This is a genomic window from Dyadobacter ginsengisoli DSM 21015 (assembly GCF_059568735.1).
This window is the reverse complement of sequence record NZ_JCANTY010000005.1, coordinates 634,387-692,057: the sequence shown is the minus strand read 5'-3', so window position 1 is coordinate 692,057 and position 57,671 is coordinate 634,387. Positions and strand designations below refer to the sequence as shown.

General features: G+C 48.9%; 40 protein-coding genes (2 of these 40 only partly in view). 26 read left to right on the top strand and 14 right to left on the bottom strand.

Features of this window, described 5'->3' with window-relative positions; all coding sequences use genetic code 11:
* Positions 1-823 carry the 3' portion of an NACHT domain-containing protein gene (locus BP71_RS21425; RefSeq protein WP_496382971.1) on the top strand. 1,772 nt of this gene lie to the left of the window's left edge, so the window shows 823 of its 2,595 coding nt (coding positions 1,773-2,595); its start codon lies beyond the left edge, outside the window; the stop codon is at positions 821-823.
* Between the two features lie 129 nt (positions 824-952).
* Positions 953-2,437, top strand: a complete 1,485-nt coding sequence (locus BP71_RS21420) for a hypothetical protein (protein WP_496382969.1) — start codon at positions 953-955, stop codon at positions 2,435-2,437.
* Positions 2,438-2,445: 8 nt separating this feature from the next.
* Here BP71_RS21420 and BP71_RS21415 read toward each other — a convergent pair whose 3' ends face one another.
* Both BP71_RS21415 and BP71_RS21410 read right to left on the bottom strand, forming a co-directional pair.
* Positions 2,446-2,868 (bottom strand): XRE family transcriptional regulator, encoded by a 423-nt coding sequence (locus BP71_RS21415; RefSeq protein WP_496382967.1) that lies wholly within the window; start codon positions 2,866-2,868, stop codon positions 2,446-2,448.
* Positions 2,869-3,324: 456 nt separating this feature from the next.
* Positions 3,325-6,303 carry an RICIN domain-containing protein gene (locus tag BP71_RS21410; protein ID WP_496382965.1) on the bottom strand — a complete coding sequence of 993 codons (2,979 nt, stop codon included), beginning with the start codon at positions 6,301-6,303 and terminating at the stop codon, positions 3,325-3,327.
* Positions 6,304-7,416: 1,113 nt separating this feature from the next.
* On the opposite strand from BP71_RS21410, the gene BP71_RS21405 reads away from it, so the two are divergent.
* From BP71_RS21405 to BP71_RS21395, 3 genes are all read left to right on the top strand, one after another.
* On the top strand, positions 7,417-8,613 hold the full coding sequence (locus BP71_RS21405; RefSeq protein ID WP_496382963.1) for an ATP-binding protein: 1,197 nt from the start codon (positions 7,417-7,419) through the stop codon (positions 8,611-8,613).
* Between the two features lie 108 nt (positions 8,614-8,721).
* Positions 8,722-10,461: a serine hydrolase gene (locus BP71_RS21400; protein ID WP_496382961.1), complete on the top strand. Its 1,740-nt coding sequence runs from the start codon at positions 8,722-8,724 to the stop codon at positions 10,459-10,461.
* Between the two features lie 185 nt (positions 10,462-10,646).
* Positions 10,647-11,027: a nuclear transport factor 2 family protein gene (locus BP71_RS21395; RefSeq protein ID WP_496382959.1), complete on the top strand. Its 381-nt coding sequence runs from the start codon at positions 10,647-10,649 to the stop codon at positions 11,025-11,027.
* Between the two features lie 139 nt (positions 11,028-11,166).
* Here the strand turns inward: BP71_RS21395 and BP71_RS21390 are convergent, their stop codons facing one another.
* From BP71_RS21390 to BP71_RS21370, 5 genes are all read right to left on the bottom strand, one after another.
* Complete coding sequence (locus BP71_RS21390) at positions 11,167-15,111, bottom strand: FG-GAP-like repeat-containing protein (protein WP_496382957.1); 3,945 nt, start codon at positions 15,109-15,111, stop codon at positions 11,167-11,169.
* A 151-nt stretch (positions 15,112-15,262) separates the two neighbouring features.
* The gene (locus BP71_RS21385; RefSeq protein ID WP_496382955.1) at positions 15,263-15,991 is read right to left on the bottom strand and encodes a LytR/AlgR family response regulator transcription factor; all 729 of its coding nucleotides are present in this window, start codon (positions 15,989-15,991) and stop codon (positions 15,263-15,265) included.
* Positions 15,984-18,032 (bottom strand): histidine kinase, encoded by a 2,049-nt coding sequence (locus tag BP71_RS21380; protein ID WP_496382953.1) that lies wholly within the window; start codon positions 18,030-18,032, stop codon positions 15,984-15,986. Before BP71_RS21380 ends, BP71_RS21385 begins: the two co-directional genes overlap by 8 nt.
* 268 nt (positions 18,033-18,300) lie before the next feature.
* Complete coding sequence (locus BP71_RS21375; protein WP_496382951.1) at positions 18,301-19,353, bottom strand: DUF5694 domain-containing protein; 1,053 nt, start codon at positions 19,351-19,353, stop codon at positions 18,301-18,303.
* A 267-nt stretch (positions 19,354-19,620) separates the two neighbouring features.
* The gene (locus tag BP71_RS21370) at positions 19,621-20,319 is read right to left on the bottom strand and encodes a MarR family winged helix-turn-helix transcriptional regulator (RefSeq protein ID WP_496382949.1); all 699 of its coding nucleotides are present in this window, start codon (positions 20,317-20,319) and stop codon (positions 19,621-19,623) included.
* A 108-nt stretch (positions 20,320-20,427) separates the two neighbouring features.
* On the opposite strand from BP71_RS21370, the gene BP71_RS21365 reads away from it, so the two are divergent.
* The 11 genes from BP71_RS21365 to BP71_RS21315 all read left to right on the top strand — a co-directional run bounded on the left by BP71_RS21365 (position 20,428) and on the right by BP71_RS21315 (position 35,290).
* Positions 20,428-20,955: a transposase gene (locus tag BP71_RS21365; RefSeq protein WP_496382947.1), complete on the top strand. Its 528-nt coding sequence runs from the start codon at positions 20,428-20,430 to the stop codon at positions 20,953-20,955.
* 52 nt (positions 20,956-21,007) lie between these two features.
* Complete coding sequence (locus tag BP71_RS21360; protein WP_496382945.1) at positions 21,008-22,195, top strand: FAD-dependent monooxygenase; 1,188 nt, start codon at positions 21,008-21,010, stop codon at positions 22,193-22,195.
* A gap of 25 nt (positions 22,196-22,220) precedes the next feature.
* Entirely contained in the window at positions 22,221-23,210 is a 990-nt protein-coding gene (locus BP71_RS21355) for a hypothetical protein (RefSeq protein WP_496382943.1), read from the top strand.
* 346 nt (positions 23,211-23,556) lie between these two features.
* Positions 23,557-24,183 carry an RNA polymerase sigma factor gene (locus tag BP71_RS21350; RefSeq protein ID WP_496382941.1) on the top strand — a complete coding sequence of 209 codons (627 nt, stop codon included), beginning with the start codon at positions 23,557-23,559 and terminating at the stop codon, positions 24,181-24,183.
* Positions 24,184-24,272: 89 nt separating this feature from the next.
* Positions 24,273-25,361, top strand: a complete 1,089-nt coding sequence (locus BP71_RS21345) for a FecR domain-containing protein (protein ID WP_496382939.1) — start codon at positions 24,273-24,275, stop codon at positions 25,359-25,361.
* 368 nt (positions 25,362-25,729) lie between these two features.
* A complete protein-coding gene (locus BP71_RS21340) occupies positions 25,730-29,269 on the top strand; it encodes a SusC/RagA family TonB-linked outer membrane protein (RefSeq protein WP_496382937.1) in 3,540 nt (1,179 codons plus the stop codon).
* Positions 29,270-29,279: 10 nt separating this feature from the next.
* Entirely contained in the window at positions 29,280-31,196 is a 1,917-nt protein-coding gene (locus BP71_RS21335; RefSeq protein ID WP_496382935.1) for a RagB/SusD family nutrient uptake outer membrane protein, read from the top strand.
* Positions 31,197-31,208: 12 nt separating this feature from the next.
* Positions 31,209-32,399 carry a DUF5000 domain-containing lipoprotein gene (locus tag BP71_RS21330; protein ID WP_496382933.1) on the top strand — a complete coding sequence of 397 codons (1,191 nt, stop codon included), beginning with the start codon at positions 31,209-31,211 and terminating at the stop codon, positions 32,397-32,399.
* A 17-nt stretch (positions 32,400-32,416) separates the two neighbouring features.
* Complete coding sequence (locus tag BP71_RS21325; RefSeq protein WP_496382931.1) at positions 32,417-33,112, top strand: DUF4998 domain-containing protein; 696 nt, start codon at positions 32,417-32,419, stop codon at positions 33,110-33,112.
* Between the two features lie 740 nt (positions 33,113-33,852).
* Positions 33,853-34,602, top strand: coding sequence for a tetratricopeptide repeat protein (locus BP71_RS21320; RefSeq protein WP_496382929.1), 750 nt, complete (start codon positions 33,853-33,855; stop codon positions 34,600-34,602).
* Between the two features lie 28 nt (positions 34,603-34,630).
* Entirely contained in the window at positions 34,631-35,290 is a 660-nt protein-coding gene (locus BP71_RS21315; protein WP_496382927.1) for a YiaD family glycine zipper/OmpA-like lipoprotein, read from the top strand.
* A 72-nt stretch (positions 35,291-35,362) separates the two neighbouring features.
* On the opposite strand, the gene BP71_RS21310 is transcribed toward BP71_RS21315, so the two are convergent.
* From BP71_RS21310 to BP71_RS21300, 3 genes are all read right to left on the bottom strand, one after another.
* On the bottom strand, positions 35,363-36,868 hold the full coding sequence (locus BP71_RS21310) for a SusD/RagB family nutrient-binding outer membrane lipoprotein (RefSeq protein ID WP_496382925.1): 1,506 nt from the start codon (positions 36,866-36,868) through the stop codon (positions 35,363-35,365).
* Positions 36,869-36,891: 23 nt separating this feature from the next.
* Entirely contained in the window at positions 36,892-40,029 is a 3,138-nt protein-coding gene (locus tag BP71_RS21305; protein WP_496382924.1) for a SusC/RagA family TonB-linked outer membrane protein, read from the bottom strand.
* 333 nt (positions 40,030-40,362) lie between these two features.
* Positions 40,363-41,223 carry a DMT family transporter gene (locus BP71_RS21300; protein ID WP_496382922.1) on the bottom strand — a complete coding sequence of 287 codons (861 nt, stop codon included), beginning with the start codon at positions 41,221-41,223 and terminating at the stop codon, positions 40,363-40,365.
* Positions 41,224-41,413: 190 nt separating this feature from the next.
* On the opposite strand from BP71_RS21300, the gene BP71_RS21295 reads away from it, so the two are divergent.
* Positions 41,414-43,630 (top strand): beta-N-acetylhexosaminidase, encoded by a 2,217-nt coding sequence (locus BP71_RS21295; protein ID WP_496382920.1) that lies wholly within the window; start codon positions 41,414-41,416, stop codon positions 43,628-43,630.
* A gap of 22 nt (positions 43,631-43,652) precedes the next feature.
* Positions 43,653-45,017 (top strand): Gfo/Idh/MocA family protein, encoded by a 1,365-nt coding sequence (locus BP71_RS21290; RefSeq protein WP_496382918.1) that lies wholly within the window; start codon positions 43,653-43,655, stop codon positions 45,015-45,017.
* 11 nt (positions 45,018-45,028) lie between these two features.
* On the opposite strand, the gene agaR is transcribed toward BP71_RS21290, so the two are convergent.
* Entirely contained in the window at positions 45,029-45,808 is a 780-nt protein-coding gene (agaR, locus tag BP71_RS21285; protein WP_496382916.1) for a transcriptional repressor AgaR, read from the bottom strand.
* Between the two features lie 175 nt (positions 45,809-45,983).
* Between agaR and BP71_RS21280 the strand changes: the two genes are divergently transcribed.
* The 8 genes from BP71_RS21280 to BP71_RS21245 all read left to right on the top strand — a co-directional run bounded on the left by BP71_RS21280 (position 45,984) and on the right by BP71_RS21245 (position 54,285).
* The gene (locus BP71_RS21280; RefSeq protein WP_496382914.1) at positions 45,984-47,198 is read left to right on the top strand and encodes an SIS domain-containing protein; all 1,215 of its coding nucleotides are present in this window, start codon (positions 45,984-45,986) and stop codon (positions 47,196-47,198) included.
* A 71-nt stretch (positions 47,199-47,269) separates the two neighbouring features.
* Positions 47,270-48,226, top strand: a complete 957-nt coding sequence (locus tag BP71_RS21275; RefSeq protein WP_496382912.1) for a carbohydrate kinase family protein — start codon at positions 47,270-47,272, stop codon at positions 48,224-48,226.
* Complete coding sequence (locus tag BP71_RS21270) at positions 48,204-49,031, top strand: class II fructose-bisphosphate aldolase (RefSeq protein WP_496382910.1); 828 nt, start codon at positions 48,204-48,206, stop codon at positions 49,029-49,031. The genes BP71_RS21275 and BP71_RS21270 overlap by 23 nt, the downstream gene beginning before the upstream one ends.
* 4 nt (positions 49,032-49,035) lie before the next feature.
* The gene (locus BP71_RS21265; RefSeq protein WP_496382908.1) at positions 49,036-50,127 is read left to right on the top strand and encodes an amidohydrolase family protein; all 1,092 of its coding nucleotides are present in this window, start codon (positions 49,036-49,038) and stop codon (positions 50,125-50,127) included.
* 16 nt (positions 50,128-50,143) lie between these two features.
* Positions 50,144-50,860, top strand: coding sequence for a carbohydrate-binding family 9-like protein (locus tag BP71_RS21260; RefSeq protein WP_496382906.1), 717 nt, complete (start codon positions 50,144-50,146; stop codon positions 50,858-50,860).
* A gap of 8 nt (positions 50,861-50,868) precedes the next feature.
* A complete protein-coding gene (locus BP71_RS21255) occupies positions 50,869-52,194 on the top strand; it encodes a Gfo/Idh/MocA family oxidoreductase (RefSeq protein WP_496382904.1) in 1,326 nt (441 codons plus the stop codon).
* Positions 52,195-52,200: 6 nt separating this feature from the next.
* Positions 52,201-52,953, top strand: a complete 753-nt coding sequence (locus BP71_RS21250) for a 3-keto-disaccharide hydrolase (RefSeq protein WP_496382902.1) — start codon at positions 52,201-52,203, stop codon at positions 52,951-52,953.
* A 3-nt stretch (positions 52,954-52,956) separates the two neighbouring features.
* Complete coding sequence (locus tag BP71_RS21245; RefSeq protein ID WP_496382900.1) at positions 52,957-54,285, top strand: M20 metallopeptidase family protein; 1,329 nt, start codon at positions 52,957-52,959, stop codon at positions 54,283-54,285.
* Between the two features lie 89 nt (positions 54,286-54,374).
* Here BP71_RS21245 and BP71_RS21240 read toward each other — a convergent pair whose 3' ends face one another.
* The 3 genes in view from BP71_RS21240 to BP71_RS21230 are tightly spaced (at most 54 nt apart) and all read right to left on the bottom strand, a layout consistent with a single transcriptional unit that may run on beyond the window.
* On the bottom strand, positions 54,375-55,019 hold the full coding sequence (locus tag BP71_RS21240) for a response regulator (protein WP_496382898.1): 645 nt from the start codon (positions 55,017-55,019) through the stop codon (positions 54,375-54,377).
* Positions 54,979-56,907, bottom strand: a complete 1,929-nt coding sequence (locus tag BP71_RS21235) for a sensor histidine kinase (RefSeq protein WP_496382896.1) — start codon at positions 56,905-56,907, stop codon at positions 54,979-54,981. Before BP71_RS21235 ends, BP71_RS21240 begins: the two co-directional genes overlap by 41 nt.
* A 54-nt stretch (positions 56,908-56,961) precedes the next feature.
* Positions 56,962-57,671, bottom strand: the 3' portion of a protein-coding gene (locus BP71_RS21230; RefSeq protein ID WP_496382894.1) for a sensor histidine kinase. It continues 1,177 nt past the right edge of the window; only the last 710 of its 1,887 coding nucleotides appear in the window; the start codon falls outside the window, past its right edge; its stop codon occupies positions 56,962-56,964.

Below are 57,671 nucleotides of genomic sequence, written 5' to 3'. Positions count from 1 at the left end.
CGGGTTTGATTTATCTCTCTCAGCTGATTTAGGGAAGAGAATTGCTGAATTACTATCTCAGGAGCCCTATATTGAAAAGGGTTATTGTGAAATTTCCCAAAAAAATGCTTGGTTATTTGATGTCTCCTTGGCAATTGTTCAGCGACTATTAATTTCTCGGAGTCATTTGATTTTCCAATCTGAATTTGTTGAAGTGTTGATGCAGGTATATCCAAGTCGCCACTACGATATTATAAGACATGAACACAAATTTATCCAGTTAATCAATGAGTGGATTGAATTTAAGCATTATCTGTTCTGGCAGGGTATTGAACAGGAACGAAAACGACTTGGTAAACAAGACGTCAACTTTAGATTCTATTACCACACACAATTTATTGAAAATGAACTTCGACTCTTAGAAGTCGATTTTCCCTTACTGCTAGAAAAGGTTGATAGTGGGAACATCAAGGAGAATCGAGCAATTGCATTGCATTTTTGCCTCTCAATATATAGAGACTTAAAGAAATCAAGAAATCTATTGAATTCGATAAAACGAGCAGTTGGCAATGATGCAGTGTTAACTGATGTCATGGTTGCATTTTTGCATCCGCCAAAATTATCGAAAGAAGATCGAAGCTTAATAGCGAAAGACAGAGCATACAAAGGAAGGCGAGCAGCTCGGGATAAAGAACAAGCTCGGACTTTGAAAGAAGTCACGCGGAAGGTCAGAGTAAATCCTTCTCAGCTTCGTGATTCCGGATTAGGTCGAGGTGTGATTTCCCAATTTCAATATTACTTGTATGAGAAAACACGATCTAAGGACAACTGTGAAAACCATTAGATTAAGACAGACTGGCGTTTACTGATACCTCTCATTGGTGACGAAGCAGCTTTCGCATATCGAGACGGGATAACGTCATTTTGGCGGCAGCACGAACCAACTTGGTCAACTGACAGTGGTAAGATAGAATTGAATGCATACTTATTTTTTGCTCTTGCAGGATTGCAAATTGAGGCTGACGAGGTTGAATCTTGGTCTGACAGATTAAGTAGTCAAGAAATAGTTCTAGCCTGCAAATATGCTTTTGCTAACCTCAATGAGTTCCCAAACTGGTTTGCGAGTGTAATGAGAAGCGATCCAGGATTGGTTAAAGATCTTATTTTGAAAGAAATTAAACGGGAGTCGTCACTCGAGACAGGGTCTACAACGATAATTTCCAAAATATTCTATCATCATAAGGACCTCTGGAATATATTTGGAGACGAGCTGATGGTTCTACTTCAAGATAATAATATCAACGTAAACGATGTAAGGTATGCGATCCGGATAATTGAGTCACTGGATACGATCTCAGATAAGGATCTTGCAGAGTTTGCATTTGACAGGTGCAACAGTCCAGGTAGTAGCGATAACTTGCCTCTGTGGTACGCAACTTGGATTGGAACTGATCCAGAACCAGCAATCATCGCATTAACCGAACATCTGTGGTGCCTCGAAACGGAAAAAGATGCGCCGGAATTTGCAATGCAGGTGATTTCTTCATTGATTGGAACTCGTGGAAGTGGTGGGCCAGCCCGAAGCAATTTCAAAACTCCAAGGCCGCTTAAAGAACTCATCGTGTTGATGTATACCTACATCAAGCGCGAGGAAGATTTCGAGAGAGCTGGAAGAGGGGTGTATTCCCCCGGACTGCGCGATGAAGCACAAGATGCTCGTAATCGTTTGGAAACCTTTCTTAAAGATATCCCAGGGAAGGAATCTTTTTCAGCCATGATGGAGTTGAGCCAAACTCACCCTCATATTCCTTATAGAAAGTGGATGATGAGTGACGCGATGGAGAGGGCAAGGATAGATTCTGCATTTGGTCCATATTCGGAGAAGGATTTCATAGATTTTTGCAACACGTTGGAGCGAACACCATCTAATCATGGAGAATTATTTGAACTTGCGGTACTTCGCCTATTAGATTTGAAAGCTGATCTTGAAGACGGAGACAACAGCTATGCGCTGAACCTCATTAACGAGCACAGAGAAACAAGGGTAAGGAATGTCATAGGTGGTTGGTGCAGGGATAGGTCAAGTAGTCGATACTCAGTTGTACAGGAAGAAGAACTGGCAGACGCAAAGAAACCGGACTTGCGATTTCTCGGTAATACTTTTGACGCACCCGTTCCTGTTGAATTGAAGTTGGCAAACAAGTGGTCAACTGAAGCATTGATGGAGAGACTTGAAAATCAGCTTTGTGGCGATTATTTACGGGACTATCGTTCAAACAACGGAATCTATTTACTAATCAATCAGTCAATGGAGACTTGGAAATTTAGTGATCAGGTTCTGACTTTTGCGGATCTTGTAACCTTTTTGAAATCGCATTGGAATACAGTTTCCGAAAATTATTCCTATGTCAACAACATCGAGATCATTGGTATTGATTTGCTTAAAAGGTCAACATAGGTTATTCGTTATTTCCCAATCAACCGCTCCAACCGCTCCATCATCTCATCCTTTTCCTTCAACATCCGCTCATACAAAGCAATCTTCTCCTCATGAAGGCGCATGATTTTATCAACCGGGTCTGATTGAATTGTTCCATAGTTCACAGAACTACCGACAGCCCTATCATTGAAAGTAGTAGTTATAATGTTGACAGCTTTTTCCTCGTCAAAATTCCGTATCGCCTCAGCCGGTATCTTCAAAATCGCCGAAACCTGCTCCAAAATGTCGGCATCGATCTTCTCTTTTTGTTCTAGCTGGGAGATTTTCTGCTGATTCCAGTCTTCGCCTAGCTCGAATGCGAGGGCGTCCTGTTTGATCGAGAGCATTTCGCGGAATCGCTTCAAATTTCGGCCTTCGTGGATCTTTGGGTTGGAGGTAGCATGTGTCATGCGGAAAAGGTGTTTGGTTAAAAAAGCAATTTATGTAAATCTGCCGGGAAGTGCTCGGATATCTTACCAGGTTGACAATATTAGTTGTTGGACACGCGTGTCGAGTGTCGTTTATGTGTGATCGTGCTTTATTGATAGATGCCCGTGATGTACTTGTGCGTGACAAGTTTCTCGGTTATATGGACAGTCTAGCGGAGAGCAACTTTGAGCGGGTCGACAGCAAACTTTCAAATTCAACATATTGCATCCTGGTCTGCGGTCACTCTGATGCCTTTATAAGTTTTGTACCGAATTTGTACCTGGATGTATATAATTGGTTGTTAGTCAGTCGATCGTAGATATTGTATTGGCAAATAAGCAGATAGAATACCCGTAAATAACAACATACAAACGCCTGGAAATCAGATATCCAATCTAATTTCCAGGCGTTTTCGTTTGCTGTTTTGTAAATGTCGGTTAGTCTTTTACTAGCTTGATGACCTTACTTACCGTCCCCATCTGTAACCTAAGGATGTGCGGGCCGGATTGTAGCTTCCGACCTACCAGGCTGCCATCTTTTCCAGTCCCACTTTCTACCCTCCGGCCGGTCTGGTCAAAGATCTCATATTTAAAATCCGAAGACGCTTTGATCTGGAAAAGTTGGGAGGATGGGTTAGGATATGCTACTGCGTTTCCGACGGCATCATATTCCAACGATTTGGGATTTGACAACCGCGAAATGCTTGCAGTATTGACCTGCTCGAACCGGAATTGCTGGTTGGCCCCGTTGTTACAGGCCCATTGCTGAATGAGGGCTCCATTTGCAGTGGATGAGGCTGCCACGTCGAGACATTTGCCGCTGTGGCGGGCCTTGATCTGGAAGTAACCGTCTCCGGCGTCAATTAACTGAAATTGCTGGTTAGTGCCGGCGCCGGCTGTCCACTGCTGCACTTTGGCTCCGTCAGTCTGGGAAAATCCACTGATATCCAAATTTTTGCCGCTGTGATTTACCTTCAAAGTGTAGTATCCGCTTCCGTTAGCTGTAACCACCCAATGCTGATTAGAACCGCCGGTGCCGGGCCACTGATCCACCTGCGCCCCATCGGCAGTCGACGCGCCTGCTACATCGACCACTTGGTTGCTGTGCCGTGCAATAATCCGGTAAGTTGAGCCGGAGGCAACCGAGGCAGCATTTTGTATATCTCCATAAATGATTCCCCGGCCGGCTCCTCCCAGGTATAATCTGCCGTACACACGCGGATCGCCGGTAATGGTGGTAACCGTGCCATACTGGTGCTGGGCATCGTTTATACGCGTCCAGCTGGCCCCGCCGTCGTCCGAACGGTAGAAACCGGAGGTGCCGTTGACGGTACCGACGATAAAGACTGCCGGATAGGTTTTCCCCGGAGCTGCTTTTCCGAATGAAACGGCCGTTGCATTCTGTACGCGGCTAACCTGCGCGAAACTCGTGCCGGAGTTTGTAGAACGGTACAAACCATTCGGATTGGCGAGCCAGATGTCGCCTTCCGAGCCAAAAACAGTCCGAATTCTCGTTAACCATGCCTGATAGTCGGGAACCGTTGGCAGGCCGGTGGCTTGTATCGAAAAGGAAGTTCCTCCGTTGGTACTTACCCAAATCCTGCCATTCACAAAGTCGTACACATAAAATTTCTGGGAATTCACCCGGTCGGATATGGGCTTTAAGTTGGCTGGCACACCGCCGCACGCGGTCCAGGATGTTCCGCGATTGGTAGAAACATACATAGCGGAAGCACCCTCGGGAGCCCACACCAGTCTGTTGCCGTCGGCGGAAACTGCGATATTGCCACCACCGGTTGTGCCGGCAGGTACGCTGGCAAACGATGTCCAGGTACTGCCTCCGTCGGCAGAATAGGAGCCGTAGTTACCGCCGGAATTGTTGTAGGTACGGGCCATAAATCCGGGAAGATTTTGTGCAAAATCGATACTGAGGTTGGTGCCATATTGAGGCGATAAGCGACCGGCCGACGGCGAAACATCCAGGTTGTCGTGTTTGAAACCGTCAATATCACCCAGTGCGCTCAAAAGCGGAGCACCGGCAGGAGGACTGATCAACTCCAAGGCGGCAGTTTCTTCCAATCCCTTGTTTTGAAATATCCAGTTGGTCGGACTCGCGCCGAGATTATTCGAATTGTAGACCCCGTAACCCGTCACAAACCATGCATTGCCAGCATTGAAGGGGTCGATCTCCACATCACCCAGCCAGTGAGGATTCATGGACGCCGCATACGGAGCCAAGGCATGATCCCACGTAGCATTGGTCAGCAGACCGGTCCAGTTGCTACCACCATCTGTCGTGCGAAGAACTTCATCGCGCGGCCACCAGCGGCCCAATGTACTTACGATCACATGATTGGCATTTTGTGCATCTACCGAAATACCCCCATAACCTCCCTGTCCGGCAGGTGGGGATATATTGGTCCACGCATTACTGGCCGGATTAAGTTTCCATACAGCCCCCGCACCAACGTTATTGGGACCACTGGCATCGGAATACGAGAGATAGATGATCCCATTGGAAGCCTTCGCTGCCTGATGCGGCATCAGATTGGTTGGCTGACCGGATACGGCCGTCCAGGTAGCTCCGCCGTCGGTACTTTTGTATAGATTGGTACCTGTCTGCATGACGCCCACATAGATCGTTTTCGTTGCTGTACCGGACGAACTACTGCTTTTATCAAAAAGCACAAAGGAAATTCCTCCGGAGCCAACCGGACTGGAACTGACCGGAAAGCTGCTGACCTTGCTCCAAGAAGTTCCGTAGTTGGTACTTTTCCAAAGCCCGTCTGTGCTGGAACCCAGGAAAAGGATGCTCCCCAGGTTCGGGTCCACTTGCAGTCGTTCGCCGGCCGACCGCCCGTTTTCGTTCCCCCCGAGCTTAAACGATAAGCTATTGCGCGTCCATGTCGCGCCTTTGTCGGTAGAGGAATAGACAGCGCCCGTTGCGCCCCACGACTGCGTGTAGAGACCCGTAGCCATATACACCCGGTTGGGGTTGGAAGGATCGGTTGCCATACTGAGCACGCCATAGTCATCGCTGGAAGCGAAGCTGTCGGAGAGCGGGATCCATATTTTATTGGCAGCATCCCAGCGATAAGCTCCTCCTATGTCAGTGCGCGCATAGATCAGATTTTGCTGGGTTGGACTATAAATGATACCCGTCACAAATCCACCGCCCAGCATTTGGACGTTTTTCCATTGATAAGTTTGAGCCAGCAGTTTGTTTCCACATAGGCAGGTGAGCCAGCAACAGGCCAGCAATAGCAGCTTTCCAATGGGCCGGGCTTTCCGTTTTCTAACCATACTTTTTTGCCCATTGCGACCGACGTTCCCTTGCACCGGGAATTTTCGGGAAGAGCCTTGATTAAAATTCAGTTGATAACCGTGTGCTGATTCGATTGAGTAAGTTTCATTCATGTTGCATGCATGTTTTTAAGTGATTGTATTACTTCCGGACTTATTTATAAATGGCCATTTCTGAATTGGCAGGATCCCTGAAACCGGGTTGCATTCTGTCTTCTTGGAGACTGATCACATATTTTGCTTTAAGCAGTTACACAATGCGATTTGAGAACAGGTTGCCCTCATCACAATAGTCCCAGGGCAGGCACGCCACGTTTCTTATATGACTATAACAATAGGAGGGTTTCTTTGTATCAAAAGTAGATTAGGGAGCAGCAATGGATGGGTACGGAAAAGTCCGAATAAGGGGCATGAAAAGTCCAAAATGGTATTAAAAAGCCAAAAAACAGCAAAAAAACGAGCTGAACTACCCCCGCGTGACCCTAGTCCACGGAAAATGCGACAAGGATTTTTATCCGTCTGTGGAAGAAAGGCAGCGACTTTACTCTAAGCTATCATCAAGAATCATAGTTTTGCAGACGGGCGAATGTGGGAGTTAGACTTTTCTAGGGCCTTTGTCTACGATGTTTTGTTGTCGTGAAATTCTCGGCAGGCGTCGGTCGGGATAAACCAAACTTCTACGGGTGAAAGTCCAGAGACCTGCCGAAGTTCGCTTTGGTGATGTTTGCAGTGATCTCTCTCCTTATTCATTCGCCTCAACCCCTCTTAGACTTGCAAACGTCAAATGGTCAAAGTGTTTGCCGGAATGCACATTCTGCTGACACAACGAATGATGCCGTCACGCATCCAATGTCGGCTCGTCGCTGACAGCTTCACAGGCCGAGTTTCTGTACCTGATTGAATGTCAGGGTTGCCAGGAATTATCGCGCTCGTTAAAAATGATTCATGATTTAGCCCTTTATCACTCGGATGTCCCGTTTGATCAGGCCGAGAAATCTGCGCTGTTCGATCTGAAAGTGCTTTGGGAAGGCTTTGAGCGAATGGCGGTAAGTGCTTAGGATTTGGGACTGTCGTTTGGCAGTCCTTTTTTGTGCATTTCATTAGCGGCTCATGTGCCGAGCTTGCCGGAATCATCTTCGCCGACAAGAAGAACCCGACCGACAATAGCTGAAAGTGTTATTTATAAATTACAAAAACATGTTAAATTTGTAACTTAAAAATAACACTTTGGAAGCGCTTTTTACAAGATATCTACCCAAGCTGCAACGCACGTCCACCAGGTTTGTGCGGGATTTCATCCATCAGATCGACTGGGGAAACAACCGGCTGATCGGTATTAAAGGTGCGCGGGGCGCTGGTAAAACGACGCTCGTTCTGCAATATTTAAAACAGGCGGCGCTGCCAACCGGTCAGTCGTTGTACGTAAGTCTGGATGATCTTTATTTCAGCGCGCATCGGCTTTACGAGCTAGGCGAAACATTTGTGCGGACGGGTGGGAAGCTGCTGGTTTTGGACGAGGTTCACCGATATGCTAATTGGTCGCAGGAAATCAAGAATCTTTACGATGATTTTCCTGATCTGCGAATCGTATTTACGGGTTCATCCATCATGCATCTGGAACGCAGCAAAGGCGATTTGAGCCGCCGTGCCGTCATGTATCATTTACATGGGCTTTCATTTCGTGAATTTCTTCAGATTCAACAGATTGTGTCTTGGTCTGCCGTATCTCTGCCAGATCTTTTGAAAGGCCACACAGAATTGGCGTTGGAACTGACGCAGACAATCAAACCGCTGGCTCACTGGAACGATTATCTGCAATACGGCTACTACCCATACTTTTTGGAGAACAAGGACGTTTATGCACAAAAGTTGACCGAAACAATTCAGCTTAGTTTGGAGCTGGATTTGCCTGCTGTTTATGGCATAAGCTATGCTTCTGTTGACAAGCTGAAACAACTGCTTGTCGTGCTGGCCGAAAGTGTGCCCATGAAACCGAACATTAGCAAGCTTAGTGAAACGCTGAATACCAGTCGGGCGCTGGTAGTGGAGTACCTCCACTATCTGGAAGAGCTGGGAATATTGATGTTGCTGCATCGGGATAGCTTCGGCATTACTCGGTTACAGAAACCTGAAAAGGTGTATTTAAGCCATCCGAACCTTCAATTCGCCTTGCATCAGAGTCGCCCAGATATGGGGACATTACGCGAAAGCTTTTTCCTGAGCCAGGTCCGGCCGTTGCATAAAGTTGAGTACACGGAGAAAGGAGATTTTAAATTGGATAGAAATGTGACGGTTGAAGTGGGAGGGGCGAACAAGAACAGGCAACAACTTGCTGGTGTCGAGAATGGTTATGTAGCTGCTGATGGGCTTGAAGTGGGGTATGGCGATAAGATTCCGCTCTGGATGTTTGGATTGCTGTACTGATTTAAAACCCGCCATTTACATTTCATTAACCTTCTTTTACAGCCCATTAACAGACGATAGGATAGAAACTTTTTAGCTTTGGCGAAATCCATTTCAACCAAACCATCCATGAAAAAACAGCGCCTCTTTCTGATCCTTTCCTTTCTATTAGTCGTATTTCACGTCCAGGCCGATGATCTGGACGATTTTATCCGGAGCCAAATGCAGAAACGGGGTATTCCCGGGTTGTCCCTGGCTATCATTCAGGACGGGAAAATCCTGAAAGCGCAGTCCTATGGATTTATTGATAAGGATGGAAAGGTGCCCGTCACGACGAACACCTTGTTTCAGGCAGGCTCGGTGAGTAAATCGGTTGCGGCTATGGGCGCTCTGTATCTTGTTGAACAGAATAAACTCTCTCTGGATGAGAATGTTAACGTAAAGCTTGAAAGTTGGAAAGTTCCTGATAATGAATTTACAAATGACAAAAAGGTTACACTGCGCGGGATACTCAGCCATACTACCGGTCTTACAGTGCACGGATTCCCGGGATACGCTGTGGGCGCGAAGATCCCTTCGGTCGTTCAGATTCTGGATGGGACAGCCCCGGCCAATACACCACCGGTTCGTGTAGACTTTGTTCCGGGCTCCCGTTGGAGGTATTCAGGTGGCGGTTATACTGTCATGCAACAATTGATGGAGGACGCGACCGGCGCTGTTTTTCCGGAATTCATGAAAAGTAATGTGCTTTCGCCATTGGGTATGAAAAATAGCACCTACCAGCAACCTTTACCTCCGGAACTGGCAAAATTGACGGCAACCGGTCACTACAACAATCGTAAGTTAGTGGAAGGTCGCTGGCACATTTATCCTGAGATGGCAGCGGCGGGTTTGTGGACTACGCCGTCAGATCTGGCCCGATTCGCGATTGGTATTCAGAATGCTTATGCCGGAAAATCAGGAAGTATATTATCCCAGTCCATGACCCGCCAAATGCTGACAGATCAGAAAAACAGGGATGGACTTGGTGTTTTTTTGCAGGGTGACAGTACTACGCTCCGCTTCGGACATAATGGGCGCGACGAGGGTTTTGATGCGTTATTGACCGCCAGTGTGAACAAAGGACAAGGCATTGTGATCATGATCAATGCGAATGATAACTCGCATATGATGGGCAGGATTGTTGATTTTATCGCCGACTACTACCACTGGGATGGATTTCCGGTAAAGACTAAACCGGCCGCGGTAGCTGTGGATTCCAAAACTTTAACGGCTTTCGAAGGTCGATATGAATTATTTAACAATCGAATTGTCACTTTTGAGGCTGAAAATCAGCGACTGTTTACTTTGGAAGATGGTTTTGTGGATGAAGAATTTGTGCCCGTAGCTCCTAATACCTTTACATCGACTGACCGCAATGTTTCTGTGATCTTCACATCCGACGCTAGTGGAAATGTGACTGGCTTCACGCTTAAAGACGATGGCCAAAGGTATGAGCGAAAAGTACCCCGTATCGGGCCGCTTGCCCATGCCCAAAAAGCGAGTGCCGATCCTGATCCGTCGCGCACACCCAAAATCATGGCGGCATTGCAGGCAATGGTAAAAGGTGGTAAAGTATTGGAAGAAGCATCGGGCCTCACTTTGGGAGCCAAACGCGATTTTGCAGGCGGAATGCGGGAGCCCGAAACTTTGAAATCATTAACTTTTATTCATTCAGAAAACGTCGCAGGCCGGGGAATTCAGCGCCACGATAGCGACGTAAGCGAAATAGTAACCTACCAATTGAAGTCCAACCAGCCGGATACCTATATACTCGTCCATCTGACCGCCGACGGCCTGGTTACGGATTGCGATCTCGTCGAAAAATAATAGCTATTTGGGCATTGGAATAGTCACTTCTGATAGTGTGTGGCTATATAGCCTCTATTTTCTCAAGCAAATCACATAAAATCTCAAGTTTTACCGACAACCATTTTTAACAAGCCGCTATACTTTCGTTTCTGGAACAACGACGCCATGCCAAATGGATTCTAACGGTTTTAGAAAATAGAAATATGGAAAAAATGGAAATTACCAGACAAGACGTTGTTGAGGCTGAAAATAAACTTTTTTCGGCTCAACTTGTGAGCAACGTGGATATTCTTGACCAACTGTTACACGATGATTTAATTGCCGTTGCGCCGACAGGACAAGTCCTGACCAAAAAAATGGACCTGGACTCACATAAAGCAAAAACAATGATTATTGAAGACGCTTCAACAATCATTGATGAGATTAAAATAATGGGCGACACGGCACTTTCAATCGTTACTATGACGGCGAAAGGAAAAATGATGGGAACACCATTAGAGGGGAAATTTAGATATTTTAGAGTTTGGAAACGCTTTGGTGATGGATTGAAAGTGATCGGTGCAAGTTTTATGCAACTACCATAGGATATAGTGGCTTGACATCATTGAGCGAGAGTGATGATTAAAAAACACCCCTCTCGCCCAACCAAATTCCTGCCGGATTGTTACAGAGCCGCGATGAATTGTAAAAAAAAACGGGTGAAAAGCGATTTCAAATCTGCTGCTACCTGATGATTGTGAATCTGGAATTGTAGACCTTGCCGTTGTCGTGAACAAGTCTGATCAGGTAGTTTCCACTCGCCAACGTCGATACATTTAGTTCGCCGTGCTGCACCTGACTGGCATTGTACATGATATTTCCACTAGTATTGACGATCTGAATGTTCCTTACCTGATTCCATGTAAAGCCATCTTCCAGTTTCAGGTTAAGCTTGTCGACAACCGGATTTGGGTAGACGGTTAGTTTGAATGCGGCAGTTTTCACTTCTTCTTTTGGAGCCTCAAAAAATTCAGAAGCGTCCATTCTGGCTGACGGTACATTTTTGTTTAAAACACCCAAATTATGGTTTTGTAAATAAATCCACGGACCGAAAGTTTGCCCGGTTGGGCGGGCCGCCGACCAATACTCCACCCTGACCCGGACCTTGGTGTAGCGCCCGATTTTGGCAACCAGTGCTTTCAGCTCCACCCCGGCAGGGCCAATGTTGGTAAAGACTTCGGTGCCTGTTCTACCCACATAATTGGTAATGGACGAACCGCTGCTGAATGGTACTCCATGAGGCTTTGTTTCCCATATTAGTCTTGCATAAGCTGTGCCACCGGCCGGGCGGACAAAGAGGCCCACGCCGAAGTTCGTAGCCAGATTGTTGGCAGCGCTGATCCGGGAAGTCAGGTCGGAATTGTAAAGCCGGAGCATGTTACCCCGTTTGCTTCCGCCATTTCCCAGGTAAGCAAATACAGAATTACTATTATAGGCACCAACAATAATGTCGGAGTAGCCATCACCATTGATATCGCCCGATGCCGAGGAACTGAAACCAAACCCGGTGACAGAACTATTAATGGTATTTGAATAAATAAGACCAGCCGCGCTGCCTTTGTGAATTTTGACATTCTGCAGACCATTATAATTGCCGGAGGAACCGATCACCACGTCGCTGTATCCGTCGCGGTTGATATCACCCGCACTGACGCTGACCCCCAAATGTTCGCCGGGTGAGCCCAGGATCAGGTTGTAATTGCTGCTGGAAATGCCGGATGGACTTCCTTTGTATAAATAGGCAGCCCCAGCCCCTGAATAAGAACTTGATGCGCCGACAATGACATCACCGTACCCGTCGCCATTCACATCTCCCGCGTTTGCTATATCGTAGCCGAAACCATTTGACCCGGAAGGAGCGAAAATGACTGTCGATGGAACATTGGATAAGCCGATGGCGCTGCCCAGATATATATAGCCCATTTCAGGAAATGTCTCACCGGTGGTCTCATGGTTGGTTGCCACCATTACATCGCTATAACCGTCGCCGTTGACGTCTCCTATTCCCGCAGCTCCACGACCAAAGTTTGTGTCCGGGCTGGTGAGTGTGGTAGTTGGCGTTGTTGCGACACCGGATGCAGATCCCATGTAAACATATGCCTTGGAAACTGTTCCCGATCCAACAATAACATCATCGTAACCGTCAGCATTGATGTCACCGGCACCGGCAACGATAAACCCAAAGCGTTGTTCGCCGGTCCTTTGCAAGGTTGCGCCCAGTATCAGCTGCCCCTGTGCGCTTCCATGCACAACATAAGCTTTTCCTGCATTGAGTGTGCCCACAATAATATCGCTGAAACCGTCTCCATTCACATCTCCGGCGCGGGCAAGGCTAAATCCGTAAAAGTCCGAACTTACAAACGTACCTGCCACAGACGATGAACTGGTAGCCAGGCCGCTGGCGCTGCCGAGATAGAGATAAACAAACCCATAACCGGAGCTATTCCTATAAGCTCCGACGACCACATCTCCATATCCGTCGCCATTTACGTCCCCCGCATGAGCCAAACTGTACCCGAAGTCGCCAGTACCGGTCAAAGTCGTTGCCACCGATGTGACCATGACAGGGCTGCCCAGGTAAATATAAGCGTTACCAGTGTTGGACGAAGTACCCGACGCACCGACAATGGCATCACTGTAACCGTCTCCATTGACGTCTCCCGCAGCAGCGACGCTGATTCCAAAATAGCTGTAATACACAGATCCCTGAAAAGTCTGGTTGGGTGCCGAAGGGAGCCCTAATGCGCTGCCCTGGAAAAGGTAAGCCGAGCCCGCATAAGTGCCGGTGCCGCTCGCACCGATCATCACATCTGCATATCCATCCCCATTGATGTCGCCAACGCCGGCAACACTACCGCTCCCGTAACCGGCAAAGGTTTTAGCCGGCGACGTCTGCGTTCCGGTAACGCTGCCTTTGTACACGTAAGCCGAGTTATTCCCGTAGGCACCCACGATCACTTCGCAATACCCATCGCCGTCCACATCTCCCGCACCCGAAACGCACAGACCATAACCTGTGTTAAACACTGGACTTGTCAATGTGGATGCAACTGAAGGATTCATCCCAGTCTCATTTCCGTGGTAAATATATGCTTTGTTCGCTTCGCTCGCTCCGACTATAATGTCTCCAAAAACGTCCCCGTTTACATCACCTGCACCGGCGACGCTCCGGCCAAAACGACCATTGGCAACAGTACCGTTCAAAATATAATCCGGTGTCTGCGAAATGCCTGTACCCTTGCCCAGATGAACCGTCGCACGACCTGTACCTGCATTGACATTGGGTGCACCGACTATAATGTCACTATATGCATCAGCATTGAGATCGATCGCTGATACGCTGATACCCAGCGCACTACCAGCGGCCCCGGTTAATACGGTGGCTGGCGTGGCATTGAGTCCGGTGGAAGTTCCATAATATATATAGGCTGCGCCGGCGTTGTTTGCATATTGATAGGCACCCACAATCACATCGCCGCGGCCATCCCCATTCACGTCACCTGCACTTGCCACAGCGTAGCCGAAGTAACTGTTTGCCGGCCCGTTCAACACCCTGGCCGGGCTGGTGGACAATCCCGTCGCGCTGCCCATATATACGTATGCTGCACCCGCATTGGCGGCCAGCCCGTAAGCGCCCACGATCACATCTCCATAGCCATCCCCATTGACATCGCCCGCACTGGCCACGCTGCACCCGAAACTGGCATTGGCCGACGGACCGGTTAAGGTAGTATTGGCAGTGGTAGAAAGCGGATCAATGGTCACAGGATAAGCGGCATTCTCAACCGCCACTACCAGACTAAAATCGTGATCATTCCCCGTTTCCATTTTAGCAGCCAGGATATTTCCGTTCGCGTCCCAGGCCTTAATGTCCTTGTAAATGACTTTGGTAGCCAGGTCTCCTTCCGCATTTTCCAATGCAAATTGAAGCTTGTTCTGATCTGCCTGGTTAACCGTCCATTCTTCCGAGAAGCCCATTTTAACCCGAAGTTCTTTGGCATTGACGGAAGGCCTATTTTTTACAATAAAATTCTGACGAACACCATCTTCCCGGTTCTGGTACTGAACGACCAGCTGGTTATGGTGTGTAAAAGTGACTTCACTCGTATCGGTAGCAACCTTTGAATTTTGATCATTTGAAATCGCCAGTACACCGTCCGCATACAAGCCCTGCACGATCATATTCAGTTTCCAGTTTTGCTGTGCTGAGTCTTTTGAAACGCTGTCGCCTGGTTTTTCTGGGTCCTGGCGATCCGGCATATTCGACAATGTAAAACCGTCGGATCTGTACACAGCCTGCATTTTCTGTTTTGGATTAATGCTATTTACGCTGTCGCCCGAGGATGCCACAAAGTAACTTTTGCGCTCCATGTCGCCGGTAACCTTTTTGTACCAATCGCCGCCTTTCAGGGTTTCAATATCTTCAACTGGCTCCTCTTTACTGACATTCGACAATTTAGTATGGCCGGGAAATGCAGGAAGTTTAGGTTGAAATGCAGCATGTGGAGCGATTGGATTACCGGACTGCACAGTGGCGATTTCACTGGCAGGTGAAAATGTGCGGCGGACACCGGAAACGATCAAAAGCGATGCGAGTATGCAGGCTGTCCAGGTAGAGTTACGTTTCATGACGATGATTTAGTTTAGCCTTGTGATTTAGATTCAATGCAAGGTAAACCAGCCCGAAATCAGTTTTTTGGGCTTTGAGCAGATGGCATACAATTCCTAGAATCCGGTGTGGTTTGTCCGGAAACTGGTCGGTCTGAAAATGAATATGGTGCTATAAGGCAGCCAGTTTTTGAAGAAATTCGGCTTTGCGGCGTCTGGAAACCTCTATTTGTTCGCCATTGGTCAGGATCACATATTCTTCAAGGCCGGGGTGGAAATATTCAACGTAATGCAAATTGATGAGATGAGACTGATGTACCCTGAAAAAATTGCAGGGTACCAGTATTTCCTCGTACTCTTTCAATGTCTTCGCGACCACTATTTCAGGCTTTCCGTCAATGTGAAAACGGCAGTAATTACTATCGGCTTCCACGCGGATAATGCTGGGAATATTGGCCGCCAGCAGACCTTTGCTGGTGGGTAAAAGCAACTTCTGAGGCAGCGGTTGCTCCTTTTTTGCAACTTCTGCACGCAAAAACTGTAATCGCTGAGCCGCTTTTTCGATGGCCTCACCCAGTTCCCGCAGACTGATCGGTTTCAATAAATAATCCACAGCTTCGGTTTTGATCGCCTGTAATGCATACCGATCGTAGGCTGTTGTGAAAATTACCGCGCAATTTCTGTTTGGAATAGCATCAACTACCTGGATACCATTGAAATACGGCATTTCAACATCTATAAAAAGCACGTCTGGCTGATGCTGCTCAATCATTTCAGCTGCTTTGCGACTATCGGTAGTGGAGCCGGCAACGGATACTTTTTCGGAAAATCTGGCTTTCAGCATGGCGGCTAGTGTGTCAATGCAATGCTGCTCGTCGTCGATAATCAGGCAGTTAATCATGTTTTTGCAGGAGCGGTAAAGTGAGCAGAACAGTCGTGCCGGTAGCCTCGTTACCGTCGAATTTATCGATAATTTTCACAGAAGATCTCACATTGGAATCGTTTTTCAGCCATTCGATCCTTTGACTTGATATATTCATCGCCAGCGATTTTTTCTGAATACCGTCCACCTTTATTTCCGCCGCTTTTGCCCTCCCAATGCCATCGTCCTCGATGCGGCAAATCAGGTTTTTTGCTGTTTTTTCGATGAAAATGTCGATCTGGCCGTGCCCGTCTTTCTGGCTTAAACCATGCCAGATCGCATTTTCAATGTATGGTTGCAGCAGTAGCGGCGGTATCAGGGCCGATTCGGTATCAATGTTTTCAGCCACAGAAATGGTATAGTCAAATTTCTGATTATTGCGCCGGTGTTCCATTTCCACGTACAGCCTGAGGGACGCAAGTTCGTCGGTCAGTTTTACGGATTCGTAAAGCGAATTTTCCAGTACCAGCCGGATCAGCCGCGCGAATTTCGTCAGATACTCGGATGCGTCTTCCTGCCGGTTTTCCCAAATATATTTTTGAATGGAATTTAATGAATTGAAAATAAAATGCGGGTTCATCTGGCTTCGTAATGCCTTCATTTCCAGTGTAGCTTTCAGGTTTTGAAGCGCAGTTTTACCACGAAGCTGACGAATGTAATACACCACTCCAAACACAAAAATCAGGCTGAGTATTAGTGTGATGAGCAACGTTTTATTACGGAATGAAGCCTCTATTTCAAGGTCTTTGATCTGATTTTCCTTTTGCAGCAATCGGATCTTTTCTTCTTTTCTGGAAGTCTGGTACTCGGTTTGAAGTTGTGCCAGCTCTTTTTGTGCGTTTTCTGTTTTGACCGAATCGTTGATCGCAATGAAGTCTTTTTGAAGTCCGAAAGCCTGCTTGTACTGTCCCAAATGTTGTTTCACTGCAATGTGAAGTCGAAGTGCTTCCAGTTTATAGACCTGTATGTCGATTTTTTTGCCAAAGTCTACCAACAAATTCAAATGCCTGTCGGCCTCGCGGTAGTTATTTTGGGCCGTATCCAGTGAAGCGTACGTCAGCAGGCAATTGATCAATTCCGTACCTGGTTCCTTTTTTAACAGATAGTCGAGACCTTCCTGCAACGCGACTTTCGCGGGTGCGTAGTTTTTTTCGGCCATCAGCACCCGGGCTTCTTTGATCCCTATCGCATGGATCGCCGCATCGTCGTTCAATTTGACTGCGATAGCCTTCGCTTTTTCTAAAAAGTACCGGACAGAATCCTGATTCTCAATGTTTGAATAGTAGTCTGTCAGATTGAAGTAGGTCACCAACCTGTGATAATCGTTTTTTCCAAGATAGGGCAGGGCCTGCAAGGTATAGTAAATAGCCAACCTGTTATCATCCAGCTGATTATAAGTCAGTCCGATATTTACTAACGCGGCCACGATGCTGGCCGAATCTTTGATCAGCATACTCTGTCTCACCGAAAGCCGGTAGTTTTTGATGGCGTTTTCATATTCGTTCAGGGCTGCATAGCTGCTCGCAATGGTGGTTGTAGCACTGATCTTCCGGCGATCCTTATCAGACAATGGTTTAATCGCTTTTTCAAGTTTATGAATATAGGTGATAAGGGAATCTTTCTTATTGAGCGTCTGATAGTTGTAGGCCAGCGACTGTAAGAGGTATAATTTCTTTTTCAACGGGATATTCCGGTAGGCAGCCAGAGATTTCCGGAAATAAATAGCTGCGCTATCCGGGCGGCTCGCATCATACGCATCACCCAGATATTGATATAAAATAGGGGTTAATGTGTCCCTTTTTGACTTTTTAGCAAATCCGAGCGCAATGTGGCACCATTCAGGCACTCGGGAGTAGGCCCGGACATCGATTGAATCACTGATTATTTTTTTCAGGTAAAATGCCTTTTCACCGTCTGTGCGGAGTGCATAAAACGGCGCCGGAAATCGGTTACCGGCCTGTCCCATGACTTTATACGTCGGGTACAGTAGTATAAAAAACAGTACAAAACTTTTAATCATTCGCCCACTTGAAAGCATCCCGAGGAACGGTTCTTATGACAAGAAGAACGAAACCCTGATCTACTCAAAAACAGCGCAGGCAGGGAGAAATCCTGATTTAGCGCCTTCGCCAACCTTTTGAGAAAGGCAGAGTAGGTGATCCAGAAGCAATGTTAGCTGCATCCTGCCGAATCTTCTCCATCTCGGATGCTGTTAAATTACACGGACTTTGGCGCTTACGCATTTTGTTTTTTATTTTTTGAATGGCGACCGCACAGCCAGGTTTCTGCTATTCGATTTCATTAATATTTCTTACGGTGACATTTGGCATTGTAAGAAATATATCCTGCATATACTTCCGATGATTAGCACCGGCGAGAACAACTACTTTGTGTAAGCCTAGTGCCCTTGCACGATTTACAACATTGTCGCACATTCCTTTATTTCTCATTAGCCACCAATGGATTTTCGAAAGCATTTCCTCCTTAGGAAATGCTCCGATGTTATACATCTCGGGAAAATAAAAGTCCCCCGAGGCAAAGATGGCGGATGCCTCGTCCGTATTAAACCATTCCGTTAAGTTTGTTGAGCTTTTCTCGATACCTGCGGTTTTCTCAAATCCTTTCTCTCTTTTCGTGAGTAGTACTTTTAATTCATTTGTATAAGCTGCAGTCGTGTCTTCGGTGAACTTTTTAAATTTGTGGTGGAACGCCGAGGAAGATGCTATCCAATTCAAATCATAATCCTGGCAATCCATTGAAAGTAATTCTGGAATTTTCAGTTCCCGCATCATAGGAAATGCGATAAGTGCATATTCGGAAGTTTTCAGCCTTTTCATACTTCGTCCTGTTGTATCTAGTTGGGGGCTCAGCAGCTCATTGAAATAGTGGTTAAGCGCTGTATTTGGTGTTTGTTGAAGATGGTCGAATACCTGCCAGAATTGGTAATGACCATTTGCAACATCCTGGTTAAGGTAGTATGCATGGGCTAAATCTGCTTTAATCCGATAGTCTGTTGGGTTTTGTATTGATCTTTTTACCAAACTATCAATGGTTTTTGGGAGCAGGTCTGTTGCAATATTTCGTTTTTTCCTTAGTATTTCAAGCCTTTTAATATTGTCCTGTTTACACCAATAATCCATCACTAGCCGCTCATCTTCCTTACTCAAGAACTCTCCAAAAAAACCCGCTGGACCGAAATTCTTGATTTTGCGATAAATCGCTGAAAGGTCTTGTTGCCGATAGTGGCTGTAATTGTGAGATACGCCTATCAGAATAACCTCCACCCGTTGAGCGTGCACGCTAAATGAGAGAAAGAGAATCAGGATAAAGGAATGTTTCATATATCTGCTGGTATTATAATGTGTTTATTGAATCATGTGGAGAATCCGGAGCTGCTGATCACCTGAATTCGGAAATTACAGTTGTAACGTTTCGGGTTGAGTTGATCAGTATAAGTATTTGATTCATTGAAAATTATGGATCTAAATAAGTTTGTCGGTCGTTGGTCGATCTGCCACGGAAACTGGTGGTCACGCCGTCCGAAATCTCCCAATTAACCCCAATCGTCGCCGCCAATCCTCGAACAAGCCCATTGCCTGATACAAAATCTACCTTTTAGCCGCAGCGAACTGGGCGATCTGGTTTTGTTGATAGCGGTTTATCTCTTCCAGTTTTTCGGGACCTAATGTCTCTGCCAGCAATTCCGCGAAGCTTTTGGTACGGTTATCATTCAGGATTTTGCCGTGCTTGTGCTCGATAGGCCCCAGTAGATTGATGATCAGATGAATATCCACTCCGGACATTTCGCCAAACAGCAAATAGGCCGGAAAGTAAAGCCGCCCGTAAAGCCTGAACAGCAGTTGCTTTCCCTCTCCGGTAAGCTGGACCAACTTGGCCCGCTTATCGGATGGGTCGGTTCTTTCGGAGATATAGCCGGCTTTTATCAATCGGTTAAGTAGGTCAATACCTGTGGTCTGTTCCAGGAAATTGTAGGTGATAATATCAATTTTGCGGGCCTCTCCCTGATGAAAAATGGCGTTCAGGCAGTAGAACCAATCCAACTCTACTTCGTCGCCTTCCTTTAATGCCAATTTGAAATAAGTGGTAAGGATGGCGCCCAGCCGCCCCACCAGTTTGGCCACTGTCGATGTTTTATCAGGTGGCTCCATACCCGAAAAGAGTCCTTCGCTGATCCCTTTTGTTTCCGCCAGGGCCAGATAGTGTCGGCAGAAGTCCGAAACTGTTGCGTCCCGGTGAGTTTCCTGGTAGTTGTCCCACGCACTGATCAATTCAACGACTGGCTTCATAATAGATCGTTTTTTGCTATAAATATAAATAAAATAGTCGGATTCGTTGTATATGCATCTAATTGGATGTAATTTTGAAAATATAACAACTGAACCGATGTAATTGTGATGAAAAAGACCCGGATTCCCGTAGCCGAGGACAATAAGTTTGCAAACGGATCGCTGCTGGTTACTACCATTGCCTATCTGATGCTTAACGGAGCGCAGCTCTTTGAAACGGCGGTACTGGTTCCTGTCTGGACGGCTGCACCGCCGGCCTCTTTGCATTTGTTTCAGGGACCGCATGGATTGGATTTTAAGGTCTTCTGGATTGTTGCCCACTCCCTGCACGAGCTGACGTTTCTGGCAGCCCTGGCCCTGAACTGGAAATTGCCTTCGCGAAGAAGGGTACTACTCGCTGTTTTGCTGGTACACCTGGGCGTACGGGCCTGGACACTATTATATTTTGCTCCGGTCATTATTTCCTTTCAACAGATACCGGCTATGGGTATTGCGGATAATGCGCTTTTGCAGAAGGCCGCGCGCTGGCGAGACCTGAACCTGATCCGTGTGACGATTTTCATGGTTCTTTCTTTCGTGCTGATACCACTCAACCGATCCGCGAATCAGGCCCGCAGCGTCCTTTCACAGGCGTGACAAGCAATCGGAACACTACTTGTAATAATTGGCTTTGAAAAACATCATTATCATGAAAGCAATGATCATTGGCTGCGGGATCGCTGGTCCCGCAATGGCGCTGGCGCTGAAAAAGGTGGGAGTGCAAGCTATTATCTATGAGGCGCAGGCGACCCCCGACGATCAAAAAGGCGCCTTTTTGGGCATTTCCCCTAACGGGCTGAACATTTTAAAAGAATATATCTCTCTGGATGAAGTCCTGACGGATTACACGCCCGGCAAGATCCGTTTTTTCAATGCGCGAAACAAACCCATTGGCGTCATTGACAATGCTGAGCAATTTTCCCGCTATGGCAGCGAGTCGGTCCAGCTTAAACGGGGACTGCTCAATGGCTCTTTGCGCCGCGCCGCTCAGCAGGAAGGGATACCGATCGAGTTTGGCAAGCGGCTGGTCTCCGTCACCGGGCACGGGGGTAAAGGGACAGTGTCAGCTTGTTTTGCTGACGGTTCTAAGGCCGAAGGCGACTTGTTAATCGGTTGCGACGGCATTCATTCCGCCGTTCGCCGGCAGGTTTTCCCCGACGCCCGCGAACCTGAATATACAGGCCTGTTGTCAACAGGCGGCTTCACCCGGCTGGCTGATTTTTCCATTTCAACCGATGCCATTCACATGACGTTTGGAGAACGAGGATTCTTTGGATACGCAGTTTCCAGTCGTGGCGAAATCTGGTGGTTCAATAACATCGCTCAAACGACGGAGCCACTCCGCGATACCTGGGGGCAATCGGAACGCGCAGATCTGAAAAACCGACTGACAGCCCTGCACAGAAACGATCCGGAGCCCATCGCCTCGATTATTCAGGAGGCCCATTCAATCGAAATCTATCCGATCTACGATATCCCTTTTCTGGACCAGTGGCACCAGGGGCACATTTGTCTTATTGGTGACGCGGCCCACGCGACCGCTCCGCACATTGGCCAGGGGGCGTCGCTGGCCCTGGAAGACACACTTGTCCTGGCCCAGTGCATCAGGGATTACGCCGATCTACCCACAGCCTTTTCCCGGTTTCAGTCGCTGCGTCAGGAACGGGTTCGGGCTATCATTCGGCAAGCCCGAAAGGTGGGTGATAGCAAGACTGTGCCGACCCGGTTTCAGCAGTTTTTCCGGGACCTGCTGCTTCCAGTCTTTGTGAAGCTGGAAGCCCGGAAAATGGACTGGGTATTTGGGTATCAGGTCGACTGGCATCGTAAACTGGCCTGATTGCTCACAAAACCTGAAAAACCCGATGAAGACAATCCTGATTGGAAGCGCTGTTCTGCTGCTATTGGGCATTGCGGGCGGAATCAGCTCCTGCGAGGTCGGTAATATGGCGCCCATTGCCAATACGGCCACGTTGGCAGTCAAACTATCGGACTACGGTATGTTCCAAAAAGGATCGGTCGACCAGCCGGCCGCCGGTTTTCACAGGTACAGCCTGTCCACGCAGCTTTTCACGGATTATGCTGAAAAGCTGCGTTTGCTTCATCTGCCGCCCGGGATGACGTTATCATTCGACGAATCCGGAAACCCCGTTTTTCCGGATAGCTCGATCCTGGTAAAGACTTTCTTTTACTATCTGGATAAACGAAATCCCGCCGCGGGAAAACAATTAGTGGAAACCCGGCTTTTGGTGAAAGTCCAGGGCCAATGGAATGTGGGAACTTACAAATGGAATGAGAGCCAGACCGATGCATTTCTGCTGGACGGAGGGACAGATGAAACGGTGAGCTGGGTAAACGAATATGGTGTCCGTAAATCCATACGCTACCACATACCGGCGCGTGAAGAATGCTCATCCTGCCATCGTTCCGGGCGCTCTATTATTCCTATCGGTCCGAAAGCGAGGAACCTGAACATATCACTGGCAGATCATCCGAGCCACGAAAATCAACTGGTACATTTTTGGCAGAAAGGTTTACTGACTTTGAAAGCCGACGATCTGCTCGCACCACTGCCAGACTGGCAAAACCCCTCGCATACCGTGGAGCAACGGGCCCGGGCGTACCTGGACGTCAACTGCGCGCATTGTCACTCGGCCCGGGGTTTCGCGCAGAACACCCGGTTGTTCCTGGATTATGGACTTCCTTTTGCCAACACAAGGATTCAGGCCCGCAAAGACCATATTCTCCATCGAATGCAAGCAGCAGATCCCAATATTCGCATGCCTAAGTTGGGCATAACTGTACCCGATTCAGCCGGTTTGGCCTTAATCAGTACCTATATCCGATCTTTGTAGTGATTTTCCCCCTGGAACGCATCTCATCCCATCACAGTTGAAAAGGGAACCTGTCAAACTGAATTCAGCGGTTGGTCAAAAACTAAACGGGCCTGCATGGACATCCTCAGGAAAGCTTCTCGATGCTTTCCTGAGGATGTGTTATTTTGTTCAGTGCCCAGGTTGATGGTTCGAAAAGACGGAATGCTGGATTTCAAGGTCTTTATTCTTCATTTCAAAAGGTCATCGGAGATGACTCTTTGTTGTATATTCTTGATATTTTTTTTGATTAAATACAGTACGTTTGTCTGAAACTCTTTTCTTTGTCAAAAACATCATATCACTTACCTAACGGAGGAAAACCGGGATGTCTACTTTTACCAGAGCTGAATCAGATTTGAGTGGCGAACTGCATGTTTGGCATCGTTTCAAGCAAGGGGATATGCAGGCTTTTCAGTCGCTGTACCAACGTCACGTCAGAAGCCTGACCAGTTACGGTCACCGGCTGACACCCGACAGGCAGTTGCTGGAAGATGCCATACACGATCTTTTCATAGACCTCTGGCGAAGAAAGGAGCATCTTACCGACACGGAGAATATTAAATTTTACCTCTTCCGCGGATTGCGTAACCGCTTGTCGCGCAATGGCAGAAACAGCATATTTGAACAAGCGGAGGATATCGACGGTTTCCTGGATTACCTGGTGGCGCTTTCCAGTGAGCAGCAGTATATCAATTCCGAAAGCGTGCAGGCACGCACTGAGCGCGTACGCCAGGCGATCGAGAGCCTTTCGAGCAGGCAAAAAGAGGTGATTAACCTGCGTTTTTACCACGGAATGGGTCTTGACGAAATTTCCAGACTAATGGACCTATCCAAGCAGGGCGTCAGCAACCTGCTCTACAAATCCTACGCCGTGCTCCGGACCAGGCTCGGCGAAATGACGATTTTATCCCTGCTTGTCCCGATGGGCGAATTGCAAGGATGGATCCTGTAAAAATGAATTTGAGAAAAGTACCTGAAGATAGGTTAGTTTTCAGCCATTGTTGTACCTGTTAGTTGTGGGCGTACCATTTTTCCCTAATCATGAATGATGAAAGTGTAAATATCGAGGATCTTTTGGGCAATGATTCTTTCATAAGCTGGGTGCTGCAAGACGAAGATGCATTGTTGTGGGAAGCATTTATCCAGGCACACCCGGAGAAAAAAGAGCTGGTAGGACGGGCTTCGAGAATCGTGCTGGAATTGCACGGTGCGGAGCGTGAAACCGCACCCACGGTCGACGAGCAAAAGCTGTGGTCCCGGATTGAATCCACGGTAGAAGAGAGCCATGAAGAAACGGTTCGCGCGAAGCCGCAATGGCAGATATACAAAAGGCTTATGATTGCGGCCTGCGTGGTACTTGTCGCTGCATTTACTATTTTTCAAACCATGCGCTCCGATCGGAAAAGGGTTACCTACAAGGAGTTGCTGACGGACGCCAAAGTCGAAAATCAACTCATAGAAAAGCATAACGAGGGCATTGCCTCGATGGAGGTCCGGCTGGAAGATGGTACGGTTATCACGTTGGGCAAAAACAGTAAACTGAGTTATCCGACGCATTTTCAAAAGCTGAAACGGGAAGTTTTCCTGAGCGGGGAGGCGTTTTTTAATGTGACCAAAGACCCGTCGCGCCCGTTCCTGGTGTATGCCAATGAAACGGTAACGAAGGTGCTCGGAACGAGCTTCGAGATCAGGGCATTTGAGAATGGCCAGAACGTGACCGTGCATGTGCGCACAGGGCGGGTGTCGGTGTACAAGCAGAGCAGGATCAGAAGTGAAGACCCTGAAACCAGCGGATTGGTGCTGCTGCCCAACCAGAAGGTGACATTTAACCGGGACAGCGAAATGCTGGTGAAAAACCTGGTACCCGACCCATTGCCGATAACCCCGATCACCGATACTAAAAAGACCAAGTTTGACGAAGTTCCTGCCACGGAAGTTTTCGCGGAAATCGAAAAGATATACGGGATACAGATCCTCTGCGATCACGATTTACTATCCAAATGCATCATTTCCACCTCTATCCGCAACGAATCGCTGTACGATAACCTGGACGTGATCTGCCGGACGATCGGTGGGAGTTATAAGGAGATCGACGCGCAGATCGTGATTGATTCAAAAGGCTGTTTTTAGTAAAAAGAGGGCAAAACAGGCCTTGCAACCGAAAATTTTGACACTATTTTCAGGTTTATTCATAAAAAATCAAAAAATAATTTGAAAACGAAGGTTAGTTTTTTTTGAGGCCTGTACCTGTATTAATAGAGCACAAGGATGTTTCCGGTGCTGCCATTTTACAAAAGCATATTCCAATACCCGCACCGGTAATCCGGCAGTGAATACTATGTCCATTTTTTCGCAGTGACCTCATTGCGATCATTACCTAACTCAACATATTTATGAAAAACAGAATTGCTACCTGATGAAAAATGTGCCATCGGTGACGGATTTATCGTGCAGTACCGATCCGGATATTTATTTAAAAATGAAAACCAAAACCAAGTATGGGCATTTTTACGAATGAAAAAAAAGTTTTTCAGGTCCTGTGCATGACGATGAAGCAACTCTTCATCGCCGTGTTTGCAACCGGTTTGAGTTACGCATCCCCGACGTATTCTCAGGAGTTGCTCAAACAACGTATATCTATAAGCGTCAGGAATGCGTCTCTGAAAACGGTCCTGAAAAATATAGAAGAGCAAGGAGACCTTTCTTTCTCTTACCAAAAGCAGGTCATTGCCTCAGAGGAGAAGATCAGCCTTGAAGTAAAGAACGAATTGCTGGAAGATCTTCTGAAACGCGTGCTTTCTCCCCGGAACATTACTTATCAGGTGATCAAGACCAACCAGATCATTCTTTACAAGACACAGGACGAAGGAAAAGGGCCAACGGGGGTGCTTCCGGCAAATACGGCGGAGCCATTACTGGAAAAGCAAATCGCCGGAAAGATCACCGATGAAAAAGGGGAAGGTCTGGCGGGGGTCAGTGTGGTGTTGAAAGGCACCCAGAAAGGCACGACCTCGGATGCAGACGGTACCTACCGGCTCGCAATACCGGATAACGACGCGGTCCTGATTTTTTCCTTTGTCGGTTATATCTCCGACGAGCGGCAGGTGGGTTCTCAATCCATTCTGAATGTGGTGCTTAAAGTGGATAACAAGGCGCTGGAAGAAGTGGTGGTGACGGCCTATGGACAAAAACAGCGGAAGGAAGCGGTGGTAGGGGCCGTCACGACGATCCGGCCTGGAGAACTGAAGATTCCTTCGAGCAACCTCACCACGGCCATTGCAGGTCGCCTCTCGGGTGTGATCGGGTACCAGCGCAGCGGTGAGCCGGGCGTCGATAACGCGACATTTTTCATTCGCGGGATCACAACCTTTGGTTACAATAACTCCCCGCTGATACTGGTCGACAATGTGGAGCTGACCGTTACCGACCTGGCCCGGTTGCAGCCGGACGATATCGAAAGTTTTTCGATTCTGAAAGACGCCAGCGCAACGGCGCTGTACGGCGCGCGGGGTGCGAACGGGGTCGTGTATGTGACAACGAAGCAGGGGAAGGCCGGTAAGGCGAAAATTAACTTTCGGATGGAAAATTCGGTTTCCATGCCCACCCAGAATGTGGAGCTGGCGGACCCGATTACCTACATGAAATTATATAATGAGGCCCAGCTCACGCGTGACCCGCTCGCCGCGATCAAATACTCGCAGAATCAGATTGAAAATACGGGCAAGGGTAATAATCCCTACATCTATCCTTCGACGGACTGGCGTGATGTGCTTTTTAAAAAATATACACAGAACCGCCGCGCCAACCTGAGCGTATCGGGTGGAGGAGAGGTGGCCCAGTATTACGTAGCGACGTCGTTCAGCAATGATAACGGGATGCTGAAAGTGGACAAGATGAATAATTTCAACAACAACGTGAAACTCAACAGCTATTCGGTGCGCTCCAATGTCAATATCAATCTGAGCCCGCAGACGCAGCTGATTGTGAGGTTGTACGGAAATTTCGATGATTACAATGGCCCTATCGACGGCGGTTCAGGCATTTATCAGAAGGCATTGAAAACCAGCCCGACTTCCTATCCGGCCTATTACACGCCTGATAAAGCCAACGAAGCGACGGACCATATCCTGTTCGGAAATTTTGACCTTGGGCAATACCTTAACCCTTACGCAGACATGGTGAGAGGGTACAAGCAGTATTCAAGGTCTAAAATGCTGACGCAGCTCGAACTGACCCAGAAGTTGGATTTTGTCACCAAGGGGCTTAATGTGAGAGGATTGGCGAATATCAACAGGGCGTCGTATTTCGATGTCACCAGGGCTTACAACCCATATTTCTACCAGGCCGGATCATACGACAAGCAAACCGATACTTACATCCTGAACTGGCTTAACCAGCAGACCAGCAACGATTTCTTCCCCGAGCCTGCGACCGAATACCTCAATTACAAACCCGGTGCAAAAAACCTGGAAAGTTTCCTTTACTTACAGGGTACCCTGGATTATTCGCGGGTTTTTAAAGAAGTACATTCGCTGAATGCGACCGTGGTAACGACGCTGCAACAGAGTCTGAAGGACAATTCGAGTGCAGGAGAGGTGCAGTCCCTCCAACAGTCGCTTCCCAGCAGGAATACGGGGGTGTCGGGGCGGTTGTCCTATTCGTTCGATAACCGGTATTTTGCTGAATTCAATTTTGGTTACAATGGGTCGGAAAGGTTTCACAAGAGCAAGCAGTTCGGCTTTTTTCCTACCATTGGCGGCGCATGGGTAATATCGAACGAGGGATTCTGGAAGCCCATGGAGCGCATTGTGAACAAGCTGAAAATCCGCGGTTCGTACGGTCTCGTGGGTAACGATGCCATCGGACGGCCCGATCAGCGCTTCTTTTTCCTTTCGGAGGTTAACCTGAACAATGACCAGAGGGGATCGTCTTTCGGGTACAATTCAAGCGTTACCCGTAACGGCGTGTCTATCAGCCGGTATGAAAACAAGGACATCACCTGGGAGACGTCTCATCAGACCAACCTCGGACTGGAATTTTCGATTCTTCAGAAACTGAATGTGATTGCAGAGATCTACAAGCAAAGACGGGCGAATATCCTGATGGAAAGGGCTTCGATCCCAACCACGATGGGGCTTTCCGTGACACCGTCGGCCAATGTAGGCGAGGCGAAATCCAAAGGGTTTGACCTTGCAGTGGATTTTAACCAGAATTTCAAAGACGGTACCTGGCTGGTAGCAAGGGGTAACCTCACCATGGCGCGTACGGTTTTCTCCATTTTTGAAGAACCGGATTACAAAGACCGGTACCTGTCCAGGGTAGGGCAGTCTATCAATCAACCCAGGGGACTGATAGCCGAGCGCCTTTTTATCGATGAAAATGATGTGAAAAACTCACCGCGGCAGAACTTCGGGGTATATGGCGCCGGGGACATCAAATACCGGGACATCAACCGGGACGGGCAGATTACCAATGCGGATTTTGTGGCGATAGGCCACCCGGAGACCCCGGAAATCACTTACGGGTTTGGGCTGTCGGCCGGGCGCGGGCAGTTTGACCTTTCGCTCTTTTTTCAGGGCCTGGGAAGGGAATCATTTTTTATTAATCCCGTCGCTTCCGCTCCATTTATCGATTATGGCAAGGACGGCAACGGGGATAACGACCTTTTTCCGGCTAACCTGATCGGTGAAAATGCATTGCTGAAAGCTTTCGCGGATAGCCATTGGTCGGAAGAGAACCGCAACATCTACGCGGTATGGCCCAGAATGTCGACGGTCCAAAACCAGAATAATTCCCAGCGGAGCACCTGGTTTATGCGCGACGGGTCATTTATCCGTTTGAAAACACTCGAAGCGGGTTACACGGTCAAGGGCCGTGTGCTGGAGAATCTGAAAGTGACCAATTTCAGGATCTATTTCAACGGGACAAATTTGTTGACTTTCAGCAAGTTTAAGTTGTGGGACCCGGAAATGGGCGGGAATGGCCTGGGTTACCCGATCCAGAAGGTTTTCAATATCGGTTTGAATATGAATTTCTAAGCTTCCTATTATGAAATTACTGTACACCAGCTTTTGCCTTACTGCCTTGCTCGTGCTCACCACAGCGGGCTGCCGGAAATACCTCGACATCGTTCCGGACAACGTGGCGACCATCGATAATGCATTCAAAATGCGTGCGGACGCGGAAAAGCACCTGTTCACGTGTTACAACAACCTGCCGCAATTCGGTAACGAAGGGGCTGATCCGGGTTTTATGACCGGAGATGAATTTGCGACCGTATACCCCGTACTCGGAAATATCAATGGAGGCCTGTACCGTATCGCAAGGGGGGAGCAGAACATTGTTTCACCCATCGCCAATTACTGGGACAGCAAATACTTCCAGGCGCTCCGTGAATGCAATATATTTCTTGAAAACATCGACAAAGTCCGTGACCTGACCGATTTTGAGAAGAAAAGATGGGTTGCAGAAGTGAAATTCTTAAAAGCCTATTACCATTATTCCCTGGTCCGGATGTACGGCCCGATCCCGATCGTTAAAAAGAACCTGCCTATTTCGGCTTCGGTGGAGGAGGTCAAGGTGAAAAGGCAGCATGTCGATTCGGTTTTTAACTATACCGTAAGCCTGATCGACGAAGCGGTGCAGGACCTGCCGGTGATTTTACCCAACGAGTTTGCGGAATTGGGAAGGATCACTAAGCCAATCGCGCTGGCCATTAAGGCCGAGATATTGACCACCGCCGCGAGTCCGCTCTATAATGGGAACCAGAATTATGCCAATTTTAAAAACAAGGACAACGAACCGTTGTTCAGCAACACAGCCAGTGCCGAAAAGTGGCAGCGCGCTGCCCAGGCGTGCCGGGAGGCGATCGATGCCAGCGAGGCGAACGGGCATAAGCTCTATGAATTCGTACCGCGTTCCGTCACGACCAAGGTTTCGGATTCCACCCGGCGCCTGATGTCGATCCGGGCAGCGGTAACCGACAAATGGAATGTAGAGCTCATATGGGGTGCTTCCAATTCAACCGGAGGTGGCGGTCGTGGCTTTCAGTCGCTGTCCCAGGCCAGGCTCAGCCCGTTTACAGGTACCATTCCCAATGAGAGTATTGGTTCGATGCTCGCACCACCGATTCATATTGCCGAAATGTTTTACAGTAACAACGGTGTTCCGATCGACGAGGATAAAAGCTACAAATACGGTACTCGTTTCACTGCATTACGGAAAGCATTAAAAAGTGAGCGGTATTATATCAAAGAAGGTTATACGACGGTACAGCTCAATTTCGACCGCGAACCCAGGTTTTACGCGGATATGGGTTTCGACGGGGGGATCTGGTTTGGACAGGGCAAAAACGACGACGACAATACCTGGGTACTGGAAGGTAAGCTGGGACAAACCGGTGGCCGGCAAGGCGCTTCGCTGTATTCGGTGACGGGTTACTGGCCCAAAAAACTGGCGAACTATAACAACACCATCAACGACCCTGCACAGCAGTACAGCGTGGAAGGTTATCCTTTTCCGATCATGCGCCTCGCGGATTTGTACCTGTTGTACGCGGAAGCATTGAATGAATCGCAGGGGCCATCCGCGGAAGTATATGGCTGGATCGACAAGGTTCGCGCCAGGGCAGGTTTGCAGGGTGTAGTGGAGTCATGGACGAAGTATTCCAATAAGCCTTCCAAATTCAGCAGTAAAGACGGTTTGCGGGAGATCATTCAGCGTGAGCGGCTGATCGAACTGGTTTTTGAGGGGAAAAGATTTTGGGACCTGCGCAGATGGAAAGTAGCTGAAAATTACCTGCAGCGGTCTGTCAATGGCTGGGATATCGCCCAGCGGGAAGCCGCTAACTACTATCGGGTTAAGCCGATATACACAAGCAGTTTCAGCCTTAAAGATTACTTCTGGCCGATCTCCGAAAATTCACTCATTGTCAATCCGAACCTTGTTCAAAACCCAGGCTGGTAAACACTGCTGTCTATGAAAAAGATAAAGATATTATTCCCGGTCGTGTGGGCACTGGCAATGCTTTGCTCATGTGCGGAAACGGACGACATTCGCAAACCGCTGGGCGCAGACGCAGAGAAACCTAGTGTCGTGACGAATACCTCCGTTGTCAATTTCGCGGGAGGCGCCACCATTTCCTATTCACTACCCGCGGACGAGGACCTGCAATATGTTGTCGCCTCGTATGCGATCAACAAAGGTACAGGTAAGCTAAGCGAAGCGAAAGCATCGCATTACACCAATAAACTGACGGTGGAAGGATTTTCAACTGCCGGGGATTATGAGGTAACCCTGTATTCGGTCGATAAAAGCGACAATAAATCGGAGCCCGTTACGGTAAAGATCGCGCCTCAGGCCCCGCCCGTCCAGACTGTGTTCAATTCCCTGCAACTGGGCGTCGATTTCGGTGGGTTGAATGTCGCCTTTAATAATCCGTCGGAAGCCAAGCTGGCGATCGTGGTGATCACGGCGGATAATAATGGCGACTACATCCCGGTCGAAACGCTGTATACACAGGTGAAAGGAGGCTCGTTTGCTGCCAGGGGATTTGACACCCTGAGCCGGAAATTCGGCGTGTATGTACGCGACCGCTGGAATAATTATTCCGACACGGTATACAAGGAGGTCAAACCATTTTTTGAAAAGGAGCTGGACAAAACCCGCTTCCGGGAATATGTTTTACCCACCGACGAAGAGAGCGGTTACGGCTGGCAGATCCCTTTTTTGTGGGATGAAAAGATGACCGAGCCTGGCTTTCACACGATTCCGCTTTCTGACCGGGACATGCCTATCCATTTCACGTTCGACCTGGGGACGGCTGCCAAGCTAAGCCGGTTCAAACTTTGGCAACGACAGGGAGATTGGTTTTACAAACATGGAAATCCCCGAAAATGGACGATGTGGGGCAGCGAGAAAGCGCCTAATCCGGATGGCAGTTTCAATGGCTGGACCAAGCTGATGGACTGCGAATCGATCAAGCCGTCCGGTAGTCCCTATGGGGTGAATACGGGTGATGATATAGCATATATGTCTGCCGGAGAGGAGTTTGTGTTCCCGCTTACAGCACCGAAGGTACGGTACATCCGGATGCAGATCCATCAGAACTGGTCCGATACCAAATTTGTCCATTTCACCGAGCTTACTTTCTGGGGTGACACCAAATAATTTAAAACTGACATTTTATGGTTATCAAATATAAAACCACAGGAATAATAGCGCTTCTTTTCGCCCTGGTATCCTGCACCGATTGGGATGATTTCAAAAAGTACCAGGCAGGCGGCGAGATCGTTTATCCGGGGCGGGGCGACACTGTGCTGGTAGCGTCGGGCAGAAACAGGACGCAGTTGCTATGGGTCCTGAGTGCCGACCCCCGCGTCACCACCTACAAATTGTATTGGAACAACAAGGCCGACTCGATGGAAGCGGCCGTTCCGACAGACCTCATTGGCGACACGGTGAAAATCATGATCGATCCTTTGAAGGAAGGTTCGTATAATTTTGAAATGTATTCGCTCGATGCAAAAGGCAACCGGTCCGTACCCCTGCGTTTCAACGGCAGGACTTTCGGGGCCAATTATGAGAATGGTCTGCTCAACCGGACGATCAGCACGGCCGTTTATGATTCGACGCTCAAGGTGTTGCAGATCAGCTGGAATGCGGCGGATACGGTGAACATCCATACCGAACTGAAATACATTGCCATGGATTCGAAAACCAAGTCGGTACTCGTAGGTCCCGACGCCCAGGAGAGCAAAATCCCCGACTGGCGACCCGGGACGATCCTGAACTACCGATCCTCTTTCAAGCCGGACAGCAAGGCGATCGATATTTTTACGGTTACGCGATACGATACAATGTCGGTGAGGAAGCCGGAATAGCAGAGCGGTTGGTTTACCAATGTACTTCTGCTCACTCGATCATGCTTCGGCAGCAGTGCCCCCTTTCAGATCTTCTGAAATAGCACACCTCCGGCAGCTGAATAGGTATTATTTGCTATTCAGCTGCCGGAGGTGTTGTAGTTGTTTTGCGGCGTGATATTTCCTGAATCAACGAAAGTATCGGTCGGATAAGAGATCGAGCGAACGCAAGAATTTGTTTTCAGCAACAAATCAGACCTGATGACCCAGAGCTAGCAGGTGAGGGCATTCATAAACCGTCTGTTGCCCCTTATAGAGACTAGCCACAAAATTTCTGTCAGGCTCAATCAAATAACTGTTCTGCCAGGGTCGGAGGTAATAGTTGCCGGGCTGTAAAATGTCGGCGGGATTTTGTCAGATCCGGGTGTAAAAGGGTGGAGAGAAAGAAGACGCCCGTTCTTTTAGGCGCCTGGATCTTCAAACTGTACCGGAGAAGGTATCAGTTTTTTGTAACTTGCGGCGATTTACTCATCGTACCTTACCAAAAACAATCATGAAGAAAAATCTTACTCTGAATTTGAGGTTATCCGGAGTTACTTTTTAGTGCGTGCTGCGGTTCTTTTGCATACGCACGGATTGACCCTCGTAAATTCAATTTAACTACAACAGCCACAGCGGCTAAGCTGATGATCAATACAAAAGCGATAATACTTTGCGTGATACTTGCGCCAGCCTCATTACAGGCTCAGCAACTGATTACAATGTCCAACAAATGCTTCAAACAGGTTCAGGCCGGTAACAAGCAGAATGATCAGGGACAATACCAGGAGGCACTGGGGACTTTTACTAATGTTCTCAAAAATTGTTCGGCAAAAGACGCCAAGGAAGAGGGAAACGTCGGTTTGGCGATTGCATCCAATGGATTGAAACAATACGAATCGGCGATAACGGCAGCTAATAATGCGATCAAGGCGAGTAAGAAAACCAACGTGACGGCGTATTATGCGAGAAGCTATGCATATGGTAATCTGGGGCGTACAGCAGATGCCAAGGCTGATCTTGTGAAGATCACCGACCTGACCAAGAAAAATAAAGATGTAAAAGCCCGGGCCACGATGTTTGCACGGCTGGCGCATCTGGATTTTCAGCTCAACATGCTCGCAGAAGCTGATACGAATTTGCGGAAGGCTATTGAGCTCGATCCCGCAAATGCCGCTTTTTACATCCAAAAAGGGGATATGATGGTCAAGGCGGAGGATTACGATGCTGCGTTTACCGCTTATGACAAGGCAGTGGACCTTGGTAAAAATGACCTGGAAATTTATCAGATCAGAACGGAGGCCCGATTAAAGCAGATCCAGCAAAAACATGCGACAACCGATATTAAGGAATTATCGGACAAAATGACAAAACAGGAAAAGCGAACTCTTTGCACGGAGATGAAAAAGGCGCTGGGGCTCGGGTTGAAGAATTTACAGCTTGACTTATTGTCGAGCACAATTTGTGATTAATGTAAGTGAAATATTAACAGACTGAATAGTGAGAAATAGTATAGTAATAGTAGCATTGGTGTTTTTATTGGGTTGTAAAAGCTTGAATAACACCCAGAAAGGAACCGGAGTGGGCGTTGCGGGTGGCGCTGTGGCAGGAGCAGCGATTGGCAAGCTAGCGGGGAACAATACAGCAATTGGTGCCTTGATCGGGGCAGCCGTCGGAGGCTCGGCCGGCTATTTTATCGGCCGACATATGGATAAACAGGCGCAGGAATTGAAACAGGCAATTCCGGATGCCACCGTTGAAAGGGTGGGAGAGGGTATCAACCTCACTTTTAATTCCGGCTTGCTTTTCAAACTTAACTCTTCGGAGCTCAGTAATGAAGCCAAGCAGGAGCTGACCAAGGTCGCGGGTATTTTAGGGAAATACGACGATACGCAGATCCTGCTGGAAGGGCACACGGACGACACAGGCTCTGACGAGTATAATATGAAGCTTTCGGAACGTCGGGCCAATGCCGTTTCTTCTTATCTGGAATCCCAAAACCTCCCTGCATCCAGGCTTAACACCAAATGGTATGGGGAGTCTCAGCCTAAGTTTCCAAACAACAGCGAAGCGAACCGGGAGAAAAACCGGCGGGTCGAGTTGGCGATCTATGCCAATGAAGACATGAAAAAGGACGCTGAAAAAGGCGATTTAAAATAACAGTATATCAAAAATAAAAGTCAGCTGGCTGGCCCATGAAGCAGGGCCGGCCAGCTGACTTTTAAGAACTGTCTAATACATTTCAGGAGGAAACTTGCCCTGTCTCGGATGGTGGAATGGCAGCCCGGGCTTGGCATCCCACCAGATCCTGCTGATATAAGTGTCCCCGTTTGAAAGCTTTTTGACGGCTTCCTTGATATTTACCTCGTTTTTGGAGTATTCATCCAGAGGGTAAGTCAATCGCCTGGGTATTTCACCATTGGTGCTGCCTTTGTCGCTGCCCGTCCAGATTTTGGGATAGCCCGTTCTCCTGAATTCGGCATAACCCTCGTTGATCTGGAAATAGTTGGCCAGGAATTTTTGAAGAATGATCTGTTCCAGTTTTTCTTCCTGGCTGCCTTTCAGCGTGGCGACGGGAGACGCAAGATAGGCCGTGATCGCAGCAGGGGCCGCCTTGTACTGCGTGAGCGACTGTGAAATCCCTTTTGCAAACATTGCCTGGGCATTCTCGGAGGTATAGCCGGCCAATGCGGCCTCGGCCCGCAGGAGAGACACTTCAGCTGCATTCATCACGATGATCGGGTACACAGCCTCGCGGAAATACTGTTGCTGGCTCGCGCTGTTTTCTATGGTGTAATCTTTTTCGTCGGGCAGGACGGCAATGGGCCTGCCGCGGTAACCCGAAACAGAGTCGGTGGCGGGTACGATGAATATCGGAAGGCGCGGATCTTTCAACATTTTAAGCGTTTCCGTGACGGTAAACGACACCGACTGCGGATAGCTGTTGATCGGGTCGTTCCACAACGGATTCCGGTTGCGGGTGTCCGATCCATTGATCGTCGTGAGCAGAACATTGAACGCATTGTCATCGATCAGCGGCGCGCCTGCCACTTCCGCGATATGCTGTTTGGCCAAAGCCTCGTCCGCATAGCGCACCCGCATGGCCAGCCTGAACCTGAGCGAATTAGCAAATCGCCTCCATTTGTCGACATTGCCCTGCATCAGTATATCGGCATTGCCGAACGACGGAAGGGTAGGGTCGGGGTTGAGCGCTGCTGCCGATTCTTTCAACTCTTTCAGCAGGTCCTTATAAATCTCCTGCTGGGTATCATATTTAGGCTGATTGATCACATTTTCGACCTTTTGTACCGCTTCAAAGTAGGGGACGTCGCCATAGAGGTCGGTCACCTGAGCGTAAAGCCAGGCTTTCCATATGCGCGCGATCGCATGCTGATTGACCAGCTTCGGATCTTTGGCCGTAAGCCGCACGATTTCCGCCGTATTGATCAGGTAGTTGCGGTAATATTCATTGAAAGGGTCGTTCCAGTTAGCATTCTGAAAAATAGAACCGGAAGCGCCATTGGAATAATAACCCGAATACTCCGCTACAATGCTCAGATTATAGGTGCTGAAAACGGAATACTTTAACACCGACGTCAGGAGCATGGATGGCTTGATGATCTCCTCGGTAACCAGGGTTGGGTCCGTGTTTATTTTTTCGAAATCCGACGTGCAGGCGCCGATGCAAATCGCCATGAATGCGCCCGTTGCGATCCGTATTTTGGAATATAATTTCATGATCTTGCTGTTGAATATAAATACTAGAATGAAAGGGATAGGTTGAAACCCACGCTGCGGGTCGTCGGCATGGCTACGGTTTCATACCCCTGTGCCGCTGTTGCAGTACTGAATGCCGTTTCCGGACTGATCCCCATTTCTTTAAATTGCGGATCGCGGTAGAAATAGAAGAGGTTTCGTCCTACAATCGACAGTTTCAGGGTTTTGAAAAACTTATTGGCAGCAAACAGCGACTTCAGGTTATATCCGATCGTAAATTCTCTGAGTGCAACATAATCCGCGTCGATCACCTGCGTTTCGCCGATATTATTCCAAGGGCCGGCCCCAGCATAAAAGTCCTCTGCCGGTATCACGATCGTGCTTTTGGTGTACTCGCCCGGACCCGTTTCGATCACCCCGTCGGCGATCAGGTTTTCCCTGTTTTCGGTAAATTTCCCGGTACCTTTTGCCATTTGGTTGAGCTTCGAATAGGATAGGATCTGTCCGCCTTTACGAACATCCACGAGCGCGCTTACCGTGATGGCCTTATAGCTCAGTGTATTGGTTAAACCGGCCAGATAGTCCGGCTGGATCCTTCCCAACACTTCCAGGTCAGCGGCGCGCTGGTATTTTCCCTCGGCCGTCAGCAGTTTGTCGCCATTTTCATTTCTCAAAAAACGATACCCGACGATATTTCCAAATGGCTCGCCTGTGCGCGCCTGAATGCTCGCTCCATAACCCGGGTCCATCAGCGTGAGCGTGGTAATGTTAGGGGCCAGCGACACGACTTTGGATTTGTTGTTGGATAAATTAAGCGAAACGTCCCAGTTGAAATGCTTGGTTTTGACAGGAACAGCCGTCAGAAATACCTCATAACCCCGGTTGCGGATCTCTCCCGCGTTGATCAGCCTGGTTTCGTAACCTGTTGTCGCCGATATTTCGAGCGGCAGGATCTGGTTAACCGTCGATGCATTGTAATAGGTAAGGTCCAGGCCCAGTCTGTTATTGAAAAAGCGGAGCTCGGCGCCAAATTCGTAGGACCGTTTCAACTCATTTTTCAGGTCGATCAGCGGGATATTGGTCCGGATGTTCGCAAATGGCTGATCATTAAAAGTAGTGCTGCTGGTTACGGTATAGCCGGCTCTGGTTTGGTAGGGGCTTGCGTCATTTCCGGCTTCGGCGTAGGAGGCCCTCAGTTTTCCGTAGGTCAGGACCTGCTTGTCCCATTTGGCAATATCCGAAAACACGAAACTGGACGCGACAGACGGATAGAAGAATGACTGGTTCTTGCTTCCCAATGTCGACGACCAGTCATTTCTGCCTGTAACGTCCACGAAAAGGAAATTCTCATAGGCGATTTGCCCCGTGAAATACACCGAGTTCATCTTCTTGCGGATGGTGTATTGCCGCGGCGTCACATTGCGGGTATTGCCGATGTAGTACAGCCCGGGCACATTCAGGTTGGTTCCGGTGTTGCCCACGACCTCCTGGTTTCTATCCAGATGGTTCGCCCCAATGGAAAGCGAGCCTGTCAGCTTTTTGGAAAGCTTGCCCGCCGCACTCAGCAGCAAATCACTGTTTCCTTCCTTTACGAAGAACTGCGTATTGGTAATGCGGCCGTTTTCACCCGTCGTGTATTGATTGACCTGTTCGTAACGTACGTCTGTATAAAAGTCGGTTCCCGTCCGCGCTTGGAGCGAAAGCCAGTTTGTAAACTTGTATTTGGCGGCAATAAAACCGATAACCCGGTCCCTGGTATCAAAGCCTGTCAGCTCATTCACAGTCCAGTATGGGTTAAGAGAGCCATTGACGCGTGTCATCGTGCCGTCTTCTTTCTTATAATCTTTCAATCTTTCCAGGCTCATGAATCTCGGCAGGAGATTCAGGGCCGTCATGGGGTTTTGTGAATAGGAATTGATCTGCGGCCGGTTGGTGGCCCTTTGCCTCACATAATTGATTTTGCCATCGATCGACAAATTGGAAGAAACGTCGGCCGACAAACGCAGGTTCACGGTCTGTCTTTCCAGTTTTGTATTAGGGATGATCCCCTTGTTGTGCATATCCGAGATCGACGCGCGGTAAGTAACGGCACCTGCGCCACCCGATACCCCGATCGTATTCGTTTTGGTAACACCGGTTCGGAAGAAATCTTTGATATTATCCGAAGGCTGCCCGGTATAAGGCACAGGGCCTGCTTCCAGCCAGCGGTCGATGATAATGGGCCGGCCATCCATTTTCCCACCCCAGCTATCGGCCAGCCAGCTTGGCCAGGTCGAATATTTGACGCCGTCAATGGTTTTTTCTCCCAGCGAACCATAAGTCCCTGCATATCCGCCGCCCCATACATTCTGTTGAGTTGGAATCACGTTGGGGCGTTCGATAGTAATGTTGGAGTTGATATCCACGCCAATTCCCCTGCCGCGCGTTCCCTTTTTGGTCGTAATCAATATGACGCCATTTGATCCCCTCGCGCCATAAATAGAGGCCGCGGCCGGTCCTTTCAATACCGAAACATTTTCAATATCATCTGGGTTGATGTTGTTGATCCCATCGCCATAATCCCTGCCGCTGTCAACCCGTGCGCCGTCAAGTGTTTGATTGTCAATAGGAACGCCATCCACCACATACAACGGCTGCCCGTTTCCAGCCAGCGAACTGTTACCCCGGATCATCACATAACTGGAACCGCCTGCCCCGCCGCTCGACGGATTGACGTGCAGCCCCGCAACTTTTCCTTTCAGTGAGTTTGCTACGTTCGATTCCCTGGCTTCCGTTAGCTTAGCGCCGTCAACCACCTGCACCGAATAACCCAGGGCTTTCTTTTCCCTTTCGATACCGAATGCGGTCACCACTACCTCCGACAACTGGTTGGCATCCGGCACCATTTTCACATGGATCTGCGAACGACCGTCCAGCGGTATCTCCTGCACCATAAATCCCGTGAAGGAAAAGACAATTGCCTTTGCACCAGCAGCAACCTCTATGGAATAATTCCCTTTCGTGTCTGAAATCGTACCGGTTGTGGTGCCCTTTACCATCACGGTGGTTCCGGGAAGCGTTTGTCCGTCAGCGTCGGTAACGGTTCCCGAAATCGTACGGACCTGCGCAAATGCCGCACTGATACAGAGCAGAAAGCACATGCAACACATCAATGATCTGAGTAGTAGAGTGTTTGGTTTCATTCAATTGAATTTAAAGGGTTGATTATGGGCAAGAATAGCTTGGCGGCAAGCATCGCGGGTATACACGATGACCCCTATACGTTCGCGTGGAGCGCAGTCATAGGAGGCAATGTTTGACCATCTCCGTTCAATGCATCGGTTCAATGGTCGCAAACTGATTTTCGCTTGTGATTAGGAGTGTGCTATTTGATGCCCAAATATAACAACAAATTTTTATTAGCTTATTTTTTGAAGTAGATTATTTTCTAAACCTTATTTTTAAATATATAATCTTTCGAATTGTTACTATTTGCCGATTTGGTTCCCGGGAAGCATTTGCGCGGAGAAGTCTGATCATTCAGCCAGAATATAGATAGCGGCCACGGCGAGGGCCATTCCAAGCAGGACCACGCCGTGGGGCATGACGGAATAGAGCAGAAGGGAGATCATGATGGTGAGCACAGGAGCCAGCGCAGTGATCGGCACCACGATGATCGCCTTACCGTGCCGGAGTGCGTAAACCAGCGTGAGCGCACCGATCGCATTGAAAATCTGAATTATAGCAGCCAGGTACGGCCCTTTGAAACCCCAGTTGATCGCTTCCGATGTGTCGGTCATCAGCACGGCCACTGGAATAAATGCCAGCGCCATGACGGTCATATAGAAGAAAATGCTTTCAGCCGACATCGTATCGTTGCCGAATTTCATTGCAAAAGCCTGCACGCCCCACATCATGAATACGACGAAGGACAGCAGCAGCCAGAGATAACCGGAGTGGTGGTCCTGCCGGGGCGGCTGGTAGGAAAGGCACAAAATCGCGGTAAGCGCCAGGCCGATTCCCCACCAATGCTTACGGCTGGTATTTTCTTTTAAAAAAACGGCCGAAAGAAAAACGGTAATCACGGGGAATAAAGAGATAATGGGAAACACCATGTACGCCGGGCCTGATCTGAGCGCCTGAAAAAGAATCAGTTGCCCTACTGCCCCTAAAATCCCGACAGTACTTCCAATGAATACGGACCTTTTATCGGAATTCAGCTTCCAACGGCTCGCTTTCAACGCTACCAGCGCGCACGGCACCATGGTTAACGCCCAAACGCAATAGCCCAGCGTCGCCGGAAAGCCTGCTTTTTCAGGAATTTCGATGAATGCGCCCCAGACTCCCCAAAATAAAGTGGTAATAGCAGTATAGAATATCCAGGGCTTAATTTTCATGTAGATGATCGAAGGTTAGGAAAGGAAGCAGGGTACGGGTAATCGTAAGCTTTTGGATGCGGTTATCCTTTGTTCTGCTAAACTACGACAGAGAAACGAAAGGCAAAAATTGAATAGAACATTATTTTGAAATATTTTGAAAGATATTTTTTTACGTTACATTTACTTTTGTCAAAAGCACTACTGATTTATGAGGATTAGAGACTACTTCACAAAACATTTCTTTTACCTTACCATATTTACACTGTTCACGCTGGTGCTGGCAGGTCCGCGCGCGTTACATGCGCAATCAGGTGCGGTGTCTGTTCCGGATATTTCGCTCCTTCCGTATCCCAAAGAAGTTAAGTTCGGGGGAAGCAACTTCGTGTTGAAAAACAACGTCCAGATCGTGCTGGACAAAAACGCTTCCGAAAAGGACCGGTTTGCGGCCAACGAGCTGGTGAAATACCTTACCTCGACCTTCGGGATCGCTGCAAAGGTTTCCAATAAGCCTTCCAGGGGCGCCATTGTGCTGACCAGGAGAAACGCAGATCAGAAATCAGGTAACGAAGGGTATTCGCTGAGTGCGAACCAGCACGGCATCACCATCACCGCCTCGGCCGAGCCAGGGCTTTTCTATGGCGTTCAGACCGCGATCCAGTTGATCCAAAAGGAGGGGTCAGGTGCCTATGTGTCAGGTGTTTCCATTAATGACTGGCCGGATACCAAGGTGCGGGCGGTGCATTACGACACCAAGCACCACCAGGACAAGCGCAGCTATGTGGAAAGCCTGATCCGTGACCTGGCTGCCTACAAGGTCAATATGCTGGTTTGGGAATGGGAGGATAAATTCGAATATCCGAGCCACCCCGAAATAGGCGCGCCCGGAGCGTTCACGATGAAGGAAATGCAGGAATTGACACGCTATGCACAACAATATCATATCCAGATCGTCCCGTTAGTGCAGGGCCTCGGGCACGTGAGTTTCATTTTGAAATGGCCGCAATTTGCCCATTTAAGAGAAATCCCGGCTTCTAATTTCGAGTTTTGTCCGTTGAAAGACGGTTCTTACGACTTGCTTGCCGGCTTGTGGAAGGATGCCATGGAAGCTACCCCGGGTTCGAAGTATATTCATATAGGTTCGGACGAAACTTACGAGCTGGGCGCATGTCCCGCCTGTGGGAAAAAGGAAGAAGAAATCGGCAAAAGCGGTCTCTACCACCTTTTTATCGATAAATCGGCCGAACGTATAGCCGGTTCAGGCCGTGAGGTCATGACCTGGGAAGCGCCGATGGGCTGGGCGAAAGGCCGCCTGCAAGTGTACCATACCGGCATGAAGCAGGAAAAGCCCGTCGTGCCGCGCAAGGGCATTATCCTCACAGAATCTTACGATTACGAGACACCCGACCTGAAATACGCCAGGGAAGCGAAGGCGCTGGGTTATCCGGTGTATGCCTATGACCCTAACCCCGGCATCGAGCAGCTGTTTTTGCCCTATTTTTTTTCCAAAGACGGCAAAGGTGAAATCAAACAGGGGAGCCTGGAAAGCTCTTACAAATTTTTGCAGGAAACCATGGGCAAAGGCGTTTTCGACGGTGTGATACGCACTTCCTGGGATGACTCCGGATTGCCGATGCAGGCCTGGATGCTCAGTTTCGCCACCACGGCCGCATTTTCCTGGAACGCCGCTGCGCCCGGATTGTCGGATTTTCAGTCGGTATTTTACAAGAACAGGTACGGCGGCCAGGTAGCCGGTATGGATTCACTGTATTATCTGTTGAATGAAGGCGCCTATTTCTTTATGGAAAGCTTTGAAAGGCGTGTCTGGGCGTGGGGTGACATCGGGAAAACGCATATTCCGGACTTGCCTCGCGGGGACGCCCTCGAATATGACCCCTTCTGGAACAAGCGGTATGCCGACCGGCTCCAAAGCGCCGGAGAGATGCTGGAAAAAATGAATGCAGCCATTCGCATTTGCGATCAAAACCTTCAAAATAGGTCGAAGAACGAGCAGGATATTTTGGTATTCAAAACCTTGGCCGGTCTGGTGAAACATACCGCGCTGACTTATCAGGATCTTTCAAAACTTGAAAACACCATCAGAACGGCGCATCAGCAGCGATTTACGGATTTGAAAGAATCTTACCGAAATCTTAAACTCGCCGAGGATATTGTCGAGGGACAACTGCGCCGCCGGCAGCAAGTTTTCGACGAGGTGATTGCTGTCTGGGGCAAAACCATGTTGCCGAAAGGAATGTCGACCGACGGGAAAAAGTATTTTTTCGAACAGGACCGCACGCGGCATTTTGCCAACCGGACGGCTGATATGACCTATTTGATTGTAGATGAACAACAACTCGGGCTGGAAGATTATCTCGCCAGGCTTCGCGAATACAATCAGTTTTATTACGAGCGATTTATCAAATGACGGCTGATGCCGACCTAATCCTATGCATGTATCCAGAAGAAAATTCGTAAAAAATATGTCGCTCGGCGTAGCCGGGATCAGCGCGTTGCAGCCTTTTGATGGTATTTCAAAACCTTTCGCAGAAAAAGTAAGGATAGGTATTATCGGAACGGGGCTGAGAGGGCAAGCACACATTAGTACACTTCTCAAAAGAAATGATGCGGAGATCACGGCCATTGCCGATATCGATCCAAGAATGCTCGAAATGAGCGGGAAGTTGATGCGCGATGCGGGAAAAACAATGCCGAAAATTTTCACCGGGGATGCCTTTGCCTACCGCAAAATGCTTGATCCTAAGTTGGTTGATGCGGTGATCATCGCTACGCCCTGGGAACTGCACACGCCCATGATCCTGGATGCGCTCGCGGCGGGAATGAAGTATATAGCTACCGAAGTAGTGCTCGGCATCACCCTGGAAGACCATTTCGAAGTGGTAAGAAGCACCGAAAGGAACAATGCGCACGTGATGATGCTGGAAAACGCCTGCTATCGCCGCGACACCCTGGCCATTACCAATATGGTGCGCCAGGGGCTTTTCGGCGAACTCGTGCACATGCAGGGAGGTTACCAGCACGACCTGCGGGGTGTGAAGTTCAACGATGGGGTAACGCCCTACAACAGCGGTGCCGAATTTGGCGAAAAAGGCTTTTCTGAGGCCAAATGGCGCACCAATCATTCCGTGAACCGGGATGGCGACCTCTATCCTACGCACGGCGTGGGGCCGCTGGCGGTCATGCTGGACATTAACCGCGGTAACCGGTTCGAGTCGCTCAATTCGTTTTCCACAAAGGCGCGCGGGTTGCATCAATATGTCGTTAAAAAGGGTGGGGCGGACCATCCCAATGCCAAAGTCCGGTTCAGGCTCGGCGATGTGGTGACGACGCAGATCAAATGTGCCCAAGGAGAAACCATTCTGTTACAGCACGATACAAACCTTCCACGGCCGTATTCACTCGGTTTTCGCGTACAGGGCACCGGTGGGATCTGGATGAATATCCATAACGGCATATATATTGAGGGGCAGTCTAAGTACGACCATGAGCACTGGGACAATGCGAAGGAATGGCTGGATAAATATGATCACCCGCTCTGGAAGCGCTGGGCCAAAGAGGCTTATCTGACAGGGCACGACGGGATCGATTTCTTCGTCATGCATGCTTTTATTGAAGCTGTAAAAAGAAAGAAACCCACCCCTATGGACGTTTACGACGCGGCCAGCTGGAGTGCGATCACTCCGCTCAGCGAAACTTCCATTGAGCTGGGAAACGAAACCGTCGCATTTCCCGACTTTACAGGCGGGAAATGGATGAGCAGGCAGAACGATTTTGCGCGGACGGACGAGTACTGATACCGTAATGTCTACACGATAATCACCTTCACACCAGCACTTTCCAGTTTTTTCTGGTCTTCCAAAGGAATACCGTCATCGGTGATAAGAACATCGATGGCGGTAATGGGCGCCATGAACGCGAAACTTCTTTTAAGGAACTTGCTCGAATCCGCCACGACGATCACTTGCTTCGAAATGGAGATCATCACCCGGTTCAAATGCGCTTCTTCCACATTGGGCGTCGAAAGCCCATAAACAACGCTCAGGCCGTCCACAGCCAGAAAAAGCTTGTCGCAAAAGTAGTTTTTGAAACTTTCCTCAGCCGTCGATCCGATTAGGGAAAGGGAGTTTTTACGCAAAAAACCACCCGGAACGATCACATTGGCTTTGGGGTGCTCGGCGAGCTGGTCGGCAATGTTCAAGGCGTTGGTAATGACGGTCAGTTCGGAAATGGTCGAAAGGTTTTTGGTAATTTCCATGGTGGTCGTACCCGAATCGAGAATGATCGTATCGCCCTCTTCGATCAAAGCCGCTGCCGCTTTGCCAATGCGCTTTTTCTGTTCGTAATTCTGTTTATTCTTGTCGGAGATCGCGAAATCTGTCCCGACACGGTCAATTTTCATCGCTCCCCCTCTCGCCCGGATCAGTGCGTTCTTCTGTTCCAGCCGCTTCAAATCGTTCCGGACCGTCACCTCGCTGACCATGAGCTCCTTACTTAGCGATGTTACGTCCACCTGCCCTTTCTCTTCCAATATCTGAAGAATGATGACCCGTCTCTGAACAGTTGATTTTTCTCCGGCTTTGCGCATAATCGTCTATTTCTTAATCAATGCGTAAAAATAAGGTTATTTGCCGCATTAGTTTTCGTTTCCTTGGCAAAAATTTAAAAATAACGGTTGCGAAAAGATAGTTGCCAATTTTATTTGCGATTTCCGAAAGGAAATGATTAGTTTTGTTTCACAATGAAATGAAACGAAATATACCATGTATTCCAAAAGTAACGTATTAAAAGATCGGTCTATTATTTCAGAGGATTTACTTGGATTTACCTTACTGGAATTGCAGGAATACGAAGCTTACCTTACAGCCAGGGAAATTGCACAGCAGCCCGGACTTTGGCAGCGGACATGGCAACTCGTTTATGGTCAGAAAGAGGAGCTTGGGTATTTTCTGAATACCGCCCTGGTTCGGGAGTCATTGACGGTCATGCTCACGGGCGCAGGCACGTCGGCATATATAGGGGATGTTTTACAGGGCCCTTTTCAAAAAAACACTGGAAAGATCACGACTGCCATTGCTACCACGGATCTGATCCTGCATCCGGAACAGTATTTAAACAAAAAAGGAACACTGCTTATATCATTTGCAAGATCGGGGGACAGTCCGGAAAGTCAGGCCGCCGTCGAAATTGCCGACGAGTTTTGCGACGAGATCTATCATTTGATCATCACCTGCAATCCGGCCGGCCAGCTCGTCCGTTCTTCGGAAAACGGCAGAAAAAATACCTATGTCTTTCTGTTACCACCGGAAGCCGATGATCAGAGCCTGGCCATGACCGGGAGCTTCACTTCGATGCTGCTGGCAGGCTTACTGATTTCCAGGGTTGCGCAGATCAGCGAGCTTCAATCGCAGGTTGAACTGCTTTCGCGCTTTGGGGATAATATTTTTAAAAATTACGCCGACCAGCTCCGTCGTGTTGCGAAACTGAATTTCCAGCGTGCTATTTTCCTGGGCTCAGGGCCGTTGAGATCGGTCGCCAGCGAGTCCGACCTCAAAGTGCAGGAGCTGACGGACGGCAATGTGATCTGCAAATCCGATTCGTTCCTGGGATTCAGGCATGGCCCCAAGGCGGTGATCAATCCGGCAACGCTTTTGGTGTACCTGTTTTCCAACAATGCGCATGTACATCAATATGAAACGGACCTGGTTAATGCCATTAGTCAGGGGGAAAAAGGCCTCTACCGCATCGGGGTGATCGAAACTGCCCAAAAAGCGATGGAGACCGATATGCTCATCGAACTCTCGCCTGATGGCGAATCGGTAGACGAAGAACTGCTGGCGGTCGTGAGCGTGCTGCCGGCCCAGTTGCTCGGTTTTTACAAATCACTGGAACTCGGGCTTTCGCCGGACCAGCCTTCCAGGAAAGAAACCATCACACGTGTAGTAAGAGGGGTTACCATCTACCCTTTTCCTGAGTAGCAAGGCAATGCTTGCCAGTGGGATGGCAAACACCAAAGCAGCAAGTGGTTAAATCAAAATTGGCTCTCAGTATGAAAGATTTCGACGTTTCGGTAATTGGTGAACTCAATATAGACTTTATCCTGAACCAGATCGATACCTTCCCGGTCATCGGGAAGGAGATCCTGTCCGGGGCAATGAATGTAACGCTGGGAAGTTCTTCGGCCATTTTTGCCAGTAATCTGAGCTGCCTGGATACGCGCGTCGCATTCATTGGCAAGATCGGGGAAGATGCGTTCGGGGATATCGTGCTCGCGACCCTGCGGCAGAATGGCGTAAATACCGACGCTATCGTCCGCAAAAAAGAATTGAAAACAGGGGCCACCGTGGTCCTGAATTTCGGAGAGGACCGGGCCATGATCACGCACCCCGGCGCAATGGAGAACCTTACTTTCGATGATATTGACTGGGATCGGATATTTCGCTCCCGTCACCTGCATATTTCCTCTTATTTTATTCAAAAAGGCATCAGAAAAGACGTGGGACGGATTTTTCAGCTGGCCAAAAAGGCGGGCTTAACCACTTCTTTCGACCCGCAATGGGACCCCGCGGAGCAATGGGAGATGGACATGGAAGCTATATTGCCTTTCGTCGACGTCTTCATGCCCAATCAAAAGGAACTGCTGAACCTTACCCGGCAGGCGGGCATTCAGGATGCCGCGCAATACCTGAAAGATTTTGCAAACATCACGGCAGTGAAACTCGGAAGCGAGGGTTCGGCGCTGGTGATGGATGGAGAAGTCGCTTTTCAGCCTGCATTACTCAATGAAGAAGTCGTGGACGCGATTGGCGCGGGCGACAGTTTCAATGCCGGATTTATATACAAATTCATCCATCACTACCCGCTCGATACCTGCCAGGAATTCGGGAATATGACGGGAGCCTTTTCCACGACGGCCGCAGGCGGCACCGGCGCGTTCACAGCCCGGGATAATATTCTTCATAACATTAAAGAGAGATTTGGTTATGCCGAAAAGCAACATGATTAGCAAGCTCAGGGAAATGCAGGAAGCCAATTCCTCCCTGCTTGCCACTAATTTTTACAATTATGAAACCCTCAGGGGCATCATGCAGGCGGCTTCACACCTTAACCAGCCCATTATTTTACAGCTCACCAAAAGTTCCATAGACTACATGGGCCTGTCGGTGGCTGTGAACCTGGCCAAATCCTCCCTGGAAGAATACCATGTCGAAGGCTGGCTGCACCTGGACCATTCCGGGTCCTACGACCTGGTGCATGAATGCCTGGATGCCGGCTTTGACTCGGTGATGATCGATGCCAGCGAAAAATCACTGGACGAAAACATGGCCGTCACACAAAAGGTGGTGGAACTGGCCGCCCGGTATGGGGCCAATGTAGAAGCCGAACTGGGTTATATCGCCAAATTGGGCCAATCGAAGGAGAAAACCGGGTTTACGGACCCTGAGGAGGCCAGGTACTTCGTGGAGCAGACCGGCGTAAATGCGCTGGCGGTCGCGATCGGGTCGGCGCATGGGTTTTACACGCAGGAGCCCAAACTGGATATAAACCGGCTGATCGAAATCCATGCCGCTACGGATGTTCCGCTGGTTTTGCATGGCGGCTCGGGGATTCCCGGCAGCAGCCTGAAAGAGGCCATCAAGAATGGAATTTGCAAAATCAATCTGGCTACTGAAATTAAGAACATCTTCATGCAGACTTTGAAGAATTCAATGGCCCGCAATGAGGATATCGACCTGCGGAATGTGTTTCCTTCGGCCATCGACGCAGTCTCCAAACTGGTGGAGGAGAAGCTGGAAATCGTAAAAAACTAGTTTTATGAAAAAATACCTTTATTTTGGTTTGATCCCCTTCCTGGTACTCATGCAAAGCTGCGCCGAAAACCAAAATTCAGAATATTACAGTCAGGACGATTACGCTGCCGTCGAGAAATATGATGCGCATGTGCATATCAATTCCTTCAATCCCGCTTTTTTAGAGTTTGCCAAAAAAAGCAATTTTCGGGTGCTGAGCCTGAATGTCGCCGCTCCTGAATACGTTCCCATTGAAAAGCAGCAGGATTTTGTCTCGAAACATCAGGAAAAATATCCGGATCGGCTCGCTTACACGACCAGTTTTCATATTGAGAATATCGATGACAGCGACTGGCAGGATCGGACGATTGCTTACCTGCGCGAATCGTTTGCCAAAGGTGCCGCTGGCGTGAAAGTCTGGAAGAATATCGGCATGGAATACAAAGACAAGAGCGGTGCATTTGTGATGGCCGACGATCCACGCCTCGACCCGATCTGGGATTTCATTGAAAAAAACAATAAAACGCTCGTCGGTCACCTGGGAGAGCCTAAAAACTGCTGGCTGCCGCTGGAAAAAATGACGGTCAAAAACGACCGGGAATATTTCGCCGGGCACCCCGAATACCACATGTTCCTGCACCCGGAATTCCCTTCCTACGAAAAACAGATCCAAGCCAGGGACCATATGCTCGAAAAACATCCCGGTTTGCGGTTTGACGGGGCACATTTGGGAAGCCTCGAATGGAGCCTTGACGAACTGGCCAAAAGACTGGACCAATTCCCGAATATGGTCGTGGATATGGCCGAACGGATTTCGCATATTCAGTACCAGGCAGTTCAGGATCACCGGAAGGTGTATGATTTCTTCATCCGATACCAGGACCGCCTCCTGTACTCGACCGACCTGGTATTCGACGACAGCCAGCCTGCTGAAACTACTTTAAAACACGCGGATGAGGTCTGGAAAAACCACTGGACTTTCTTCACGTCCGACCAAACGATGGAAGCGCCCGAGGTGAGCGGCAAGTTCAAGGCATTGCATTTGCCGAGGACCGTGATCGACAAGCTTTACAGGGAGAATGCAGAAAAATGGTTTCCCGCACCCGTAAAACAATAGCAAAAAGATGGTCTCCATGCATCGTATATTTCTTCCGGGCATATTGATGCTGCTTGCGGGACTCACATTTCCCGAACGAAATGTTGAGGATCATGTGCTGATCATCCGGAAGTCAGATGATTTCGGGCTGACCGGGTCCGGCTCGGATGCCCATTGGGAAAAAGCCGGCTGGATACCCATCCCGCCGCTTCAATCCGGTTTAAAGACTTATTCTACCAAAGCGAAGGCGCTGTATTCGGAGACGGGCATTTACTTCCTGTTTGTTTGTGAGGATAAAAAGATCACAGCCAGCATGCAGGCAGACTTTCTGGATCTTTGGAATGAAGACGTGATCGAGCTGTTCATGCAGCCCGACAGCGCCGTGCCTGCCTATTTTGAATACGAATTATCCCCCTTGAATTACGAGCTGCCTATTAGTATATTCAATGAAGAAGGTAAGTTGAACAGTTGGATACCTTTTCATTATGAGGGAGATAGGAAGACGCGGCACGCCACAACGGTGCAAGGCGGAATGCGGAAAAGCCAGGCCGCCATCGACAGCTGGACTGCCGAAGTATTCATCCCCTATAAACTATTAAAACCGGTGCTTCGCGATATTCCCGGGCCGGGAACGCGCTGGAAAGGCAACCTATACCGGATCGACTACGACAAAGGCGAAACTTTATGGGCCTGGCAGCGCAATAGCGGCGATTTTCATGAATATGATAAGTTTGGAATTTTTCAGTTTGAATAAAAGACCTTATGAACCAAAACGACCAATCGAACACCTTTCCGGGCCGCCGTGATTTTTTGAAAGAATCGGCCGCGATAGTGGGAGGAGCTTTCATAGGTTCCGCTTTTCCCGGAAAAGCCAGTGCCTGGACATTGAGCAGCGACCCGATCAAAATAGCGCTGATCGGCTGCGGGAGCCGGGGCGCCGGTGCCGCTTTGAATGCATTGAGTTCCAATTCAAATGCAGTGCTGGTCGCGATGGCTGATGTTTTCAAAGACAAACTGGATGATACCCATGCCACGCTTTTGAAAGTAGGGCGGATCAAGAATTTTGTGAAAGTCCCTGAAAACCAGAAGTTCGTCGGCTTTGATGCCTACGAGAAGGCCATTGCCTGTGCGGATGTGGTGTTGCTGGTTACGCCTCCGGCTTTCAGGCCGTCGCACTTCGAAGCGGCCGTGAAGGCGGGTAAGCACATATTTATGGAAAAACCGCTCGCTTCCGACGCGCCGGGGATCAGGCAGATCCTGGAAACGGGCAAGGAAGCAACGAAGAAAAACCTGAAAGTGGTCGTTGGGCTTCAAAACCGTTACGATCCCGGCTATCAGGAAATGGTAAAGAAATTGAAGGAAGGCGCCATCGGTAAGATCATTTCCGCCACCGACTATTATCTGATCGGGCCGGTGAGTAATATTCCGAGACAGGCGGGCTGGACGGAGATGGAGTTTCAAATGCGCAATTGGCGTTATTTTAACTGGTTATGGGCTGGGTCCCCGGCCGGTTTGCAGATCCACAATACGGATATTGTCAATTGGGTAAAGGACGCATACCCGGTTCGTGCGCAAGGAATGGGCGGGCGATCGTCGCTGAACGGGCCTGGTGATGGCGATATTTTCGATCATTTTTACATCGAATACGAATACGCCGACGGTACGAAACTCAACAGCCAGATCCGGCACATTACCGGCACCTGGAACAAAGGCGGAGCGACTTTTCAGGGCGCTACCGGTACAGCGAGCCTGCAAGCAGGTATTAAGGGCCACAATGGCGAAACGATCTGGCGCAACACGAACAAGGATTCCGAAAGCGCCTACCAGATTGAACACGAAGCCCTCTTCGCCGCGATCCGCAACAATACACCGCTCAACGACACCGAATGGGGCGCCAAAAGCACCATGACGACGATTTTGGGAAGAATGGCCGTACATTCCGGCAAAATGGTTGAATGGGACGAAGCGCTGAACTCAACCATATCCCTTATGCCTGAAAGGTTTGCCTGGGATGCGGAGCCGCCCGTTAAGCCGGGTCCGGACGGGGCCTATCCTGTTCCTATTCCAGGTCTTTCTCCAATCATTTAAGCGCACATGAAAATGTTACGGCTGCTTCTGATCCTGCTCGCATTCGTTGCGGTGGCGCATGACACGTATTCGCAGGACGCGACTCCCAAGCCCGTGCTGGATGGTAAGCCGTTGGCAGACATGGGTTTTCGCGCATTGATCCGTGGCGAAAGTGCTGAGGGGTGGGGAATGCTGCCGGGCCACGCCGGTCATTGGGTTTTTGCCAACGGGCTGGTCAATTACGATGGAAAAAGTATTGAGAAGGATAAATGTTTGTGGACCGACGAGGCATTTTGCGACTTCATCCTCGTGGCCGACGTGCGCCTTACCCGCAAGCCCGAAATGGCCAAAAGTACCGTAGTGCTTCCCAATGGCGACAATGCGAAGAATCCCGACGGCACAAAGCGGGAAGTGGAAGTACTTTATAATGGGGATACCGGTATTTACCTGCGTGGTGATTCCAAAAACCAGGTGAATATCGGCAACAGGTACATCGGTTCGGGTGAAATTTACGGATTTCGCGTAGATGAAAAGCTTCCTGCATCCGTGCGTGCGGGAGCCACGCCGCGCGTGAGGGCCGATAACCCGCCCGGCTCCTGGAACCGGTTTGTGATCACCATGCAGGGAGACAGGGTGACGGTCGTGCTCAATGGAAAAAAGGTAATAGACCGCGCCGAGCTGCCGGGAATTGCTGCCTGCGGCAAAATTGCATTGCAGGATGATCATGCGGATCATAACATTTTTCAGTTTGCGAACCTGTACATCAAAAAACTCAACTAGATCATGTTACGAACGCTGTTGCTCGCCAGCCTGTCGGTAGTCTTTACCCTGAGTTCAACGAACGGGCAATCCCGCACCGATGCCGCCATTGGAACCCTTCTTGAAAAAGACTACGGATATCTGGAGGCGCTATACAAAGACCTGCATGCGCATCCTGAATTATCATTCCACGAGCAAAAAACGTCGCAGCGGCTGGCGAAAGAACTAAGCGGGCTGGATTGCAAGGTCTCTACCGGCATAGGAGGTCACGGGTTGGTAGGCGTGATGAAAAACGGCCCCGGCCCGGTAATCCTAGTGCGAGCCGACATGGATGCGCTGCCCATCCAGGAGCGGACGGGCGTATCCTTTGCCAGTACAGAAACCACCCTCGACGAGACGGGGCAAACTTTGCCGCTCATGCATGCGTGCGGGCACGACATGCACATGGCCGTATGGGTAGGCGTGGCGCGTATATTGGACAAAGTCAGAAACAATTGGAAAGGTACCGTTATCTTTTTGGCACAGCCTGCCGAGGAAAGAGGGGCTGGGGCACTCGCGATGATCAAAGACCAGGTTTTGGAAAAATTCGGGAAACCGGAACTTGCCCTGGCGCTGCACGTCAATTCGGCGTTGGAATCGGGGAAAGTGGGCCTCTGTCCGGGCTATTCCCTGGCCAATATCGATGTGTTGGACATTACCGTGAAAGGGAAGGGCGGGCACGGTGCTGTGCCGGAACTTACCATTGATCCCGTCGTTTTGGCATCGAAGCTCGTACTTGGATTCCAGACTATCGTGAGTCGCGAGATTTCGCCGCAGGAGCCGGCCATTATTACCGTCGGGTCCATTCAGGGTGGGAGCGGGGCCAATATTGTTCCCGATGAAGTGAAGCTCTCTTTGTCGATCCGGTCCTTCAACGATGACGTTCAAAAGCAGCTGATCGAAAAAATCCGCAGACATTGCGAGGGTACCGCCTTTGCGGCCGGGCTGGACCGCGATCGCTTCCCGGTGGTAACCGTCCTCGACGAATACACGCCTTCACAATACAACGACCCGGAGCTGACCGAACGCATCTTTAATCATTTCAAAGGGGTTATCGGCTCCGAAAATGTGGTAAAAGTGACGCCGTTGATGTTTGGAGAGGATTTTGGCTGGTATGGCAGGAGCGTTCCGAAAATCCCTATTCTCATGTATTCCCTGGGCTCGGTGAGCAGCGCCGCCATGGCCGAATCAGCAAAAACTAAGCTTCCCCTGCCTTCCACACACTCTTCCAAATACATCCCCGACCTTTCAAAAACATTAAAAACGGGCGTCCTAACGATGTCGTCGGCATTGGTTTCCCTGTTGCAGAAATGATCCGGGCTATTTTTTAGCATGAACCCTTACTTGGTTCAGGGTGAAAAGTACAGCCGTTACAATGTCTTTTGGCAGGGGATCGGAAACCGTTAGATGCCATTTTTAACAGCGAAATCTATGAGTTCTGCAACCTTCGTTAAACCGAGCTTGAAGTGGATATTTTTTCGATGTGTCTTGATTGTGAAAAAGCTCAGGTGCAGCTGTTCCGCAATCTGCTCATTGGTGAAGCCGTTTTTGATCAGCCGGATGATCTCTATCTCCCTGAACGTCAGGTTTAACTTTTGTGCAAATGTGTCGATGAACTGATCCTGATCTGTTTGTGCAGACCAGGTAATGGCATCATCGAAATAGGATTCGCCTTTTAAAACCGTTTCAATACCCTTCAGGAGTTTGGATGTGGTCGCATCTTTCAGCAGATAACCATGCAGGCCGATTTTTCTGGACTCTTCCAGGAGCTTGGCCTGATTGTACATCGTCAACACCATCACCCTGATGTCCGGATAATCTTTAATGATCCGTTTGCCGATATCAATGCCGTTAATTCCTTTCAAGTTGACATCCAAAAGAATCAATCGGGGCCGGAGGTGCTCGATGGCCGGGAAAATATCCTTCGACTGGTAAACCTGCCCGCAGACAATGTAATCCGGTTGTTCATTGATCAGGCGTTTAAGCCCCTCGTTGAAGATATGATGATCATCGACTAACAGTATCTTGGTCTGACTGGCCAGGGTCATTTGAAATGGGACGATTTGGAACATCGAGTATGACACACGTACCGGCCTCCCCACTTTCCCGATGGAGGCTGGCGCCGATATAATCAGCTCTCAATATACTGTTTTTTAGACCCATTCCCGGCGCTATTTTGTATGATTTTCCGGAGCTGTCGCCAAGGCCGTCATCTTCGACAACAACTCTCAGAAAATCAGAATAATACAATAATTGCACGGATGCACGTGAAGCTTTGGCATGTTTGAATATGTTTTGCACTAATTCCGACACGATCCTGTAAGTGTTCAGCTCGACCTCGAGGGGGAGCCGGTATATTTCCCCGCTGGCAATGAACTGGAATGCAGTGGGTTGTGAAGGGATTTCCTGAATAAACTGTTTCAGTGAATTGGACAGTCCGATACGCTCAAATTCCGGCGGCATCAGGTTGTGCGAAATTCGTCTCAAATCATCGCTGCTTTTTTGAATGAGCGGCTCTAACTCGTCCAGTTCTTTTGCGACGGAAGCAATTTTCGTTTTAAACCGGAGATCGGAAAGCCTCCGCCGGATCGTAGCCAATGTTCCGCCGAGATCATCGTGTAAGTCGGCGGCGATCCTTTGCCGTTCGGAGTCCTGGGTGTTAACAATGGAGGAGGTAAATTGTTTTTGCAGCGTGTTCAGTCCCAGAAAATAGCGGTTTCTGTCACTGATGATCTTGTAACCCAGTCCGATACCTAATAGGATGACTTCGAAAAACGGTAGAAAAGGGAAAGACTGATAGTGAAACCAGGTGCTTTTGAGCTCAAAAACGAGGGTTAGCAGGAGCCAGCCCGCGCTGATACACAATGGCAGCATGGCGATCAGGTAGAGTATTGCTACATTTTTTTTGTGAAATAATGCAGAAACAACAAGCCCCAGAACCAGCAGCATATCAAAAATAGCGACACCGGAAAGGATGACGGACGTCAGCCCTGTAAAAGGAGTCACCAGCAGATAGGCGCCAAAGGCCAGGACGAGCGTGGCTTGGATGATGCAAAGACGGTAGACGCTTTTGGGCAAAAATGATTTTATATCCAGGAAGTGAATCGCAAAGAGTATCTCAAAAAAATTCAGGCAACATATGAAGACATTTTTGATGTTGTCTTGCAGTAACGGAATGTTTAAATGAAAATACTGTGTCAAAATGCCTTCCATGCTGGCGATCGTGAGGCCATAGAAGAGGGTATACCCCGAGTAATACAGGAGTAACCGATATTTGGTGAAGACGTAAAGCAGAAGACTAAGCAGGAATGTGAAGGTAAACACACCCAGGCTCAGGTATAAGAAGAAGTCATATGTGGTGTTGAAATTGAAAAAATACTCCTGGTCAAAAAGCCCGAGAGGAAGCACGATGAAGCTTTCTTTTCGGTGTATCCTCCAATAAATGGTAAGACTTTCTCCGGACTTCAACCGCAACGGGAACGAAAAGAACCTGCTTTGAACGGGCTTTTTGCTGATATACGACTTTCGGTTGTAGTGCTCTTTGGAATAAATTACCCGCTCATGACCGTCTACGATGTAATAACAAACGTCATTCAATTCATTGTACCTGAGATCGGCAATTAAACTCTTGGTCTCCGGAGTACTGTTTTGAACCGTATATTTTATCCAGTGAAAACGACTATCCATGTCAATGGAGGGGATTTCGTCCCGAAGAAGCTTAAAAGCATCTTGCTTTTGCTTCACACTATTGATGCCTTCCTGCGAAGTAGCGCTAAAAAGATAGACATGGCCAGCCAGGCTCGTTTTCGTGAAGTTCTGGCCAATTACGAATGCATTGCCCGTACGCGTAACGCCTGAGCTTGTTTCGTGAAGTTCGGTTTGCGAATAGGCGGGTACGATAAAAAAAGTCAATAGCAAAAGGATCAGCCTGAACATATATAGAGTTGGTAGAGCGCACCTTCATCACATGAAAGAGCAGGCTTGTTTGAGTCAATAGGGTACTTCGATAATCACAAAAGTGCCTGAATGGCTTATTTCGAGAATGAAAGTTCCCCCGAGGTGTGTAGCTAACAATGAGCTGCTGGAAAGGTCTTTTTGGATCGTCTTTTCTGCCTCCGCTATGGATTCGATCTTTTCATCGGCCTCGACAAAGATGCGCAACTCGTCATCGCAATACAATATCTGTAAGGAGCCACGCCGCACCAGGTCCCGCCGGGCAATGTTTTGCAGCGTTTCTGTGGCGATCCTGTAAATAGCCAGTTCCTTTTCGGCAGAGATGGCCCGCGGCTTCCCGGCTGTCAGAAAAGTGAAATGTGCTGCCTGCTCCGACATGGAGTCGATGGCGTGCTGAACGCTGCCCAATAAGCCTATTCTTTCAAATTCCGGAGGCATCAAAGTCTGAGAAATGCGCCGGAGGTCATTGCTGCTTTTATGAATCAAAGGTTCAATGTCTTCAACCACCTGCAATACCGGTTGGCCAGGCTCCTCTTTCTGGTACAAGTTGCGTTTGAGGGTCGCAAATTTGATACGTATAGTTGCCAGCGTTCCTCCCAGGTCGTCGTGGAGATCAGCAGCGATTCTTCTGCGCTCCGACTCCTGGGTCCTGAGAATGGAGGAAGTAAGTTCGCGCTGGAGACTATGAAGCCCATCAAAATACTTGTCGCGCTGCCGTATCAGTTTATTGCCGAGTTCTATCCCGA

What these genes read in the sequence shown, in the direction of transcription:
- BP71_RS21415 (WP_496382967.1), bottom strand. Translation starts at nt 2,868, where the DNA reads ATGACACATGCTACCTCCAACCCAAAGATCCACGAAGGCCGAAATTTG.
- BP71_RS21410 (WP_496382965.1), bottom strand. Translation starts at nt 6,303, where the DNA reads ATGAATGAAACTTACTCAATCGAATCAGCACACGGTTATCAACTGAAT.
- BP71_RS21400 (WP_496382961.1), top strand. Translation starts at nt 8,722, where the DNA reads ATGAAAAAACAGCGCCTCTTTCTGATCCTTTCCTTTCTATTAGTCGTA.
- BP71_RS21395 (WP_496382959.1), top strand. Translation starts at nt 10,647, where the DNA reads ATGGAAAAAATGGAAATTACCAGACAAGACGTTGTTGAGGCTGAAAAT.
- BP71_RS21390 (WP_496382957.1), bottom strand. Translation starts at nt 15,111, where the DNA reads ATGAAACGTAACTCTACCTGGACAGCCTGCATACTCGCATCGCTTTTG.
- BP71_RS21385 (WP_496382955.1), bottom strand. Translation starts at nt 15,991, where the DNA reads ATGATTAACTGCCTGATTATCGACGACGAGCAGCATTGCATTGACACA.
- BP71_RS21380 (WP_496382953.1), bottom strand. Translation starts at nt 18,032, where the DNA reads ATGATTAAAAGTTTTGTACTGTTTTTTATACTACTGTACCCGACGTAT.
- BP71_RS21375 (WP_496382951.1), bottom strand. Translation starts at nt 19,353, where the DNA reads ATGAAACATTCCTTTATCCTGATTCTCTTTCTCTCATTTAGCGTGCAC.
- BP71_RS21370 (WP_496382949.1), bottom strand. Translation starts at nt 20,319, where the DNA reads ATGAAGCCAGTCGTTGAATTGATCAGTGCGTGGGACAACTACCAGGAA.
- BP71_RS21365 (WP_496382947.1), top strand. Translation starts at nt 20,428, where the DNA reads ATGAAAAAGACCCGGATTCCCGTAGCCGAGGACAATAAGTTTGCAAAC.
- BP71_RS21360 (WP_496382945.1), top strand. Translation starts at nt 21,008, where the DNA reads ATGAAAGCAATGATCATTGGCTGCGGGATCGCTGGTCCCGCAATGGCG.
- BP71_RS21355 (WP_496382943.1), top strand. Translation starts at nt 22,221, where the DNA reads ATGAAGACAATCCTGATTGGAAGCGCTGTTCTGCTGCTATTGGGCATT.
- BP71_RS21350 (WP_496382941.1), top strand. Translation starts at nt 23,557, where the DNA reads ATGTCTACTTTTACCAGAGCTGAATCAGATTTGAGTGGCGAACTGCAT.
- BP71_RS21345 (WP_496382939.1), top strand. Translation starts at nt 24,273, where the DNA reads ATGAATGATGAAAGTGTAAATATCGAGGATCTTTTGGGCAATGATTCT.
- BP71_RS21340 (WP_496382937.1), top strand. Translation starts at nt 25,730, where the DNA reads ATGGGCATTTTTACGAATGAAAAAAAAGTTTTTCAGGTCCTGTGCATG.
- BP71_RS21335 (WP_496382935.1), top strand. Translation starts at nt 29,280, where the DNA reads ATGAAATTACTGTACACCAGCTTTTGCCTTACTGCCTTGCTCGTGCTC.
- BP71_RS21330 (WP_496382933.1), top strand. Translation starts at nt 31,209, where the DNA reads ATGAAAAAGATAAAGATATTATTCCCGGTCGTGTGGGCACTGGCAATG.
- BP71_RS21325 (WP_496382931.1), top strand. Translation starts at nt 32,417, where the DNA reads ATGGTTATCAAATATAAAACCACAGGAATAATAGCGCTTCTTTTCGCC.
- BP71_RS21320 (WP_496382929.1), top strand. Translation starts at nt 33,853, where the DNA reads ATGTCCAACAAATGCTTCAAACAGGTTCAGGCCGGTAACAAGCAGAAT.
- BP71_RS21310 (WP_496382925.1), bottom strand. Translation starts at nt 36,868, where the DNA reads ATGAAATTATATTCCAAAATACGGATCGCAACGGGCGCATTCATGGCG.
- BP71_RS21305 (WP_496382924.1), bottom strand. Translation starts at nt 40,029, where the DNA reads ATGAAACCAAACACTCTACTACTCAGATCATTGATGTGTTGCATGTGC.
- BP71_RS21300 (WP_496382922.1), bottom strand. Translation starts at nt 41,223, where the DNA reads ATGAAAATTAAGCCCTGGATATTCTATACTGCTATTACCACTTTATTT.
- BP71_RS21295 (WP_496382920.1), top strand. Translation starts at nt 41,414, where the DNA reads ATGAGGATTAGAGACTACTTCACAAAACATTTCTTTTACCTTACCATA.
- BP71_RS21290 (WP_496382918.1), top strand. Translation starts at nt 43,653, where the DNA reads ATGCATGTATCCAGAAGAAAATTCGTAAAAAATATGTCGCTCGGCGTA.
- agaR (WP_496382916.1), bottom strand. Translation starts at nt 45,808, where the DNA reads ATGCGCAAAGCCGGAGAAAAATCAACTGTTCAGAGACGGGTCATCATT.
- BP71_RS21280 (WP_496382914.1), top strand. Translation starts at nt 45,984, where the DNA reads ATGTATTCCAAAAGTAACGTATTAAAAGATCGGTCTATTATTTCAGAG.
- BP71_RS21275 (WP_496382912.1), top strand. Translation starts at nt 47,270, where the DNA reads ATGAAAGATTTCGACGTTTCGGTAATTGGTGAACTCAATATAGACTTT.
- BP71_RS21270 (WP_496382910.1), top strand. Translation starts at nt 48,204, where the DNA reads ATGCCGAAAAGCAACATGATTAGCAAGCTCAGGGAAATGCAGGAAGCC.
- BP71_RS21265 (WP_496382908.1), top strand. Translation starts at nt 49,036, where the DNA reads ATGAAAAAATACCTTTATTTTGGTTTGATCCCCTTCCTGGTACTCATG.
- BP71_RS21260 (WP_496382906.1), top strand. Translation starts at nt 50,144, where the DNA reads ATGCATCGTATATTTCTTCCGGGCATATTGATGCTGCTTGCGGGACTC.
- BP71_RS21255 (WP_496382904.1), top strand. Translation starts at nt 50,869, where the DNA reads ATGAACCAAAACGACCAATCGAACACCTTTCCGGGCCGCCGTGATTTT.
- BP71_RS21250 (WP_496382902.1), top strand. Translation starts at nt 52,201, where the DNA reads ATGAAAATGTTACGGCTGCTTCTGATCCTGCTCGCATTCGTTGCGGTG.
- BP71_RS21245 (WP_496382900.1), top strand. Translation starts at nt 52,957, where the DNA reads ATGTTACGAACGCTGTTGCTCGCCAGCCTGTCGGTAGTCTTTACCCTG.
- BP71_RS21240 (WP_496382898.1), bottom strand. Translation starts at nt 55,019, where the DNA reads ATGACCCTGGCCAGTCAGACCAAGATACTGTTAGTCGATGATCATCAT.
- BP71_RS21235 (WP_496382896.1), bottom strand. Translation starts at nt 56,907, where the DNA reads ATGTTCAGGCTGATCCTTTTGCTATTGACTTTTTTTATCGTACCCGCC.